47 protein-coding genes and 2 pseudogenes (1 of these 49 running past the window's edge) are annotated in these 57671 nt (G+C 45.0%); 45 read left to right on the forward strand and 4 right to left on the reverse strand.

The window, feature by feature from the left end; translation table 11 throughout:
* Positions 1-72: 72 nt before the first annotated feature.
* From ileS to E5329_RS03290, 3 genes are all read left to right on the forward strand, one after another.
* A complete protein-coding gene (ileS, locus tag E5329_RS03280) occupies positions 73-3237 on the forward strand; it encodes an isoleucine--tRNA ligase (protein WP_135988177.1) in 3165 nt (1054 codons plus the stop codon).
* Between the two features lie 121 nt (positions 3238-3358).
* Positions 3359-5824: a glycogen/starch/alpha-glucan phosphorylase gene (locus E5329_RS03285; protein WP_135988178.1), complete on the forward strand. Its 2466-nt coding sequence runs from the start codon at positions 3359-3361 to the stop codon at positions 5822-5824.
* A 243-nt stretch (positions 5825-6067) separates the two neighbouring features.
* Positions 6068-7057 (forward strand): tetratricopeptide repeat protein, encoded by a 990-nt coding sequence (locus E5329_RS03290; protein ID WP_135988179.1) that lies wholly within the window; start codon positions 6068-6070, stop codon positions 7055-7057.
* Positions 7058-7296: 239 nt separating this feature from the next.
* Here E5329_RS03290 and E5329_RS32075 read toward each other — a convergent pair whose 3' ends face one another.
* On the reverse strand, positions 7297-7461 hold the full coding sequence (locus E5329_RS32075; protein ID WP_275442965.1) for a helix-turn-helix domain-containing protein: 165 nt from the start codon (positions 7459-7461) through the stop codon (positions 7297-7299).
* Between the two features lie 348 nt (positions 7462-7809).
* Between E5329_RS32075 and E5329_RS03300 the strand changes: the two genes are divergently transcribed.
* The 19 genes and pseudogenes from E5329_RS03300 to E5329_RS32080 form a co-directional block, all read left to right on the forward strand.
* Positions 7810-8091 (forward strand): carbon storage regulator, encoded by a 282-nt coding sequence (locus E5329_RS03300; protein WP_135988180.1) that lies wholly within the window; start codon positions 7810-7812, stop codon positions 8089-8091.
* Between the two features lie 253 nt (positions 8092-8344).
* Positions 8345-9523: a flagellin N-terminal helical domain-containing protein gene (locus E5329_RS03305; protein WP_275442980.1), complete on the forward strand. Its 1179-nt coding sequence runs from the start codon at positions 8345-8347 to the stop codon at positions 9521-9523.
* A 72-nt stretch (positions 9524-9595) separates the two neighbouring features.
* Positions 9596-9949, forward strand: a complete 354-nt coding sequence (locus E5329_RS03310; RefSeq protein WP_135988182.1) for a hypothetical protein — start codon at positions 9596-9598, stop codon at positions 9947-9949.
* The gene (locus E5329_RS03315; protein WP_168356500.1) at positions 9918-11834 is read left to right on the forward strand and encodes a motility associated factor glycosyltransferase family protein; all 1917 of its coding nucleotides are present in this window, start codon (positions 9918-9920) and stop codon (positions 11832-11834) included. Before E5329_RS03310 ends, E5329_RS03315 begins: the two co-directional genes overlap by 32 nt.
* 16 nt (positions 11835-11850) lie before the next feature.
* Positions 11851-12845 (forward strand): annotated as a pseudogene (gene pseB, locus E5329_RS03320) (UDP-N-acetylglucosamine 4,6-dehydratase (inverting)).
* A 73-nt stretch (positions 12846-12918) separates the two neighbouring features.
* Positions 12919-13551: a pseudaminic acid biosynthesis-associated methylase gene (locus tag E5329_RS03325; RefSeq protein WP_135988184.1), complete on the forward strand. Its 633-nt coding sequence runs from the start codon at positions 12919-12921 to the stop codon at positions 13549-13551.
* Entirely contained in the window at positions 13527-14840 is a 1314-nt protein-coding gene (locus E5329_RS03330; RefSeq protein ID WP_275442966.1) for a DUF4910 domain-containing protein, read from the forward strand. Before E5329_RS03325 ends, E5329_RS03330 begins: the two co-directional genes overlap by 25 nt.
* A 30-nt stretch (positions 14841-14870) precedes the next feature.
* Complete coding sequence (locus E5329_RS03335) at positions 14871-16406, forward strand: amino acid adenylation domain-containing protein (RefSeq protein WP_135988185.1); 1536 nt, start codon at positions 14871-14873, stop codon at positions 16404-16406.
* Entirely contained in the window at positions 16393-16698 is a 306-nt protein-coding gene (locus E5329_RS03340; protein WP_135988186.1) for a hypothetical protein, read from the forward strand. Before E5329_RS03335 ends, E5329_RS03340 begins: the two co-directional genes overlap by 14 nt.
* 67 nt (positions 16699-16765) lie before the next feature.
* The gene (locus E5329_RS03345) at positions 16766-17563 is read left to right on the forward strand and encodes an AAC(3) family N-acetyltransferase (protein ID WP_135988187.1); all 798 of its coding nucleotides are present in this window, start codon (positions 16766-16768) and stop codon (positions 17561-17563) included.
* A gap of 40 nt (positions 17564-17603) precedes the next feature.
* A complete protein-coding gene (locus E5329_RS03350; protein ID WP_135988188.1) occupies positions 17604-18317 on the forward strand; it encodes a class I SAM-dependent methyltransferase in 714 nt (237 codons plus the stop codon).
* A 2-nt stretch (positions 18318-18319) separates the two neighbouring features.
* A complete protein-coding gene (pseF, locus tag E5329_RS03355; protein ID WP_135988189.1) occupies positions 18320-19033 on the forward strand; it encodes a pseudaminic acid cytidylyltransferase in 714 nt (237 codons plus the stop codon).
* A complete protein-coding gene (locus E5329_RS03360; RefSeq protein WP_135988190.1) occupies positions 19026-21047 on the forward strand; it encodes a sulfatase-like hydrolase/transferase in 2022 nt (673 codons plus the stop codon). The genes pseF and E5329_RS03360 overlap by 8 nt, the downstream gene beginning before the upstream one ends.
* Positions 21048-21069: 22 nt before the next feature.
* Positions 21070-22236: an adenylyl-sulfate kinase gene (locus E5329_RS29610; protein WP_168356501.1), complete on the forward strand. Its 1167-nt coding sequence runs from the start codon at positions 21070-21072 to the stop codon at positions 22234-22236.
* A gap of 4 nt (positions 22237-22240) precedes the next feature.
* Complete coding sequence (pseC, locus tag E5329_RS03370; protein ID WP_135988191.1) at positions 22241-23452, forward strand: UDP-4-amino-4,6-dideoxy-N-acetyl-beta-L-altrosamine transaminase; 1212 nt, start codon at positions 22241-22243, stop codon at positions 23450-23452.
* Between the two features lie 154 nt (positions 23453-23606).
* Complete coding sequence (gene pseI, locus E5329_RS03375) at positions 23607-24647, forward strand: pseudaminic acid synthase (RefSeq protein WP_330571926.1); 1041 nt, start codon at positions 23607-23609, stop codon at positions 24645-24647.
* A gap of 89 nt (positions 24648-24736) precedes the next feature.
* Positions 24737-25378: a GNAT family N-acetyltransferase gene (locus E5329_RS03380; protein ID WP_168356502.1), complete on the forward strand. Its 642-nt coding sequence runs from the start codon at positions 24737-24739 to the stop codon at positions 25376-25378.
* Positions 25379-25694: 316 nt separating this feature from the next.
* Positions 25695-26738, forward strand: a complete 1044-nt coding sequence (gene pseG, locus E5329_RS03385; protein WP_135988194.1) for a UDP-2,4-diacetamido-2,4,6-trideoxy-beta-L-altropyranose hydrolase — start codon at positions 25695-25697, stop codon at positions 26736-26738.
* Between the two features lie 22 nt (positions 26739-26760).
* Positions 26761-26991: pseudogene (locus E5329_RS32080) on the forward strand (9-O-acetyl-N-acetylneuraminate esterase); the annotation flags it as partial.
* Here E5329_RS32080 and E5329_RS03395 read toward each other — a convergent pair.
* Entirely contained in the window at positions 26990-27985 is a 996-nt protein-coding gene (locus E5329_RS03395) for a LacI family DNA-binding transcriptional regulator (protein WP_135988195.1), read from the reverse strand. The pseudogene E5329_RS32080 and the gene E5329_RS03395 sit on opposite strands and share 2 nt — an antisense overlap.
* A 379-nt stretch (positions 27986-28364) precedes the next feature.
* Here E5329_RS03395 and E5329_RS03400 point away from each other — a divergent pair, with 379 nt between their 5' ends.
* The 7 genes from E5329_RS03400 (at position 28365) to yaaA (ending at position 35038) form a co-directional block, all read left to right on the forward strand.
* Positions 28365-29648, forward strand: coding sequence for a galactokinase (locus tag E5329_RS03400; protein ID WP_135988196.1), 1284 nt, complete (start codon positions 28365-28367; stop codon positions 29646-29648).
* A 110-nt stretch (positions 29649-29758) separates the two neighbouring features.
* Positions 29759-31264, forward strand: a complete 1506-nt coding sequence (galT, locus tag E5329_RS03405; protein ID WP_135988197.1) for a UDP-glucose--hexose-1-phosphate uridylyltransferase — start codon at positions 29759-29761, stop codon at positions 31262-31264.
* Positions 31265-31472: 208 nt separating this feature from the next.
* Complete coding sequence (locus E5329_RS03410; protein WP_135988198.1) at positions 31473-32159, forward strand: fibronectin type III domain-containing protein; 687 nt, start codon at positions 31473-31475, stop codon at positions 32157-32159.
* A complete protein-coding gene (locus E5329_RS03415) occupies positions 32150-32662 on the forward strand; it encodes a hypothetical protein (protein WP_135988199.1) in 513 nt (170 codons plus the stop codon). The genes E5329_RS03410 and E5329_RS03415 overlap by 10 nt, the downstream gene beginning before the upstream one ends.
* A gap of 18 nt (positions 32663-32680) precedes the next feature.
* Positions 32681-32935, forward strand: coding sequence for a hypothetical protein (locus E5329_RS03420; protein ID WP_135988200.1), 255 nt, complete (start codon positions 32681-32683; stop codon positions 32933-32935).
* A gap of 16 nt (positions 32936-32951) precedes the next feature.
* Positions 32952-34289 carry a GTPase HflX gene (gene hflX / locus E5329_RS03425; protein ID WP_135988285.1) on the forward strand — a complete coding sequence of 446 codons (1338 nt, stop codon included), beginning with the start codon at positions 32952-32954 and terminating at the stop codon, positions 34287-34289.
* Entirely contained in the window at positions 34286-35038 is a 753-nt protein-coding gene (gene yaaA / locus E5329_RS03430) for a peroxide stress protein YaaA (RefSeq protein WP_330571929.1), read from the forward strand. Before hflX ends, yaaA begins: the two co-directional genes overlap by 4 nt.
* An 81-nt stretch (positions 35039-35119) precedes the next feature.
* On the opposite strand, the gene E5329_RS03435 is transcribed toward yaaA, so the two are convergent.
* Positions 35120-37375, reverse strand: a complete 2256-nt coding sequence (locus tag E5329_RS03435) for an LTA synthase family protein (RefSeq protein WP_275442968.1) — start codon at positions 37373-37375, stop codon at positions 35120-35122.
* Between the two features lie 297 nt (positions 37376-37672).
* Here E5329_RS03435 and E5329_RS03440 point away from each other — a divergent pair, with 297 nt between their 5' ends.
* From E5329_RS03440 to E5329_RS03510, 15 genes are all read left to right on the forward strand, one after another.
* Positions 37673-38998 (forward strand): bifunctional folylpolyglutamate synthase/dihydrofolate synthase, encoded by a 1326-nt coding sequence (locus E5329_RS03440; protein WP_135988202.1) that lies wholly within the window; start codon positions 37673-37675, stop codon positions 38996-38998.
* Entirely contained in the window at positions 38988-39545 is a 558-nt protein-coding gene (gene folE / locus E5329_RS03445; protein WP_135988203.1) for a GTP cyclohydrolase I FolE, read from the forward strand. Before E5329_RS03440 ends, folE begins: the two co-directional genes overlap by 11 nt.
* A gap of 3 nt (positions 39546-39548) precedes the next feature.
* A complete protein-coding gene (locus E5329_RS03450) occupies positions 39549-40091 on the forward strand; it encodes an HD domain-containing protein (RefSeq protein ID WP_135988204.1) in 543 nt (180 codons plus the stop codon).
* Positions 40092-40105: 14 nt separating this feature from the next.
* Positions 40106-40939, forward strand: coding sequence for a dihydropteroate synthase (gene folP, locus E5329_RS03455; RefSeq protein WP_135988205.1), 834 nt, complete (start codon positions 40106-40108; stop codon positions 40937-40939).
* Positions 40940-40998: 59 nt separating this feature from the next.
* A complete protein-coding gene (gene folK / locus E5329_RS03460; RefSeq protein ID WP_135988206.1) occupies positions 40999-41862 on the forward strand; it encodes a 2-amino-4-hydroxy-6-hydroxymethyldihydropteridine diphosphokinase in 864 nt (287 codons plus the stop codon).
* Positions 41862-42848 carry a leucine-rich repeat protein gene (locus tag E5329_RS03465; RefSeq protein WP_135988207.1) on the forward strand — a complete coding sequence of 329 codons (987 nt, stop codon included), beginning with the start codon at positions 41862-41864 and terminating at the stop codon, positions 42846-42848. Before folK ends, E5329_RS03465 begins: the two co-directional genes overlap by 1 nt.
* A gap of 46 nt (positions 42849-42894) precedes the next feature.
* Positions 42895-44208, forward strand: coding sequence for a vWA domain-containing protein (locus tag E5329_RS03470; RefSeq protein ID WP_135988208.1), 1314 nt, complete (start codon positions 42895-42897; stop codon positions 44206-44208).
* Positions 44198-45703, forward strand: coding sequence for an AAA family ATPase (locus E5329_RS03475; RefSeq protein WP_135988209.1), 1506 nt, complete (start codon positions 44198-44200; stop codon positions 45701-45703). The genes E5329_RS03470 and E5329_RS03475 overlap by 11 nt, the downstream gene beginning before the upstream one ends.
* An 11-nt stretch (positions 45704-45714) precedes the next feature.
* Positions 45715-46374: an HAD hydrolase-like protein gene (locus E5329_RS03480; protein ID WP_135988210.1), complete on the forward strand. Its 660-nt coding sequence runs from the start codon at positions 45715-45717 to the stop codon at positions 46372-46374.
* Positions 46375-46537: 163 nt separating this feature from the next.
* Positions 46538-47524 (forward strand): diaminopimelate dehydrogenase, encoded by a 987-nt coding sequence (locus E5329_RS03485; RefSeq protein WP_135988211.1) that lies wholly within the window; start codon positions 46538-46540, stop codon positions 47522-47524.
* Positions 47525-47660: 136 nt separating this feature from the next.
* Positions 47661-48452, forward strand: a complete 792-nt coding sequence (locus E5329_RS03490) for a hypothetical protein (protein WP_135988212.1) — start codon at positions 47661-47663, stop codon at positions 48450-48452.
* Positions 48449-49330 carry a CPBP family intramembrane glutamic endopeptidase gene (locus tag E5329_RS03495; protein ID WP_135988213.1) on the forward strand — a complete coding sequence of 294 codons (882 nt, stop codon included), beginning with the start codon at positions 48449-48451 and terminating at the stop codon, positions 49328-49330. The genes E5329_RS03490 and E5329_RS03495 overlap by 4 nt, the downstream gene beginning before the upstream one ends.
* A gap of 416 nt (positions 49331-49746) precedes the next feature.
* A complete protein-coding gene (gene gltB, locus E5329_RS03500) occupies positions 49747-54288 on the forward strand; it encodes a glutamate synthase large subunit (RefSeq protein ID WP_135988214.1) in 4542 nt (1513 codons plus the stop codon).
* A gap of 13 nt (positions 54289-54301) precedes the next feature.
* On the forward strand, positions 54302-55792 hold the full coding sequence (locus E5329_RS03505) for a glutamate synthase subunit beta (protein WP_135988215.1): 1491 nt from the start codon (positions 54302-54304) through the stop codon (positions 55790-55792).
* A gap of 30 nt (positions 55793-55822) precedes the next feature.
* A complete protein-coding gene (locus tag E5329_RS03510; RefSeq protein WP_135988216.1) occupies positions 55823-56314 on the forward strand; it encodes an HD domain-containing protein in 492 nt (163 codons plus the stop codon).
* Between the two features lie 115 nt (positions 56315-56429).
* Here E5329_RS03510 and E5329_RS30390 read toward each other — a convergent pair whose 3' ends face one another.
* On the reverse strand, positions 56430-56930 hold the full coding sequence (locus E5329_RS30390) for a coiled-coil domain-containing protein (protein ID WP_275442973.1): 501 nt from the start codon (positions 56928-56930) through the stop codon (positions 56430-56432).
* A gap of 225 nt (positions 56931-57155) precedes the next feature.
* Here E5329_RS30390 and E5329_RS03520 point away from each other — a divergent pair, with 225 nt between their 5' ends.
* Positions 57156-57671: the 5' portion of an aldo/keto reductase gene (locus E5329_RS03520; protein ID WP_135988217.1), read on the forward strand. 612 nt of this gene lie beyond the right edge of the window; only the first 516 of its 1128 coding nucleotides appear in the window; it begins with the start codon at positions 57156-57158; its stop codon lies beyond the right edge, outside the window.

The raw sequence follows: 57671 nt of genomic DNA on the forward strand, positions 1-57671 counted from the left end.
TAATTCCCCCATGAATGGGGGCTAGGGGGCTGAAGTGTCGAAGACACTTTTTTATGAAAGGAGCAAATACTCATGTACAACAAAGTCGAAACCAACTTAAACTTTGTGGAAAGAGAGAAACAGATCGAAAAGTTCTGGAAAGACAATGATATTTTTCAGAAAAGTATGGAGAATCGGAAAGAGGGAGAAACCTATACTTTTTATGACGGCCCTCCGACGGCAAACGGCAAGCCTCATATCGGGCATGTGCTGACCCGTGTCATTAAGGATATGATTCCAAGATACCAGACCATGAAAGGAAAAATGGTTCCCCGCAAGGCCGGGTGGGACACTCATGGACTGCCGGTGGAGCTGGAGGTGGAAAAGCTGCTGGGGCTGGACGGAAAAGACCAGATTGAAGCATACGGCTTAGAGCCTTTTATTGATAAATGTAAGGAAAGTGTCTGGAAGTACAAGGGTATGTGGGAGGATTTCTCCGGAACCGTAGGGTTCTGGGCGGATATGGACGACCCTTATGTAACCTACCACAATGATTTTATCGAGTCTGAATGGTGGGCGTTAAAAGAAATCTGGAATCGAAAATTACTGTATAAGGGATTTAAAATTGTGCCCTACTGTCCCCGCTGCGGAACCCCTTTGTCTGCTCAGGAAGTGGCGCAGGGCTATAAGACTGTTAAGGAACGTTCCGCCATTGTGCGGTTCAAGGTAAAAGAGGAGGACGCCTATTTTCTGGCATGGACCACAACTCCCTGGACACTGCCCTCGAATCTGGCTCTCTGCGTGAATCCCGGGGAAACCTACTGCAAGGTTAAAGCAGTAGACGGAATTACCTATTACATGGCAGAAGCCTTGCTGGATCAAGTGATGGGAACTTTACTGGATAAAGAACAGCAGGCAAGCGGCGAAAAAGCCTATGAAGTGCTGGAAACCTGCAAGGGAACAGACCTGGAATACCGGGAATATGAGCCTTTGTATGAAGGGGCAAGGGATGCAGCCGAAAAACAGCATAAGAAAGCGCATTTTGTCACCTGTGACACTTATGTTACCATGACAGATGGTACAGGAATTGTCCATATCGCTCCGGCATTCGGTGAGGACGACTCCAAAGTAGGAAGAAAATATGACCTGCCCTTTGTGCAGTTTGTCAATGAAAAAGGTGAACTGACAGAAGGCGCGCCCTTTGCAGGAACCTTCTGCAAAAAGGCAGATCCTATGATTTTGCAGGAGTTGGAAGATCGGAAATTATTATTTGACGCGCCAAAATTTGAACATGAATATCCCCATTGCTGGCGCTGCGATACGCCGCTGATTTACTATGCAAGAGAATCCTGGTTTATTAAAATGACGGAAGTAAAGGAAGAATTAATCCGCAACAACAACACAATCAACTGGATTCCGGAAAGCATCGGAAAGGGACGGTTCGGCGACTGGCTGGAAAACGTTCAGGACTGGGGCATTTCCAGAAACCGTTACTGGGGAACTCCTTTGAATATCTGGCAGTGTGAGTGCGGGCATATGCATTCCATCGGAAGCATTGCCGAGCTGAAGGAGATGTCAGACAACTGTCCGGAGGAAATTGAGCTGCATCGTCCATATATTGATGAAGTAACCATCAAATGCCCGGAATGCGGCAAGGAAATGCACCGGGTGCCGGAGGTCATTGACTGCTGGTTTGATTCTGGGGCAATGCCATTTGCACAGCATCATTATCCTTTTGAAAATAAAGAGGTATTTGAGCAGCAGTTCCCTGCAAAATTTATTTCAGAAGCAGTAGACCAAACCAGAGGGTGGTTCTATTCCCTGTTGGCAGAGTCCACGCTGCTATTTCATAAAGCGCCTTATGAAAATGTAATTGTTCTGGGGCATGTGCAGGATGAAAACGGTCAGAAGATGAGTAAATCTAAGGGAAATGCGGTGGACCCCTTTGAAGCGTTAAAAACCTACGGAGCAGACGCTATCCGCTGGTATTTCTATGTTAATTCCGCTCCTTGGCTGCCCAACCGGTTCCATGGAAAAGCGGTGCAGGAGGGACAGCGTAAATTTATGGGCACGCTGTGGAACACCTATGCATTTTTCGTATTATATGCGAACATTGACGAGTTCGACGCCTCAAAATATAAGTTAGAATACGATAAATTAACCGTGATGGACAAGTGGCTGTTATCTAAGCTGAATACCCTTGTGACCCAGGTGGACGAGAATCTGGGTAATTACCGGATTCCCGAAGCAGCAAGGGCGCTGCAGGAATTTGTGGAGGATATGAGCAACTGGTATGTGAGAAGAAGCCGGGAGCGGTTCTGGGCAAAAGGCATGGAACAGGATAAAATCAACGCCTATATGACATTGTATACAGCCCTGGTAACCGTCAGCAAAGCGGCGGCTCCTATGATTCCCTTTTTAACGGAGGATATTTACCGGAATCTTGTGTGCAGTGTGGACAGTTCTGCACCAGAGAGCGTACATCTGTGTGATTTTCCAAAAGCAGATGCTTCCATGTCAGATCCGGAATTAGAGAAAAACATGGATGCGGCGCTGAAAATCGTTGTAATGGGAAGAGCCTGCAGAAACAGCGCAAATATCAAGAACCGTCAGCCCATCGGCACGATGTTTGTAAAAGCGGCCCGGGAACTTCCGGAGCTGTTTGTGAATATTATAGAAGAAGAGCTGAATGTGAAAAAAGCAGTGTTTACGGAGGATGTCAGCAGCTTTACGGACTATACCTTTAAGCCGCAGCTTCGCACCGTAGGGCCAAAATACGGCAAGGTTCTGGGGCAGATTCAAAAAGCATTGGCAGAGCTTGACGGCAATAAAGCCATGGCAGAATTGAAATCCAAAGGAAGTATTACCCTTGACAGCATAAATACAGAAGTTGTATTATGTGAAGAGGATCTGCTTATTACAATGACGCAGCAGGAAGGCTATGTGACGGAAAGTGATAACGAAGTAACCGTTGTGCTTGACACAAACTTAACGCCGGAGCTTATTGCAGAAGGTTTTGTCCGTGAATTGATCAGCAAGATTCAGACCATGCGCAAGGAAGCGGGATTTGAGGTCATGGATAAAATTCATGTTTCCTGGCAGGCAGGCGAGGCGATTGCTAAAATTTTCCGGGACTATGGAGAGCAGATTCAGTCTGAAGTGCTGGCAGTCAGCATTTTGGGCGATGAAGTCAGAGGATATGAAAAAGAATGGAATATTAACGGGGAAAAAGTGGTTCTGGGAGTGGAAAAGGCTTAAACAGGAACCAGAGGCCGGATATTTGGAAAGGTCAGGTATCCGGAACTCCGGACGCTATGTTCAGTACTGTATATGTTCTGACATACTGTAACAGACAGCACCAGAGAGGAAGGAGAAAGTTATGCAGAATCAGATGTTTGAGAAAGAAAAATTTATTCAGGAAATTAAAGATAATGTAAAAAATCTTTACCGCAAGACCTTAGAAGAGGCTTCTCAGCAGGAGGTTTACCAGGCGGTGTCTCAGGCGGTGAAGGAAGTTATCATTGACCAATGGCTTGCAACCCAGAAAACCATGGAAAAAGAGGACCCCAAAATGGTATATTATATGTCCATGGAATTTCTGATGGGAAGAGCGCTGGGAAATAACCTGATTAATCTGACTGCTTATAAAGAAGTAAAGGAAGCTCTGGAAGAGATTGGATTTGATTTGAACGTAATTGAAGATGAAGAGCCGGATCCGGCGTTGGGAAATGGCGGTCTGGGAAGGCTTGCAGCATGTTTTATGGAGTCCCTTTCTACTCTGGGATATCCGGCGTACGGATGCGGAATCCGTTACCGTTACGGGCTGTTCCGTCAGAAAATTGAAAATGGATTTCAGGTGGAAGTGCCGGATAACTGGTTAAAGGATGGCTATCCCTTTGAAATGCGCCGTCCAGAGCATACCTTCCAGGTAAAATTCGGCGGGTATGTTCGTTCTGAAGGGGATCCAAGCGGGAAAACAAGGTTTATCCATGAGGGATATCAGACCGTTCGTGCAGTGCCTTACGATATGCCGGTAGTGGGATACAACAATAATATGGTAAACGCCCTGATTGCATGGGATGCAGAGCCGGAAGAGTATTTTGAACTGGATGCTTTTGATAAAGGGGATTACAAGAAGGCAGTAGAGCAGGAAAACCTTGCAAAGAACCTGGTGGAAGTGCTCTATCCCAATGACAACCATATCCAGGGAAAAGAGCTGCGCTTAAAACAGCAGTACTTCTTTGTATCTGCCAGCGTACAGCGCGCTGTTGCCCGCTATAAGAAATATCATACAGATTTGCATAAGCTGCCGGATAAGGTGGCAATTCAGTTAAATGACACCCATCCCACCGTTGCAGTGGCAGAGCTGATGCGCATTTTGCTGGACGAAGAGAATATGGAATGGGATGAAGCATGGACCATTACCACCCGTACTTGTGCATACACCAACCATACCATTATGTCAGAGGCGCTGGAGAAGTGGCCCATTGAGATTTTTTCCAGGCTGCTGCCCAGAGTTTACCAGATTATTGAAGAAATTAACCGCCGGTTTATTCTGGATATTGAGAAGAAGTTCCCAGGCGATTATAATAAAGTAAAGAAAATGGCGATTATTTTTGACGGCCAGGTAAAAATGGCCCATCTTGCCATTGCGGCAGGCTGCTCCGTCAACGGCGTGGCAAGGCTCCATACAGAGATTTTGAAGAATCAGGAACTTCATGAGTTTTATCAGATGTTCCCGGAGAAATTTAATAATAAGACAAACGGAATTACCCAGAGAAGATTTTTATACCACGGCAATCCGCTGTTGGCAGAATGGGTGAATAAATATATTGGAAATGACTGGGTAACCAACCTGTCACATCTGGAGAAACTGGCTGTTTATGCCGATGATGAGAAGGCACAGCAGGAATTTATGAATATTAAATACCAGAATAAGCTGCGTCTTGCAGAGTATATCCGCAAGCATAACGGCATTGAGATAAATCCCCGTTCTATCTTTGATGTGCAGGTAAAACGTCTTCATGAATATAAGCGCCAGCTTCTGAATATTCTGCATGTGATGTATCTGTACAATAAGATTAAGGAACATCCGGAGATGGAATTCTATCCCAGAACCTTTATCTTCGGGGCAAAGGCGGCGGCAGGCTACCGCATTGCCAAGCTGACCATTAAACTGATTAACAGCGTGGCAGATGTGATCAATAATGACGCTTCCATTGGCGGCAAGATTAAAGTTGTATTTATTGAAGATTATAAAGTTTCCATTGCAGAGCAGATTTTTGCGGCTTCCGACGTTTCCGAACAGATTTCTACGGCTAGTAAAGAGGCGTCAGGTACCGGAAATATGAAATTTATGTTGAACGGCGCTGTAACCTTAGGCACTATGGACGGGGCAAATGTGGAAATTGTAGAAGAAGTGGGAGAAGAAAACGCTTTCATTTTCGGAATGAGTTCCCAGGAAGTCATCGACCATGAGCAGAAACGGGATTATGATCCTATGCAGATTTTCAACAATGATCAGGATATCCGTCAGGTGCTGATGCAGTTAATCAACGGAATGTACTCTAGGAATGATCCGGAATTATTCCGTCCGCTGTACAATTCCCTGCTGAACACACAGGATACCCAGTATGCGGATACCTATTTTATTTTGAAAGATTTCCGTTCTTATGCAGAAGTGCAGAGCAGAGTGGAAAAGGCTTACAGAGATGAAAAAGGCTGGGCAAAAATGGCAATGTTAAATACTGCGCATTCCGGCAAATTTACTTCTGACCGGACGATTCAGCAGTATGTGGACGACATTTGGCATCTGGACAAAATTAAGGTGGAAACGCCGAAATAAATAATTGATGGGGCCGCTGACATTTCTTGTGTCCGGCCCCTGTTTGTTTCGTGATGTCTGCGCAAATATTCTGGCGCAGATCTCCGGGAAGCTGATGTGGGCTTGCCCACTTTGTTTTGGTGGTCTGAAATTTATATTCGAGAGCATACTTATTTGCCAAATGATTTGCTATTCTTCTTGGAATAGTGGGAACCTGTTGGCAAATCATTTGGTTTACGGGTATAGCGGAAAGGAAGTCAGGGCATGGAAAAGAAAGGATACAGAAAAACATACCGGCACAAGGTTATTGCGGCTGTGATGCTTGCGGCAGTTGGCATGTGCCATCTGGCAGGGTGTAAGGATGAAGAGGCCCTGGAGAACCAGCAGGCGTACCGGCAGGTGGGGCTGAATAAGCTGGGTGAGGGCAGTTATGAGGAATCTGTGGAAGCTTTTCAGAAAGCATTGGATCAGTCCCAGGCAGTGGTGGGAGAGATGGAAATTGATATTTGCTATTATAAGGCCACTGCCCAGTATAAAGGCGGAGACGCCAAAGGGGCTCTGGAAACCTGTCAGGCGCTGATTGATTATGATAAGAAGGATTATAAAGCATATTATCTGCGGGGCTGCATTTATCTGAAAGAGGAAGATCGGGAAAACACCATGAAGGATTACCGGAAAGCCTTTGAAACCAGCGGAAATAATTATGAAATGTATGTTTTGGCTTATGAAAGCCTGAAAAACGCCGGCTGGGATTCTGAGGCCGAAGAGGTGCTTACGGCAGCTTTAAAACTCAAAGCAGACAAGCCTGAGGAATACCGGGAGCGGGGACATATTTATCTTTTGCAAGGCGATTATGAAAATGCCAAGAAAGAACTGGACAAGGCAATTAACAGCGATGATGTAAAGGCTTTGCTGTATCTGGCCCAGGTGTATGACGCTCAGGGGGATTCCAGCCAGGCAGCGGCTTTGTATGAGAGCTATATTTCCAAGAATAATTCAGATGTGTCTACCTTGGTGGTTCTTGGAGACATGCAGATGGAAGCCGGAAACTACAGCCAGGCGCTGGAATTCTATCAGCAGGCGCTGACGGTAAAGAATCCGCCCAATGAGCAGCAGCTTCGGCGCAATGAAATTATTGCCTGTGAACAGATGCAGGATTTTGAAGCAGCCAGGGAGAAAACGCTGGCTTATATGAAGGATTATCCGGAGGATGAAGAAGCCCAGAAGGAGTATACTTTTTTACAGACCAGGTAGGAGGGAAACAGATGGGCATGTATTTGAATAGTGAAGCTGCATATACTTTGTATAAAAATGAGACGAAGAAACCGTATTTTGTAGGCTTACCGGAATCGATATATGGTGAACCATATCATAAGTAAAGGCGAAAAGGAACGGAAGTTCAGGCAGGAGAAAGAGAATAAGAGTTGTATTTTAACCCCATGGGAGTGTGTGGCTTCCATGGGGTTTTTGTCTGATGTGGGTATATTTTGTGTTTACGGTTTATCAGGCGGGATATATTCTATCAGGTCATGCAGGTCGCATTCCAGAACGTAACATAATCGTTTTAGGATATCAATATCAAGACGCTGTATTTTTCCATCCCTGTAATTGCGTAGTTGTGTTCTCTGCATTTCCGTACGGAAAGACAACTGGTTCATAAAGGCGATTGTGCAAATTGATTAGAATCAGCACAATTGCCTTTTTTCTATTAAATTTAGGGCGAAATACACGAAAAAATGCAACAATTTGTATCAAATTGTTGCATTTTTTATTTACACAGATAATATCGGCTCTTTCCTCACATACTTAACCTCTCTTTAGAAAAAATTATAAAATTTTTTTCAGGAAGCACAACTCTCAATCCCGCTGTTTATCAGGGATTTCACATCCATGCAACAATTTGATACAAACTGTTGCATCCCAAAAATCATCAGGAAGTGATTTCCATTCCGCCTGTTTCAAAGAACATCCATCAGGCGGCAGGAAGAAGAAACAAGGAGGTTCCCATGCTGAAATTAACAGTGAAGGCCGGCGAGTACTTATTGGTTGGAGACGATGTCAAAGTGGTGTTTACCGGAGGCAGTTCCAACAATCTGCATGTTCTGGTGGATGCGCCTAAGTCCATGAACATCGTGCGGAGCACGGCGCTGGAGAAATACGGAATGGCGGCAGATCCGGGAAATGAAGTGAAACACCATAAGGATAAGGAGTTGTCTCCGGAAGCCAAAGAGAAAATCAAAGCGATTCTTATGGAAGAGCGGCGGAAAGCCAGGAAACAGAAGCAATAACAGCAGCAATGGCGTGACCAGGCCATAGCAAGCGGCGGAAAACCGGAAATTAGCGGTAATAATGCGGGGGTAACCTAGGGCTCCTGCTTATTATAGAAGGCTCCTGTTCAGAGAACAGGCAGCAAAGAAAATGCACGCAAACGGATTTGCGGCATTGGTTGTCACCTGGAAATCAGGGATAACAGATACCCGGCAGAAAATGATACCCGGGCATACAAGACCATAAACAACAAGGAGGAAAAATATTATGGCAATGGTAGTACAACACAATCTTACAGCAATGAACTCGAATCGTCAGTTGAGCGTAACAACAAGTGCACAGGCAAAATCATCAGAGAAATTATCATCTGGTTACAGAATTAACCGTGCAGGAGATGATGCGGCAGGGTTGAAGATTTCTGAAAAAATGAGAAGCCAGGTGCGTGGATTGAATAAAGCGTCCAGAAATGCACAGGATGGTATTTCTTTGATTCAGACAGCAGAAGGTGCGTTAAATGAAGCGCATTCTATCTTACAGCGTATGAATGAATTGGCAGTTCAGGGTGCCAATGACACCAACCAGGATATTGACCGTGACGCCATTAATCAGGAATTGGAAGCTTTAACTGCAGAGCTTGACCGGATTTCTGAAACCACTCAGTTCAATAAACAGGAATTGCTGGATGGAAGTTTTTCTGATAAGAAACTTCATGTAGGAGCTAACGCAAATCAGAGCATCAGTATCAGCATCGGTAAGATGGATGCAGCAACCATTGGTTTAAAAGACTTTAAGTATTTTGAAGGACTGAAAACAGTATCCTATAATACAATCTCTTATAATGGTGTAGAATATACGTATGATGCATCAAAGAGTGCAGCTTCCAATAAATCCTTATTCTTAAGTGCAGCAAAAGCCCTTGGTAAGACTACATTTGAAGATGATATGATCGCTATGACTTCAGGCGGAAGCTATACGCTCGTTTCGGGCTCTCCTGCATACAAAACGATGGAGTCTGCAAAAACTTATGGACCAAGTGCAATGGGAAGCCTTTATAAGGGAGCAGCAAGTAATGAATGGTCAAAATTATTGTCAAATGCAAAAACCATTGGAACAACAGCAGGTGGATTTGGCAATAGTGCAACTCTTACAATGCCTACTGTATCGGATTATGATAAGGCAAATGCTACCTTGAAAGCTGTACAGAATGCAATTAACATTGTTTCTACTCAACGTTCCGCTCTTGGTGCGTTGCAGAACCGGTTAGAGCATACGGTTGCAAACCTGGATAATGTAGCAGAAAATACACAGGCAGCAGAATCCAGAATTCGCGATACAGATATGGCTTCTGAGATGGTGGAATACAGCAAGAACAATATTCTTGCACAGGCAGGTCAGTCTATGCTCGCGCAGGCTAACCAGTCTACTCAGGGCGTACTGTCTCTGCTCCAGTAAATTATCGTCATTATTTCAGAATAAAAAAGCCGGCTCTGGCCGGTTTTTTTATTCGAAACAAAGGGAGAGCCGATGGAAGAGAAGATACAAAATTTGTATGAAAGTATTAATTTTTTGGGATTTAATGCAACTTATCACCGGAATAATAATTATGTGGAAAACAGCAAGAAACTGCTGGAGCAGATACAGGAGTTTGTTCAGTGGTTTATAGAAGAAAAGCATTTTGGATTTGAACAGGACATATATGATAATTTGAACGATATTTTGAAAGATTGCGAAACGGCGCTTAAAGAACATGACAATGTACTGATGATGGATGCTTTGGAGCAGGGGATTGCAGGATATTTGGAGATGTTTCTTTCGGAAGAATATTTCAGGGAAAAGGAGAAGAGTGATGCCAGAGAAGTTGATGAACAGGAATCTTAAGGCGCTGGAAAAACGTTTCCCTGGAATATGTGAAATTATGGATGAAAAGAAAGAGGAACTGCTGCAGAAAGAATCAATGCATATTACCGAGGAAACAGCTTTTACTGAAGAACAGATTCTGGTGGCGGAAAAAGATGGACGCAGGCTGTATTTGGCAGGGAGACGCAATCCGAAGGCGCATGCCGAAAACCAGATTTCCGTATTGGGTAAAATAGTTCCAAATGCACCGGTATTTGTGATGGGTATGGGGAATATCCATTATCTGGAAAAGCTGATAGAAGAGTCGGATGATAGTGTAATTATTTTGATATATGAGCCGCTTTTTTCAGTGTTTTATAAACAGTTAAAGCGAATAGATTTTGAAGAAATATTTGGTAAACGGACAGTTAGTTTAGTTGTGGAAGGAATCAATGAAGAGGGACTGGAAAGTGTTGTGGGAACCATGCTGCAGGGGGACAAGGTTCCATTAATGAAATATTTTATATTGCCGAATTATGTGGAATTATGCCGGGAACAAGTGAACCGGTTTCTGGATATTATGATAGAAAAGTCAAAAAGGTATTATGTAGACCTTGGAACAAAAATGTTTTTCAGTCCATATCAGGCAGAGAATTTTTATCATAATATAAAACATCTGCCGACGGGATACAAGGCTTTTCAGCTTTTTCGGACAATACCGGCTGATGTTCCGGCCTTTGTGGTGGCAGCCGGACCATCCTTGAATAAGAATATAAAAGAATTAAAAAGGGCAAAAAATAAATCTTTTATCATTGCAGTGGATACGGCAGTGAAACCCCTATTACAGGAAGGAATTAAACCGGATATGTTTGCAACGCTGGATGGCATAAAACCCCTGGAATTAGTGGAGATGGAACAGGCGAAGAAAATTCCTCTTTTGACGCTGGTAACGGCAGCGGATGCTATTATGGATTATCATACTGGCAAAAAGTTTTTTTTTGATGAAGGTTATGAGTATGTCCGAAAATTATTTGAAATGAATGGAAAGACATTGGAAGGATTTCCGGTAGGAGGTTCTGTTGCCACTTTGGCTTTTTCTTTGGCTTGTTATCTTGGATTCCGAACAATTATTTTTGTAGGTCAGGATTTGGCTTATACAAATAATAGATCTCATGCAGACGGCACGTTCCATGCACAAATGTTGGAAGAAGATACAGAAGACTTTATGAAAGTTCCAGGAAATTACGAAGAGGAAGTGCCCACCTTAACGAATCTGAATGATTACCGAAAATGGTTTGAAGAATATATTGAATGGTGGAAGGAAGGTCATGAAGTAACATTCATTAATGCCACGGAAGGCGGAGCCAAAATCGAAGGAACAGAGTTGATGACATTAGCTGAAGTGATTGACCAAGAGTGTGGGAAAGAAGTGGATATTTCATCCTGTATCGATGGTATGGAACCGGTATTTAATGAGAAAGAGCAGGAGAAAATTTGGGATTATCTCTATGACACGCCAAAACAGGTTCACGAAATTGTCTCTTTAGCCCGGGAAGGGAAAAAACTTTATCATCAATTGGACAAGCTGTGCAAAAAAGGAAATATGGACAAGCGGGCTTATCTGAAGATTTTGAAACGGGTAAAGCGCAACCGGAAGAAAATAGAGGATAATCCTAATTATCAGCTTTTAAGTGAGTCTATGACAAAAGCGGAGCAGATTATCCGTTCCGGACAGTATTTGAGAAGGGAAACGATAGAAGAAGAGGGAATCGAACTTGCAAGACAGGGAAAGAAATACATGGAATTGTTAGAGGAATACGCCCGGATTATGGAAGAATACACAAGGAAGATATTTGATTTCCAAGATAAAGGCAGTGCTGGGAGTGACGGAGCCAGGCTCAGGTCATCTCTAGGACAGACAGAATGAATCAGGAGGAAATGTTATGTTAAACCAGAAAACCATTCTAATTACAGGCGGGACAGGCTCTTTCGGCCATGCATTTACAGAATATGTATTGACTCATTATGAGCCGAAAAAAATCATTATCTATTCCCGTGACGAATTCAAACAGTTCCAGATGGCGGGCAAGTTCCAGAAATACAAAGAAAAGCTGAGGTTTTTTATTGGGGATGTCCGGGACAGAGAGAGGATGTTTCGGGCCTTGGACGGAGTAGATTACGTAGTTCACGCAGCGGCATTAAAACAAGTGCCAGCTTGTGAGTACAACCCTATAGAAGCGGTAAAAACAAACATTAACGGGGCAATGAATCTTGTGGACGCCGCCTTGAATTGCGGAGTAAAGCGGGTAGTGGCGCTGTCCACGGATAAAGCAGTGAATCCCATCAATTTGTATGGTGGAACAAAACTGGTGTCTGATAAATTGTTTATTGCAGCAAATGCCTATTCCGGGGAAAAGGATGTCCGCTTTTCCATTGTCCGATATGGAAATGTGGCTGGAAGCCGAGGTTCCGTAATCCCCTTTTTCCGGCAAATGATAGATCAGGGAGAAAAAATTCTTCCAATTACAGATTATCGGATGACCCGGTTCTGGATCAGCCTGGAGGAAGGAGTGCAGCTGGTAATTAAAGCGCTGGGGGAAGCGAAAGGCGGAGAGACTTTTATATCGAAGATCCCATCTTTTAAAATTACAGATTTGGCCCAGGCGATGGCCCCGGAATGTGCCAGAGAAGAAGTGGGAATTCGGGAAGGGGAAAAGCTGCATGAGATTATGGTAACCCGGGAAGATTCTGCTATGACTTATGAATATGAGAAGCATTATATTATTTATCCCCATTACAGTTGGTGGGAGGAATGCCGCATACTGCCGGGCGGAAAAAAGTGGAGGATGGCTTTGAATACAGTTCCGGGACAAATACAGAATGGCTGGATATTTTGAAGCTTCAGGAGTTATTGGCGCAGATGCAGGGGGAGCAATAAAAAGTGAAACAGAGAACAAAGCAGAACACGGCATGGAAAGGAAACAGGGAAATAAATCAGGAGGGAAGAGAGCATGGGCTATAAAACAGAACAGGAAGCATTCTGGAGCGGAGACTTTGGAAATGGTTACATAGAGAGGAATGAATGCACAAAAAAATCTCTGGCGGCTGTGATTGGGCTTTATTCCAGGATTGCAGGCAGAGCCCCGGGACTGAAAAGTGTGATTGAATTTGGGGCTAATATTGGAATTAACCTGAAAGCAATAAAAACACTGATTCCCGATATTCAGACAGCAGCCATTGAAATCAATCATAATGCAGCGTCCAGGTTAAGGGAGGATTCCTTTTTTCAGGGGCAGATAGAAGTATTTGAAACTTCCATTTTGGAATATGATCCTGTAAAAAAATATGACATGGCATTGATATCCGGCGTATTAATTCATATTAATCCGGAGGAATTGCAGAATGTATATGAGAAGTTATACCATTCTTCCGGAAAATATATTTGCATTATAGAATATTATAATCCGACGCCTGCAGAGATTCCCTACCGGGGGCATGAAGGAAAATTGTTTAAACGGGATTTTGCCGGAGAATTTCTGGATCAGTATCCCGACTGCCGGTTGGTGGATTACGGATTTCAGTATCATAGAGATCATTATTTTCCGGGAGATGACAGTACATGGTTTTTATTAGAGAAGAACTAAAAGGAGAATACATGGTTATTCAGGGAAAACAGATATATGATTTGGCGGCCCGGTTGTTTCCCATCTGCCGCAGCATTACTGGAAGTGGAGTGCGGCAGACTTTGGAGATCTTAAAGCAGCATATCTCTCAGATGAAAATCACAGAGGTGCCCAGCGGCACGAAAGTATTTGACTGGGAGGTGCCTCGGGAATGGAATATTTCAGAGGGATATATTGAGAACAGCTCCGGTGAAAGAGTGATTGATTTTAAGGAAAATAATTTACATATTATGGGATATTCCGTGCCGGTGGATGCATATGTGCAACTGGAGGAACTGAAAAAACATATCTATACAGAACCGGCGCAGCCTACAGTAATTCCTTATCTGACTTCTTATTATAAAGAAAATTTCGGATTCTGCATGAGTGAGAACCAGAAAAATAACCTGCAGGAAGACACTTACCATATGGTGATAAAAAGTGAGTTGAAACAGGGAAGCCTGACTTATGGGGAACTGGTGATTCCGGGAGAGAGCAAAGAGGAAATATTCTTTTCCACTTATATCTGCCATCCTTCCATGGCGAATAACGAATGTTCTGGCCCGGCTCTGGCTGTGTATCTTGCAGAGTGGATTTCGGGGCTGACCAGCAGAAGATATACCTACCGCTTTGTGTTTGTGCCGGAGACAATTGGTTCCATTGCTTATCTGAGCAGGCATTGGAAAGAAATGAAAAACAATGTAATTGCAGGTTTCAATCTTTCCTGTGTGGGGGACAATGATCATTATTCCATGGTGGAATCCAGATATGGAGATACTTTGTCGGATCGGGCGTTAAAGAATGTGCTTCGGTATCATTGTGAAGAATTTATGGTGTATCCTTTTCTGAAAAGAGGCTCGGATGAGCGTCAGTACAATGCGCCGGGCATTGATTTGCCGGTGGTGAGTTTCTGCCGTACGAAATATGGGGAATATCCTCAGTACCATACTTCGGCGGATAATATGGACTATATTTCACCGGAAGGATTTCAGGGCAGCTATGAAGTAATGACGAAAGTGATTCGTGCTCTGGAATGCAACAGGAAATACAAGGTGAAGGTTTTATGTGAGCCTCAGCTTGGAAAACGGGGCCTGTACCCCACAGTCAGCCGGAAGGGACAGTATGACAAAGTTTACGGCATCACCACCTTTCTTGCCTATGTGGATGGAAAGAATGATATGATAGCCATTAGTGATCGGATTGGATACCCTGTGGACATGCTGATTGATATTGCGGAAAAATTGATGGAAAATGATTTGATTTCAGGATAAGGACAGAAGTGAAAAGGAAAGGAATGAAGTATGGAAAAATGGAACGGAACCATTCGCAATGTGCTGGAATATATTGAGCATTCTGCAAGAGAATATCCGTCTAACCCTGCATTTCGGGACGATAAGACGCAGGTTACATATTCAGAACTGCTGCAGCAGACAAGAAGATTAGGGTATCAGATTGCAAAAAAGATTTCCGGAATGCGTAATCCGATAGCTGTTTTCATGGATAAATCTGTGGAATGCCTGATTTCTTTTTTTGGGATTGCCGCCAGCGGGAATTTTTATGTCTGCATGGACACACAGATGGCGCCGGAGCGCATCCGTAAGATCTTGAACAGCTTACAGCCGGCTGCAGTCCTTGGCAAATCTATTCAGAACGAAAAGCTTTTTTCGGACTATTTGATATTGGATTATGAAGAACTTCTAGCTGCAGGGACAGAGGAGGGAAAACAGCAGGAATGCCTGAAGAATATCCGAAGAAACATGATTGATGCAGACCCATTGTACATTCTGTATACTTCAGGTTCCACCGGGATTCCCAAGGGAAGCGTCATCAGCCACAGGTCTGTCATTGACTATGCAGAGTGGGTCAGCCGCATTTTTCAATTTGATGAGAAAACGGTGTTCGGAAGTCAGACTCCATTTTATTTCAGTATGTCTGTGTTGGATATTTTTACAACCATACGCAATGGGGCGGCATTGCAGATTATCCCGAAGAAATTGTTTTCTTTTCCGGTGAAGCTTTTGGAATATATGAAGGAAACCCATGTGAACGCCATATACTGGGTTCCCTCGGCGCTGTCCATTGTGGCGGACTGGCAGGCTTTGGACTATGTTGCGCTGCCACAACTGCATACGGTTTTGTTTGCAGGGGAAGTAATGCCCACCAGGCAGTTGAACGTTTGGCGCAGCCATTTGCCGGAGGCAAGATACGCGAATCTGTTTGGCCCTACGGAAATTACAGATATTGGCTTGTATTATATCTTAGACCGGGAATTTTCAGATGAAGAACCGATTCCCATCGGCGTTCCCTGTGAAAATATAGATGCTTTTGCTGTGACAGAAGAAGGGAAACTCATCGGGAAAGGCGAGACAGGGGAGTTGTATTTCAGAGGCTCCTTTGTGGGCTGCGGCTATTATAATAATCCGGAAAAGACCCAAGAAGTCTTTATCCAGAATCCTCTGCAAAGTTCTTATCCCGATCCGGTGTACCGCACCGGAGATCTGGTAAGGCTCAATGAGCGGGGAGAGTATCTTTACCAGGGACGGAAAGATTTCCAGATTAAGCATATGGGCTACCGGATTGAGTTAGGGGAAATTGAACATGCGGCAGGTTCTTTCCAAAAGCTGGAGCGGGCAGCCTGTATCTATCATACAGGGAAAGATAAAATTATTCTTATCTATCAGGGAACTGCCGGGAAGGAAGAAATTATGGCGTATTTGAAAGATTTACTTCCGGCCTATATGATGCCGGAAGTAATGGTTCAGGTGCCGGCTATGCCCTTGAACGCCAACGGCAAGATTGACCGTAAGCGTTTACAGGAGCAGTATGGAGAGACATAACGAAACAATGGAAGAACAGATGGAAAGGATGGACAGTGAGATGAAGCAGGTACAGTTAGAAGACATTATCAATCTCTTTAAAGAAGTTCAACCCCTGGGAAATTATGAAGAGGATACCTTGCTGTATGAAAGCGGGTATGTGGATTCTCTGACGATTTTCGGACGGGTATTGCCGGAATTGGAGAAAAGATACGGAATCAAGGTGGAGCCGCCGGAACTGATTCCTGAGCATTTTGAAACTCCGGCAGCGATTTTAAAATATTTGAAAGGCAAAGTGGCACAACTTGTCTGAAGAAAAATTTATTGCAGAAGAGACGGGTGGGAAATATTTTACAAAAGCGCTGCGGTAAGGAGAAAAGATGGACGAAGCATATATTTCATATAAAAAAATTGCATCTGAATTGAACATAAAGCCGGGACAAAATGTGTATCTTTCTTCTGATATTCTGGCCCTTGCCTGGACTGCCGGGCAAAATGGAGAAACCTTTGAGGCCGAGGAACTGATTGACAGTTTTCAGCGTCAGATAACGGCAGACGGGACGCTTATCATCCCTTCCTTTCACTTTGATTTTAGCAATAAGGGAAGCTACGATTACCGAAAGACCCCTTCCTCTTCGGGAGCATTGGGAAATGCGGCATTGAAGCGGAATGATTTCAGGCGCACGAAGCATCCCATGCATTCATTTTGTGTCTGGGGAAAGGGACAGGAAATTTTGTGTGAAATGGAGAATCTGAATTCTTTCGGAGAAGATTCCCCTTTTGCATGGATGCATGAAAATCATGCCATACAGGTGTTGGTGGGAACGGATTATCAGCGCAGCATGACATTTGTCCATTATGTGGAGTACATGGCGGATGTGCCCTACCGTTTTCCTAAGGAATTCACGGGAACCTATGTGGAGGAAAGCGGAAGGGAGACACAGCGGACTTATCAGTATCCGGCCAGAAAACTGGAACTTGGAAGCATTGAGAAGTTTAACCGTATCGGCAGGAAGTTAGAAGAACAAGGAACGGCTGAATGTTATGAGATTAACGGCGTTCCTGTGAAGAAAGTTATGCTGGCCGAAAGTTATCCAATTATTTATGAGGATGCAAAATACAATATGTGCCGGAATTTATATGATTTTAACAGAGAGCGGGAATGGATTTGGCAGTAGGGATTTATCTGTTAAAAGGAATTAAGTGGAGGAAGAGAAGATGGAGGAAGGAACAAAGAAAAATTCCAGGGCTTGGTCGGAGATTTACCGGACGACTGCTTTTGGGAATGCATATCCTACGGATGGATTAGTCAGTATCTACCATCATTTTATAAAAAAAGAATTGAAAGGCGCAGGGCATCCGCTGAAAGTACTGGATTTTGCATGCAGCCATGGGGCAAATGCAAAATTTTTTGCCAATCTGGGATTTGATGTCTATGGCATTGATATTTCAAAAGAGGCCATTGATTTCTGTATTCAGGAACAGGGATTTGGACCGGAACAATTTGTGGCCTGTGATATTTTAAACGAGGAACGGCCTGTGAAGGAGATGTTCGGAACCTTTGATTTGATCATTGCATCGGAATGTCTTTATTATTTTGCTGAAAAAGACTTACAAAGGCTGCTGCAGGAATTTCAGGATTGTATGAAGGATGGGGCGGTTTTTTATGGGAATATGCATACCTGGAATCATCAACTGTATCGGAATTACAGGCAGACAAATAGAAATGAAGAAGGGCTGACAGAGATACCGGAATCTGGAACGGCAGGGCTTCCTCTGGGAGTGCGTATTGTGGAAAACAAAGAGGAAATGAGAAAGCTGTTTGGGGTATTTCAGGAGAAAGCCATTGTCCGATCTGTATTGGAACTGGAATCAGAAAATGAAACGCTGCATTTTATTGGGAAGAAAACAGAGATATTGCAAGAGGGATAGAGATGGAGAAAAAGAGATTGGCAATTATTACAGCCAGAGGAGGAAGTAAACGCATACCGGGGAAAAATATCCGGGAATTCTGCGGCAGGCCCATGATTGCCTATTCCATTGAGGCGGCTATAGAAAGCAGGATTTTTACAGAAGTTATGGTGTCTACAGACAGTGTAAAGATTGCGGAAACTGCGAAAAAATACGGGGCAAAGGTTCCTTTTATGAGAAGCCGGGAAAATTCCAATGATTATGCAGCCACTTCGGATGTGATTCTGGAAGTGCTTAAGAATTACAGAATGCTGAAGCAGGAATTTGATTGTTTTTGCTGTATCTATCCCACAGCGCCCTTTCTGACGCCGGAAAGGCTGAAAGAAGCCATGCAGCTTATGGAAGAGCATCATCCTTCCGCGGTTTTGCCGGTGGTTGCTTATTCCTATCCTCCCCAGCGGTGTTTTATTATGGGAAAGGACAATCGGCTGGAATATAAATATCCGGAATATATCCGAGCCCGTTCCCAGGATTTGGAAAAGCAGTATCATGACGCCGGGCAGTTTTATATTTACCAGAGTGAAGAATATCTCAGGAAGAAAGGCATGATTGCAGAGAATATAATGCCTCTGGTTTTATCAGAACTGGAGGTGCAGGATATAGATAATGAGGAAGACTGGAAGCTGGCAGAATTGAAGTATCTGTTGGTGAAAGGGAAGGAGAATTTTGGTGAATAAGAAGATAGAAACGCTGATAGAAAGAGAACAGTGGGAACAGGCATGGAATGCGATTACTGATTATGAAGCAGTGCAGCCGGAAGATGTGGAAATTAATGTCTATAAGTTTTTGTGCGCTATGTACATTGGGGAATATGAAGCGGCTTTTAGATATGCGAAGACGGCAGTAAAGGATATGCCTTATTCGCCGGATGCACATTACAATTATGCCTGTGCATGCCAGGCATGTGGAAAATTATATGACGCTTATGAACAGTATGGAGTTGCTTTGGAGTTGGCTTTTGGAGGTAATTTTTATCAATTTGATGCTTCCCAGCTGGAACAAAGTATTGCAGATTTATTGGAATTGATTCGCTTTGATGCAGAGGAGGCAAAAGGAGAGGAAGCAAAGGAAAAAAAGCGGCAGGTGGACTATCTGCTAGAAAAAAGCGGTATGAAATGGGAAGTTGGAAGATCGCTTTTTCATAGCGATTATGAAATAATTTCTTCTGAATATATGGATTATCAGCAGCTGTCAAAATTATACGTTGCACCTGCCTCAGCAGAAGCAGCCTGGTGCATAGAGTGTGGATATTACAACAAGGCTACCTGTTATTCCAGAGCGGAACTTCAGCGTTCGGAAAGAGAAATTAACAGTTTAGTTATGGAGACGGATAAGGACTTGTTTTTACCGATTGTGATGCCGGAAAGAGGGTATTTATCTTTTGAAGTGAATGGAAAAAATGCAGTGATTGCGAATAAGCAGCCTTGGCAGTATGTCAATTACCGTATACCAAAAGGAAAAATTTCCATAGTTTCGGAGAAACAATTTCGCGTTGGATCAGCGATACCGATTGAGCATCATCCAAAAAGAAAACGGTTGGTATTAAATATTTTTATAGATGGATTGTCCCAAATGATAGTTGGAAGAGAGTTTTCCAAATTGATGCCTCATACATATGATTTTTTTAGAAAAGGAATGTTATGCACTAATGCTTATACAGCAGGAGATTGGACATTTCCATCCATTGCCAGCATTGTTACCGGGCAGACAATCGCAAAGCATAAAATGCTCCATTCTAAATTGCTTAGAAAGTTGGATGGAGACACTCCTATATTGTTTGAGTATTTTAAAGAAGCCGGATATAATACTACGAAAATAGGAGGAAATTGGCGGATTACGCCGAATTATGGGTATGCTCGGGGGATAGACCGTACCTTTTATCAGCATCATTATAACGGATATTTTGCGGAAGATATCATATCGGACGCCATAGAACAGATGCATTCTATGCGGGAGACCGATCAGTTTATCTGGATGGAAATCGGTGATCTTCATTTGGTGGCTGACGGGATTAATCTTGGTTCCCATATAAGTGAATTTTCTTTATGGGAAAATCAGCAGGAGCAGAAAAAAATCAATTCAGTCAAGCAGGAATATAGTGCAGCAATGACGGCATATTACAAAAAAGAAATTGAAAAGGTGGATCGTAAGCTGGCGTCTTTATACCAGTATATTGAAGACAACTATAAAGATAATGAAATATTAGTGTCGTTGTTCGCGGATCATGGTCAGGGATTTCTGATTCAGCCTGGACAGGAGTTTTTGAGCCGGGGCCGGAGTAACGTTGCCTTTATGGTTCGAGGCGGCGGAGTGGAAGGTGAAACAGAAGAAATTATATCTACCTGTGACTATACGCCAATAATGTGTCATATGGCTGGCATACCGTTTTCCTTTGAAAATACAGACGCTCATCTTCCGCTGTGCTTTGGAGGAAATGAAGAGCGGGAATTTGCCATTACGGAGAGTATTCATGTGGATGATCCATATCAGATAGCATTGAAGGGAAAAGAATTTACCTTTTATTTCACCAGTGAGGAACTTGTGACTTCAGAGTGCAGAATTCCGTTGAAAAAATACAATGTAAAGCTGGAAGATGATAAGGGAAATGAATTGGAAAATATGGAGTTGAAGATGCGGTTCACGGAGTATTGCCTGAAACATATTTCCCCATGTGTGATTTATGACAATTAAACTGTAGACAGGAGGACAGGCTTTGGAAAAAGGTGTGTTATATTGGATTACCGGGCTTTCCGGTGCAGGGAAAACAACAGTTGGAACAAAATTATATTACGAATTGAGAAAGACATGTCCGGGTTTAGTGATACTGGACGGGGATATTCTGAAAAAACTGGTGGGGGATTCTCTGGGCTATTCCCGGGAAGAACGCCTGAAACGGGCAAATTATTATTCCCAAATGTGCAAGATTTTGACTGATCAGGGGATCACAGTGATTATCTGCACCATTGCCATGTACGATTCCGTCCGGGAATGGAACCGGAAATACATAGAAAAATATGTGGAAGTCTATCTGAAAGTTGACCGGGAAATCCTGATGAAACGGGATAAAAAAGGACTGTATTCTAGGCAGAGATCTGGAAAAGTTTCTGAAATCGCAGGTCTGGATATTGATGTGGAATATCCGAAAACGCCGGATGTGGTGATTGAAAACGATGGCTCTGTCTCTGTCCGTGAATGTGTGGAAAAAATTATGGCATATCCGGTAAAGCAAAAAGACACCTTCCGCCGGGATGTGGATTACTGGAATCACTATTATGCAAAGAAGCTGAAAGAGATTCAATCCCCCAGCGATTTTGCCCAGTCGGTAATTTCCCATTTGGAACCGGGAAAATCTCTGATTGATTTGGGATGCGGAAATGGCCGTGACAGCCTTTATTTTATGGAACATCATTTGAATGTGACAGGAATTGACGCTTCAGAAGAGGCGATTTCTCAATTGAATCAGCTCAAATTGGAGAATGGCAATTTTGTCTGTGATGATTTTGTAAGTTCCAAAGCATTATATCAGGTGCAGTATGATTATATTTACAGCCGCTGGACCATGCATGCAATTTCAGAACAACAGGAGGATGAATTGTTAGAGAACGTGGCGGAGGCGGTAAAAGAGGGCGGATTGTTTTTGATAGAGGCTCGAAGCATTCAGGATGACTTGTATGGTAAAGGGATGTGCGTGGGAAATAATGCTTTCATTTATCATGAGCATTTCCGAAGGTTTATGGATAAAGAAATATTTATTCCAAAACTGGAAAATCATGGATTCCGGGTAATATCCCTAGAAGAGGGAGAGAATTATTCAAAAACAGAGACGTCTAATCCTGTGCTGGTGCGGATTGTTGCGTCCAGGGGGCCGAAGGGAGAATAAGAACATGGAAAAATTGGCAATTAATGGCGGCTATCCGGTTCGTTCTGGAAAAATATATTATGGAAGACAGTGGATTGACGAGGAGGATATTCAGGCTGTGTCAGAGGTGCTGAGAAGCAGTTTTATCACCTGCGGGCCGAAGGTGGATGAGATGGAGCGGACTCTGGAAACTTATACAGGGGCGAAATATGCGGTGGCAGTGTCCAATGGGACGGCGGCTCTTCACTGTGCATGTATGGCAGCGGGCATTGGAGCGGGGGATGAGGTAATCACAACGCCCCTTACTTTTGCAGCAAGTGCAAATTGTATTCTTTACTGCGGTGCAGTTCCCGTCTTTGCGGATATTAATCCTGAAACCTATAACATTGATCCGGAAAGCATCCGTGCCCATATCACAGAAAAAACAAAAGCGGTGATTGCAGTTGATTTTTCCGGCCAGGCAGTGCAGCATGAAGAAATTCGGGCGATTTGTGATGAATTTCATTTGGTGTTTATTGAGGACGCGGCCCATGCAATTGCCACAAAATATAAGGGGAGACAGGTGGGGAGCCTTGCAGATTTAACCACATTCAGTTTTCATCCGGTAAAAACTATTACAGGAGGAGAAGGGGGCGCTGTGCTGACCAGTCAGGAAAAATTATACCGGAAACTGGCTCTTGCCCGTACCCATGGCATTACTCATGAAGCATCCATGATGGAAAATCCTGTTAAGGAGGGCCCATGGCATTACGAACAGATTGCATTGGGATATAATTACCGGATTACTGATTTCCAGGCGGCCCTGATTGTAAGCCAGATGAAGAAACTGGATGGCTTTGCGGCCAGAAGAAAAGAGATTGTGAAAAGGTATGATACAGCATTTTCAGAGCTTTCGGAACTGATTCTTCAGAAAGAAATTCCAGAATCAGATACCTGCAGGCATTTGTATATCATCCGATTAAGGCTGGACAGGCTAAGCTGCAGCCGAAGGGAATTTTTTGATGCAATGGGGGAAGAGAATGTGCAGTGTCAGGTGCATTATATTCCCGTGTACTGGTTTCCGTATTATCAGCGCCTTGGATATAAGAAGGGGTTGTGTCCCAACGCAGAAAAGGTTTATGAAGGAATTATGAGCATTCCCATTTATCCGGCTATGACGGATCAGGATGTGGCGGATGTGATTCATGCAGTGAGGAAAGTGACGGAGAATTATAAACGTCCGCTGTCGTCTCTGTAAATGAAAAATGTTGCAGCAGGCTCCAATCGGTGCAATTTGTTCCAGAATTTTGGCAGAGAAAGAGTTTTTATACCCGTAAGCCAAATGATTTGCCAACAAGTTTTCGCTATTTCAAAATTTCTTCGTAAGGAGGGTGTTATACAGGATGTTTCGGATGTTTGAGAAAATTAATTGCGGCTTGCCTTATTTCATTGCAGAAATAAGTGCAAACCATGCAGGAAAATTAGAAAATGCTTTGGAAATTGTTCGCAGATCAGCGGCGGCGGGAGCGAATTGCGTAAAGATACAGACCTATACGGCGGATACCCTGACAATTGACTGCGGAAATGAGCATTTTATGATTGATGGTGGATTATGGGATGGATACAGGCTTTATGATTTGTATCAGGACGCCGGGACTCCTTGGGAATGGCAAGCCCGTATCAAAGAGGAATGTAAAAGGTGCGGAGTGGATTTTCTGTCAACGCCATTTGATGACACGGCAGTGGATTTTTTAGAGCGGATAGGCTGTGAAGCATACAAAATAGCAAGCTTTGAGTTGGTGGACATTCCATTGATCGAATATGCCGCGTCGAAAGGCAAACCAATGATCCTTTCCTGCGGCATGGGCAGCCCGGAGGAAATACAGGATGCCGTAGACTCCTGCCGAAGAGTTGGAAACAGCCAGATTGTTTTACTGAAATGCTGCAGTGAATATCCTGCAGATTGGGCGGATATGCATTTGGGGAATATTCCGGATATGAAGCGGCGGTTCGGCGTGGATGTGGGATTGTCGGATCACAGTATGGGAAGTATGGGCGCAGTGGTAGGAGCGGCATTGGGGGCATGTGTGATTGAGAAACATGTTTGTCTGTCAAGAGACATTAAGAGTCCGGACAGTGCATTCAGTATGGAACTGGATGAGTTTGCCCAAATGGTGCAGGACGTGCAGAATGCAAAATTAATCGCCCGGGGACCGGACTATGCGTTGTCAGAAAAGGAGAAAAATTCTCTGGTTTTTAGAAGGAGTTTATTTGCGGTTAAGGACATAGCAATTGGCGAAGAACTGACCGCACAGAATATTCGCAGTATTCGTCCCGGACAAGGAATAGCGCCAAAATATATGCCTGCACTTGTCGGGAAAAAAAGTAAACGGGCAATTCAAAGAGGCGAACCAATTACACGGGAAATCCTAGAAGAATTAAGGAATTTTTGATTCTTCTGAATTAGAAATATAGGAATAGTTTTTAGATGGAATGTAATATTTAGGTACAATGCGTTATGTCCAAGCCAGGAGGAATGGAAATGGATAATTGCAAGGGGGAAAATAAATTTCACACCTTTGAGGTGTGCAGCGTGAATGCCAGAGCGTCCAGACTGGAGGCAGAGAGGCTGATTTTGGGTGAAATCACAGAAAAGGATACTCCGCTGATTGTCAAATGGCGCTCAGACCCAAAAGTGTACCGATATTTTTTCTCGCCCCATCCATTGACAGCGGAGGAGCATCTGGACTGGTACAAAAATCAGTATTTGCATCAAAATAACCGGGTGGACTGGATAGCAGTAGAGAAGGTAACAGGAAAGCCTGTCGGCATTTTTGGCATAAAGAGGGAAAAAGTCGGTGATACCGAAACGGAGGTAAGCTATCTTCTTGCGCCAGAATTTCGAGGAAAAGGGTACGCCGCTGAAGCAGTGGATCGAATTCTGAAATTTGCATCAAAACAATGGCTCTGCCATAGCGCAGTTGCGAGAATTCATGGGGACAATCAGGAATCCATCAGGTTTATTGGGAACCTTGGATTTGTATGGCTTGAGACAGTAGGAAATTTTGTTACGTATCGGAAAACGCTCGTCAAAAAAGACGATAAGGGATGGAAGAAAAAAGTTGTCCAGCCTTTCTTTCCCCACCGAAAAGAAAACCGTATGTCCTTCCATCTCCAGCTTTGAAATTAAAAAAACACGCTGTATACACCAACCGGAAAAAGGTAATTTTTCGGCGGTCATTTCTGTTCCGCAGCTTTTTCCTCAAATGGCCTAATCTTGCATAGATAATCTCTATCGTTAAATGGACAATCGAGTATATGGAAAATGAAATAAATGTTTTCTGAAAGATAACAGGAAAAATAGTTTCCAAAATCGAACAAGTCTGTTACAATGATGAAAAAGACAAGGTTTTAGAGAATCCAGGTATTACAACGGAAAATGTAAGACGCAGACAAAATGGATTCTATAATCGGAATGTTTGTCAGCAGGAGTGAAAATAATGAAAAAAATATTATTCCGTGCCGACGGAAACGCTGCAATCGGCGCAGGCCATGTGATGCGCTGCCTTTCCATCGGAGCGGCAGCCAGGGAACTGGAAATCGAATGTGTATATGTGACAGCGGACCCTTCTTTTGAAAAAATGATTCAGGAGAAGGGATTTTCCTGTATGGTAATGAATACGCTATATTCTGATATGGATAGTGAATGGGCGGCTCTGGAACATATCTTAAACCAATATCAGCCGGATACTGTGTTTGTTGACAGCTATTATGTGACGTCAGAGTATCTGAAACGCCTGAAACAATACGGTAAAACAGTTTATCTGGATGATGTGCTGGCTTTTCCCTATCCGGCGGATATCCTGATCAATTATAATATTTATGCAAAAAGAGGGGACTATGAATCTTTGTATTCCGGTGAAAATGTAACTATGCCCAGGCTGCTTTTAGGAACCAAATACGTTCCGCTGCGCAAAGAATTTCAGCTTTCAGAAGTTTTGCCTGTCCGGGAACCTATGGAAAATATTCTTGTATCCGTTGGCGGGGCGGATCCGGAGCATATGGCATTAAAATTCTTAAATTGTTTTATTCAGGACAGGGAACTGGCGGGCCGCTGTCAGTTTCATTTTATCCTGAATTCCCTGGAGCCGGACAAGGAGGAAATCAAAGAAATTGCCGCCCGTCATCCCTGGATTGTTCTCCATGAAAATGTGCAGCGCATGTCAGAACTAATGCTGAAAAGTGATTTGGCGGTATCAGCGGCAGGCTCTACCTTGTATGAATTGTCAGCCTGCGGAGTGCCAGCAATTACTTATGTGCTGGCGGATAATCAGATTCTTGGGGCCGCAGAGTTTGAAGCCCAGGGAATTATGATAAATGCAGGGGACTGCCGAAAGAAACCGGATTTTCTGGCAGGGGTATGCAGGGAATTGAAGCGTTTGGCTGCAGATTGCGGCCGGCGGAAAGATATGGCTGAGAAGGGTAGGAAAGCAATGGATGCAGCGGGAGCGGAGCGGATTGTTAGAGAGACAGTGATACAGTGAATAAGGACATTGACAGCAGGCGATGATTGATGAAGCAGACAGCGCTTCCAACCATTCGGCATTTTTGGATTTTCTGTCACAGCTTAGGGTTTTGTATCTTTCCAGAAAGAGGTATCCGGTATTTCAATCTGTAATTCTGGCAGGTGTCTATGATATCAAAAATTTAAAACAGAAAATCAGGACAGATGGAGAACATAGATATAATAGTCCCTGGAACATTGCTGCCGATTTTAACGTGGACATGAATTTTTCTACAGTTTTCTGCAGGACTGGCGCTCCACCAGCCGGCAGGGGAGCTGTATCTTCATGGCGGTTGCCGGCTGCAGTTTTAAAATATTGAACACAATATTAGCCCCAAAATTTCCCATATCATAAGCCGGCGCATGTATGGTTGTCAGGGGCGGCGCGGTAAAGGCAGACAGGCTGGTGTCATCAAAGCCCACCAGTGAAATGTCATCCGGCGCCCGAAGCCCTTTGTCATTTAGCGCCCGAAGGGCGCCAATGGCAATGGGATCACTGGAAGCAATTACAGCAGTGGGGTGCGTTTCTTGTTCCAACAGCCGGTGCATCATCCGGCAGCCGGATTCTGTGGTAAAGGATTCCTCCTGAATGTAAGGTAAGAAATCCAGTCCATGTTTCCTGCAGTAATCGGTAAAAAGCTTTCTGCGCACATCTGGAAAAAGAGTGCCGTCTGCCAGATATTCTTTTCCCCCCAGGAACCCGATTCGGCGGTGCCCAAGGGAAGTCAGATAATCAAGTCCAAGCTTCATAGCGTGTTCGAAATCCAGCGTGATGGTGGAAACATTTCTGTCCTCCACAAGCATATCGAGAAAAATAATGCTGTTAGTCAGAGCGCGGAACTGTGCAATTTCACTGTTGCTGAATTTCCCTACGCAGACTAATGCGTCTACATGTTTCAGTGCATCCATATAATTCACATCAGCCTTGTAAGTCCGGATCACATGGATGCAGTTCTGCATACAGAAATCCTCAATGCCCTGGCGGATCAGAAGATAATAATTATCCTCCATTTCCTGCTGGGGAGAAAACCACTGGACGATGCCCAGGGTATAAGCAGATTTGCTGGAGGCCCGGGACTTTTTCTTATAATTCAGGGCATGGGCAATATCCAGAACTTTTTGACGTGTCTCAGGGGAGACGTTCAGCGTGGCGTCATTATTTAAAATTCTTGAAACAGTAGCCGGGGAAACTCCTGCGGATACTGCAATATCTTTGATGGTTGTCATAAATTCCTCCCAAAATATATTCCAATACCTGCTGTTTGGCCAGGCAGGTTCTTCTCATTCTCTGAATTCAGTATAGCAAAAAAATTCGAAAAATGGAACTGCTATTTTAGTAAATTTACTAAATTTTTTTGAAAGCTGCATAGACAAAACAGAAACTTTCCAGCAAAAATTTTAAATAAAATTTACTAAATATATTGACTGTTTACTAAATGCCTATTATAATGTCTTTATACATACAAACATACTTATTTGCCAGATGATTTGCTGTTTTTCCTGAACTAGTGAGAAGCTGTTGAGAAATCAACTGGCTTACAGAGATAATAGCGTAGAAAAAGACCTGAAAAGGTGAAAATAAAAAAGAAAGGCAGGGCAAAATCTGATGAAAGAAACAAAAGTATTACTGGAGGAATTTGCAGCAAAGAAGCATCAGGAACGTCTGAAGGAGATTTATGTGGACGCAGCCGTTCTGGATTACCAGAATGAGCGTTATCAGGAGGCAATTCGTAAGTATGAAGAATTGTTTGGCCCAGGGGAAGCAGCGCTGTACAGTGCGGCAGGCAGAAGCGAGGTGGGCGGCAACCACACAGACCATCAGCATGGAGAAGTGCTGGCGGCTTCCATCAACCTGGACGCCATTGCAGTGGTAGGCAAGTCTAAGGAGCCTGTGATTAAGCTTCTCTCCGACGGATATCCTATGATTACGGTAGACCTTTCCCAGCTGGAGAAGAGGGATGCGGAAGAAGGCACCTCTGCCGGGCTCATTCGGGGAATGGCGTACGGACTTAAGAAAAACGGCCATGAGATTGGAGGATTTCAGGCGTATGTAACCAGTGACGTGTTAAATGGAGCGGGAATGTCAAGCTCTGCCGCCTTTGAAGTGCTTGTAGGCACAATTCTTTCCGGCCTGTACAATGGGATGTCCATTAGTCCGGTGGAAATTGCCCAGGTGGCGCAGTATGCGGAAAATGTATATTTTGGCAAGCCCTGCGGCCTGATGGACCAGATGGCGTGTTCTGTAGGGGGCCTGATCCATATTGATTTTGCAGATCCGGAGCATCCCATTGTGGAGAAAGTGGACGTGGATTTCAGCGCGTACGGCCACAGTCTCTGCATTACAGACACCAAAGGCTCTCATGCAGATTTGACAGATGATTATGCTCTGATTCCCCAGGAAATGAAGAAAGTGGCAGGTTTCTTTGGAAAAGAATTTTTGCGGGAAGTGGATGCAGAGGAATTTTATAAAAATGTTTCCGGTCTCCGTAAGGAATGCGGCGACCGTCCAGTACTGCGGGCCCTGCATTTCTTTGAAGAGGATAAGCGGGTGGAACAGGAAGCGGCAGCGTTAAAAGCAGGGGATTTCCAGGGATTTTTAAATACTCTGCAGGAGTCCGGGGATTCTTCCTTTAAGTATCTTCAGAATATTTACACCAATAAAGATGTACAGAATCAGAGCGTTTCTATGGGGCTTGCCATAAGCGATACCATCCTTCCCGGTCATGGAGCCAGCCGTGTCCATGGCGGAGGATTTGCCGGAACCATACAGGCGTTCGTGGCAGATGATTTTGTGGAAGAATACAGACAGGCCCTGGATAACCTCTACGGCGAAGGTTCCTGTCATGTACTGAAGGTACGGCCTTACGGCGGAATAAAAGTATTAGACTGATTTACCATGAGGAGGGACCCAGCGTATGCCATAAGGAGCCCGCTGGTCTGTCCCTCCTCATAATGTTACATTTCATATAACATTTTAATGAAAGAAAGGAAGAGACTCTTATGGTTAACGAAGCAATCAAGAAATTAGTCTGCTACGGATTAGAACACGGCCTGATTGGCGAAGAAGATATCATTTTCACCACCAATCAGCTGTTGGAAACCCTGAAGATCGACGAATACGAAGAGCCGGAAGAAACCTACAAAAATGTAGATTTGGAAGCTGTTCTAAAGGAACTGTTAGACTATGCTTACGAGCACGGCGTACTGGAAGAAAACGGCGTAGTGTACCGTGACCTGTTTGATACGAAGCTGATGGCCCAGATGATGCCCCGCCCCAGTGAAGTGCTTGGAAGATTCTGGGATATTTACCACAAGGACGGCCCGAAGGCGGCTACAGATTTTTATTATCAGTTAAGCCAGGACAGCGACTATATCCGCCGTTACCGGATCGCAAAGGATGTGAAATGGAAAGCCCAGACTCCTTACGGGGAAATGGATATTACCATTAACCTTTCGAAACCGGAAAAAGATCCCAAGGCCATTGCAGCCGCCAAAAATGCAAAGCAGAGCGGATACCCCAAATGTCTGTTATGCATGGAAAATGAAGGGTATGCCGGACGCATTAACCATCCGGCAAGGCAGAACCACCGGATTATTCCGGTTACCATCCAGGACAGCCGCTGGGGATTTCAGTATTCTCCCTATGTATATTACAATGAGCACTGCATAGTGTTCAATTCCCAGCATATTCCGATGAAAATTGAACACGGCACATTCTGCAAGCTTTTTGATTTTGTGAAGCAGTTTCCTCATTATATTGTGGGTTCCAACGCAGATCTGCCAATTGTAGGCGGCTCCATTTTAAGCCATGACCATTTCCAGGGCGGAAGTTATGAATTTGCCATGGCGAAAGCTCCAATCGAACGGGAATTTACAGTCAAAGGCTTTGAGGATGTCAAGGCAGGCATTGTGAAATGGCCTATGTCGGTCATTCGGATTGCCGGCGAGGATACGAAACGGCTGATTGCTTTCGCAGATAAGGTATTGGCGGCATGGAGAGGCTACACCGATGAAGACGCATTTATTTTTGCGGAAACAGACGGGGAGCCCCACAATACGATTACGCCTATTGCCAGAAAACGGGGAGATTTGTATGAACTGGATTTGGTTCTGCGCAACAATATCACTACAGAGGAGCATCCTCTGGGCGTATACCATCCTCACGCAGAGCTGCATCACATTAAAAAAGAAAATATCGGCCTGATTGAAGTAATGGGCCTTGCGGTGCTCCCAGCACGTTTGAAGGATGAAATGGAAACATTGGCAGACGCCATTGTAAATAAAAAAGATATCCGGGCAGATGAAACCATTGAAAAGCATGCAGACTGGGTAGAAGAATTCCTTCCGAAATACGGGGAAGTGACCAAAGAAAATGTGATGGATGTGTTACATAAAGAAATTGCATTGGTATTCAGCAAGGTGCTGGAGCATGCTGGCATGTATAAGCGGGATGAAGCAGGGCAGAAGGCATTTGATAAATTTACGGAAAGTTTGAATCAGGAATAGGATTTGGAAACAGGTTCTCCCATGTTACATTATTGGTATATGGGAGAGCCTGTTTCTTTTTTTTGCAGCTTTCATGGTTCTTTTATGGTTGTTAAGTATAAAAAATCATGTTACACTACAATTGGAAGATATAAAAATCAGGAGATGACTTAGTTGAAAAATTTAAAAAGAACAATGAGTCTGGTCCTTGCATTGGCGCTGTGCCTGTGTGAACCAGGTAAGATGCAGGCGCTGGCGGCAGACAGACGGATATTATGAATTTCAGGCGTCATCACAGAAGCTGCAGGATACAGAATATATCCGGGTAGAGTATTCTAATCACAAGAACTTTAAAAACAGCGGGAAGAATTTTACCTGGGAAGCGGAGCGGACGGGAGACGTTATTTTACAGTCTGTGCGGGCTGGAGACAGACATACCGCCAGGGGGTATCACAGATATCAGGGGACAGAGCAGGCGTACCGTGTATATTTGGGATATTTTTCGCCGGGGGAGACCGTTTATGTCAGGGCAAGGATCTACAACAGAGGCTACCGCCTGAATGATTCCGAGACGGCAGAAGACAGATTTTCAGAATATAAGACGCTGGCTTGCAAGCTTCCAGAGATAGAAATGGGAGTGGTGGACGCCGTAGTGACCTCAAATAGCATTATGCTTTCCCCCTCTTTGGAAGAAGGGTGGGTAACAGGTTTTGAATTTCAGAAAAAAGTGAAGGGCGCATGGGTGAAGCTTGCAAAACAGACTGGAAGTGCTTCCTATAAGGACAGTAATTTAGAGCCGGGGACTTCCTATTCCTACCGTGTCCGGGGGTATGCCTATAACCAGCGACCAAGAAAACCACTTATACAAAATGGCAGAAAGCAGACGCTCATACCTGGGGCAGTGCATTGCAGCTGAAAGCAGAGGCAAAAGGCGCAGATTGGGTAAAGCTGTCCTGGAATAAGATGACAGGAATTAAAGGATATAAAGTACAGGTAAAGGATGCAGCAGGAAACTGTAAAGCTTATAAAACATTGAAAGCTTCTGCGTTTAAAATAACTTTTCCCAAGGTGAAGGCAGGAAAATCAGCCGTGACTTACCGTGTGGGTTTGGACAAAGCGGTTCTGGTGGAATTTGTGAAACTGGTAACAGAGGGCGCACTGCAGGTAAAACCGGAAGATGTGAATGTGGCGCAGGACGGCGCCGTAAGCTATGAGTATGAAAATGAGAATGTCTATGGATATGCAACAGACGTCTCCGGTCAGATTGTCCCCGCCCTTTATGAGGCCCAAAATACGGTGGTTAGTTCCAGAATCACCGGGACAAAGGTAAAGGATGCTGCAGTTACGGTCAAGGGCCTGGTGCCGAAAACAGAGGAGCAGCTGGCTCTTAGCAAGGATACGGGAGCTTTTTGTCAATAAGCCAAAGATACGGCAGGAGTGCTCCAGACAGCAGAGGCAATCTTAAAAGAAGGCGCCGGAAAAGGAACCACCTATTATTATGTGGTACGGACCGTTGCCGGAGGAAAAGGGAATATAGGAAATGCTTACAGCGTGGGATTTTCCAGGCCAGTAAGCGCAGTCTATACCTCTGTGGAAGTAAAAGCTGCCATAAAGCTGGAGGTGAGAAATACTTTGGAGGAATGTGCAGTTCTTTCTTATCAGGCGGCAAAAAATGCAGATGGCGGTAATTAATCGCCGTCTATATGGAATGGATGAAAAATCAGGAGAAAAGGAGGATTATAGAATTATCGAAACGAAAAGAAATACAGAACCATTTCAGATAGAAGAAGTTACAGAACAGGTCATCTTGGCGGGCGTAAGCTTTCAGGAGAATGACGATACGGAAGCTTCCCTGTTGGAGCTGGCAGAGCTGGCAGAGACAGCTGGAGCCAAAGTTCTTGGAAGTGTGATTCAAAGCAGGGAGCATATTCATCCAGGCACTTATCTGGGAACCGGAAAATTACAGGAGCTGCGTCAGATGGCTGCAGAGCTTGGAGCCACTGGAATTGTCTGTGACGATGAATTGTCTCCGGCACAGCTGCGGAATATGGAACAGGAACTGGAGTGCAAAGTGATGGATCGGACTTTGCTCATTCTGGATATTTTTGCCGCCAGAGCGTCCACCAGCGAAGGAAAAATACAGGTGGAGCTTGCCCAGCTGAAATACAGAATGACCCGGCTGACCGGACTGGGCCTTTCTTTGTCCAGGCTCGGCGGAGGGATTGGAACCAGGGGACCGGGGGAAAAAAAGCTGGAAATGGATCGGAGGCTGATTAAAAACAGGATCGCGCAGCTGAACCGGGAATTGAAGCAGGTGAAAAAGCACAGAGAAATTAACAGAGGACAGCGGGAAAAAAACCGTATGAAGGTAGCTGCAATTGTAGGATATACCAATGCCGGCAAATCTACCCTGCTGAATCGTCTGACCCATGCATCGGTGCTGGAAGAGGACAAGCTTTTTGCCACGTTAGACCCGACGACCCGCAGCCTGAAGCTGGAAAGCGGCCAGGAAGTCCTTCTTACAGATACCGTGGGATTTATCCGGAAGCTGCCCCATCATCTGATCCAGGCCTTTGGCAGCACTCTGGAAGAAGCGAAATATGCGGATATTATTATCCATGTGATTGACGCATCCAATCCCCAGTGGGAGAAGCAGATGCAGATTGTATATGAAACACTGGAGCATTTAGGGGTGTCAGGAAAGAAACGGATTACTTTATGGAACAAGCAGGATAAGGTCACAGAGAAAGAATTGTTCAAAGATCCTCAGGCAGACAGGATGTTTCAGATTTCAGCGAAGACAGGAGAGGGGCTGAAAGAATTTCTGGAAGCATTAGAGGAAATTCTGCGTGAGGATAAACAGCTTTTGGAAGGCATTTTTTCTTATGAAAAGGGAAACCGGATTTCGGCAATCCGTAAATACGGAGAACTTCTGCAAGAAGAATACAGGGAAGAGGGAATTTATGTGAAAGCCTATGTTCCGGCGGAGTTGTATCCGAATCTGGAAGTGGATATGAGTAAAATAAGGGAGCAGGGGCTGCAATGATGAAGATTATTATTTCTCCTGCCAAGAAAATGAAACAGGACACAGATACTATGGAATATTATGGTATGCCTGTATTTTGGCAGGAGGCGGAATATCTGAAGGAATATCTGAGGGGACTGGATTATCAGCAGGCAAAGGAAATCTGGAAATGCAATGATAAAATTGCAGCCCTGAATTACGAACGGTTTGCCCGGATGGATTTATCAGAGAATCTAACGCCGGCCTTGTTATCCTATGAAGGAATCCAATATCAGTATATGGCTCCGGCCGTCTTTGAGGATCAAGCCTTTCAGTATGTGGAGGAGCATCTTGTGATTCTCTCAGGATTCTATGGGCTGCTGAAGCCTTTTGACGGAATTGTGCCGTACCGGCTGGAGATGCAGGCGGCAATTCATCTTGGGAATTATCGGAATCTCTATGATTATTGGGGAAATAAGATTTATCAGGAAATTTTCCGGGAAGCAGAAGTAGTCTTAAATCTTGCGTCCAAAGAGTACAGTAAATGCATTACCTCCTATCTGCAGCCAGGGGACAGGATTCTTACCTGCCGCTTTGGGGAACTGAGAGGGGGAAAAGTGGTGGAAAAGGGAACACAGGTAAAAATGGCCCGAGGAGAGATGGTTCGGTTTCTGGCGCAGAATAAGGTAGAAGATACAGAGACAATCAAAGAATTTCGGGGATTGGGCTATCGATATGAAGAAGAATTGTCAGACGAAGCTGTCTATGTGTTTCTGAAGGAAAAGAACTGATTCTTTCCATTTTTTGAAAGAAAAAAGGGATGTCGGGAAAAGCTTCATTTCCTGACATCCCTTTCTTGCGGTAAATCTGAATTAATTGCCGTTTGCAGCCGAAGCGTCTGTCGGATTCGCTGTAGTGTTTGTTTGCTCCGGGGCTGTTTGCTGGATAGAATCGCCGTTCTCTGCCTGGGGCTCTGCAGAATCTGTTTGCTCCGGAGTGTCCGGCTGTTCTAAGGAATCTTCCTGTTGGGCGGGTTTTTCCGTCCGGTTGCCATTTACAGCTTTGTCAATGCTGTTGGGGGTGTTTTCCGTTGTGTCGTCTACTGGTATTTCCTCGGAAGGATGCGGTGTATCGATCAGAGGCTTCAGATAGGAAATCTCATTGGAGGTACGGAAAATTGTTTCCGAGGAACCCATCTGGTTTACCACCAGGGTATTAACGCCGTCGCTGAAATGGCTTGTGGAAATCTTTAGTTCACTATCACTGATAAAGGAGGTGGAAATGCGTGTATCGTTTACAAACACTTTACTCCAGGGAGTGAAATTTGTTCCATAAATATGTAAGCCGTCTTCCAGCGTCTCCACACGTTCTAAGGTAACGTCCTGCACGCCCATCTGCAAATCAGAAGCAGGGTAAAGGTCCTCACCCTGATATGCGTACCGTTTGCCATAGAGGATATCATACTGCAGAAGTTCCATATCTCTGGAGTAATCCTCTGTAATCTGATAGCTGCCGCTCTGATGAAGGGAGAACATGGTTCCTTCATGGATGTTTGCCTGTTCCGTGATAGCCGCAAGTAATTGATAAGAAGTTAAATTCTGATTTACTTTCTGCATTCCGAAGTTGTTCCAGGTCACATATTTGGTGTTAAAGATGCTCTGGCTTTTCATATCTTCATCGGTCAGGCCCATGGTGGGGAGATGGTCTCCGAACAACACAACCACCGTTTTTTCCTCCCGTTTGGACAGCATATCCGTCAGGTTGGCAATAAATTTATCCACTTCGTGAATCTGATTCACATAATATTCCCACTCGTTGTTTTTGGCTTCATTTTCTGCGCCGGTTACGGTAATTTCCGGATTTTCAATAACTTTTTCCGTAGGGTAAGCGCCGTGTCCCTGTACGGTAATGGCATAGACGAAATCCTGCTGCTCCGTGGAATTTAAAGCTTTTTCCACTTCACCGATTAAAATATCATCGGTAGGCCATGTGCCAAGGGGCGTATATTCCTGAATATTCATCATTTCCTTGCTGATAAAGCTGTCAAAACCCATTTGGGTAAAGGCGTTTTTCCGGCTGTAGAAATTGCCGCCGTTGTTATGTACCACATGGGTGCCGTAACCCAGGTTTGTTCCAAGGTCGGAAGCAATGCTTTCACAGGAGGTGGATTTCAGGATAGTTTTGTAGGGATATTCTCCCAGTCCGAAATATTTCATGCCCATTCCTGTAAGGATTTCAAATTCTGTATTGGCAGTTCCAGCCCCTACCACCGGAACCGTCAGATAACCGGAAGAATAATTGTTGTACAGGTGATCAAAATTAGGCGTGGGATTCTCTGAAAAATTCAGGAAATTGATTTCTTTCGGATCAACAAAGGATTCCAGCAGTACACAGATGATATTGGGAAGCTCATTGGAATCGGAAGCTTCCGTATTTACCCTGGAAAGAGCCTCATCCACGGTCTCCTGTGAGTAATCCCGGGGCGCTGTCATGCCTTGATCCATCACGCTGGCGGAAAAGCTGTATACAAAACCATAATCCTCATAGCCCTGGGCAATGTTTTCAAAGTAATCTGCCAGAATATTGTTGCTGACAGCTGCCTGGGTTACCATGGGAATAAAAAATGCGAAAATTCCGATGGCTCCGATGCTTGCGAAACGGTTCTGCTTTCCCTGATATTTGGGACCTTTTTTCCACAGTACAATGATTCCTGCCAGGACGAACGCCACAAGAAGAATTACGGCAAGGGCCTCTCCGTTGCTGAAATAGTTGCTCTGCATAGTAAACAGGTCGTTAATCAGTTTTACGTCTGTGTATGTAAAAGGCGTAACGCGCTTTGCCAGGATGCATCCGTTAATGGTTCCAAGGAACAGCCATGCCACGCTAATGACGGTACGCATCAGCGCCCTTCGGCGGAAAAAATACACCAGATGCAGCGAGGTGAATACAATCATTGAGTTATATAAAAACGCCAGGCCTCTGTCAAAGGTAAACTTAAATGCGCCGATAAAAGAATGCCTGGAGATGATTTCAATAACAAAGCAGACTACGCAGGCCAATAGGTAATGGAAAATCAGAGAATAGCGGTTGAGGAAAGCTACCAGCTTTTCTTTCTGTTCCGGCTTCAAAAAATGCTTTTTCTCCCGGACCCTTCTTTTTTCACGAAAAGCCTTGTATTTTGTCCTGGTTTTTTGTAAAGTGTTTTTTGCAGTATGAAACATTGTGTCACCATCCTTAAGTTATATTAAAATTCCATATGTGAACTAATTGTAAACAAAATATGAATCTGATTTTTCCATAGCAAAGATTAGCCTATTTTCTTAAAAAAGTCAACTGGAAAACGAAAATTTTATACTTATGATAATAAAATTTAAGAATTTCTTTAGAAATGGCAGTAAGAAATATAATTCTGGAGGGAAGCAAACATGTCAGAGTGTGTATTAACAGAGAAAGAAATACAGGAATTCCTGGATGAAACAGGAAAACTTGGAAGTGTCCTGGGGCTTGAGAGCATTCGGGAACTGATGAACGAGCTTGGAAATGTGCAGGAGAAACTGAATGTCATTCATGTGGCGGGAACCAATGGGAAAGGCTCTGTGTGCGCCATGGTTGCTACCGTCTTGCAGGAGGCCGGTTACCGGGTGGGGATGTATACTTCTCCGGCGGTGTTTGGCCGAAGGGAGCAGTATCAGGTGAATGGGCAGCTTATTTCAAAACAGGAATTTGCAGAAATTTTTACCAGCGTCAGGAATGCATGTGACAGAATAAAGGCGAAGGGCGGCCAGCAGCCTACGTTGTTTGAGGTGGAAACGGCGGCGGCTTTTCTGTATTTCTACCGGCAGCGCTGTCAGGCGGTTCTTTTGGAAACCGGAATGGGAGGCGCTCTGGACGCCACCAATATAATAAGGAAGCCTTTGGTAAGCGTGCTGACCTCCATCAGTATGGATCATATGAAATTTCTGGGAAACAGTCTGGAAGAGATTGCCCGTGTGAAAGCCGGAATCATCAAAGAAAACGGCTTTGCGGCGGCAGTCAGGCCCGGACAGGAGCAGGTGAGAAAGATACTGGAGGAGGTTTGCCGAAAGAAAAAAGCCGTTCTTGTTTACGCAGAGAAAGAAAAGGCCCAAAATATGCATATGGAAAAGGAATTCCTTTGCTTTTCTTACCAGGAATACGGAGAAATCCGTCTGTCCATGCAGGGGGCGTATCAGATAGAAAACGGGATATGCGCCATAGAAGCGTTGGAAGTCTTAAGAAAACAGGGCTTTCAGATTGGAACTTCCCATATCCGGCAAGGACTGGAAAAAGCCCGGTGGGCGGGGCGTTTTTCCAGATTGAGCCAAAAGCCGCTGGTCATGATAGACGGAGCCCACAATGAGGATGCAGCGAAAAAATTACGGGAAACTTTGAAAATTGGTTTTACAAATTACAAAATAATCTATATAATAGGGGTACTTGCAGATAAGGAATATGATAAAATGCTGAGAATTATGATGCCGTTGGCATGGAAGGTTTTTACAGTTACGCCGAATCATCCCAGGGCATTAGACGGGGCAGTATTGGCCCAAAAGGCGAAAGAGTATCATTCTGACGTCGTCTGCTGCGGAACAATTTCAGAAGCAGCCAGCCAGGCTTTTGACTGTGCAGGAAACGAGACAGCGGAAGAAAAAGTGATGATTCTGGCCTTTGGTTCCCTGTCCTATCTGGGAGAAATCAGGGAAATTGTAAGGAGAACAGGTTATGATAGATAAGGAGAAAATTGAACGGGCCGTTACCCTTTTGCTGGAAGGCATCGGGGAAGATGTGAACCGGGAAGGACTGAAAGAGACGCCGGAGAGAATTGCGAGAATGTATGAAGAAATTTTTGCAGGATTGGAGGAGACGCCAAAGCCTTACTTGAGCAAAACTTTTTCCGTGGAGGACAGCGGCATGGTTCTGGAGAAGGATATTGTGTTTTATTCCACCTGTGAACATCATCTGCTGCCTTTCTATGGGAAAGCCCATATTGCATATCTTCCTGACGGAAAAGTGGTGGGACTGAGCAAGCTGGCCCGGACCGTGGAGGTATATGCCAGACGTCCGCAGCTTCAGGAGCAGCTTACAGTTCAGATTGCAGATGCATTGATGGAATATTTACAGCCCAAGGGGGTTATGGTAATGGTAGAAGCAGAACATATGTGCATGACTATGCGGGGCGTGAAGAAGCCGGGAACCCAGACGGTGACCCTGGTAACCAGAGGAAGATTTGCAGAGGAGAAAGGGCTTAAGGATGAATTCTGGCGGATGATGGGACGATAGAAAATGAAATATGTAAACCGATTATTACAGGAAACCGAATATCTGCAAATGATAAAAGAACTGGAGCAGAAAGAGAAAGAACGAATTTTCTGCGGGCATGGCCTGTCCCATGCTCTGGATGTGGCCCGTATCGGGTGGATTCTGGCATTAGAAAGGGGACGGGAAGGGACCAAGGAGTCTGGGGAAGCCTTCAAGGAGAAAATTTATCTGACGGCTCTGCTTCACGATCTGGGCAGGCTTCAGGAGATGAAGCATGGAATTCCTCATCACAGGGCAGGAGCGGCTCTTGCCGGAGAATTATTGGAGCAGATCCAGTATCCCCGAAAGGAGCGAAATGATATACTGGAGGCAGTGTCAGGGCATCGGGGAGAGCAGCAGGTTATTCCAGCCTCCGATTCAGAATGTCGGATAGAGCAAAAATCAAATATAGATTTTATTAATTTAATCAAGGAAGCCGATAATCGTTCCCGGAATTGTTTTTGCTGCAGTGTCCAGGAAGGGTGCAATTGGAGTGAAGAGAGAAGAAATCAGGGAATTTTCTGGTAGAATGGGAGGAAAACATGAAGATTGGAAACAGAATTTTTGAGACAGAGAAGCATACCTATGTGATGGGCATATTAAATGTAACGCCGGACTCCTTTTCTGATGGAGGAAAATTCAATCGTTTGAATCTGGCTCTTGCCCATGTGGAGCAGATGATAGCAGAAGGGGCGGATATGATTGACATTGGCGGAGAATCTACCAGGCCGGGGCATCAGCAGATTACAGAGGAAGAAGAAATCCAGCGGATTGCCCCGGTGGTGGCCCAGGTAAAATCAAGATTTGATATTCCGGTTTCCGTTGATACATATAAGGCGAAAGTGGCCCGAGCCTGTCTGGAAGAGGGGGCCGATCTGGTGAACGATATCTGGGGGCTGAAATATGATCCAGATATGGCCGGGCTGATTAGCGAATGGAAAGCGGCTTGCTGCCTGATGCACAACCGGAATGAGGCAGCTTACCATAATTTTATGGAAGAAATGAAAGAAGATTTGCAGGAAACTCTGACAATTGCCAGGAATGCTGGGATTGCAGAGGATAAGATTATTTTAGATCCGGGCGTGGGTTTTGGAAAGACTTATGAGAATAATTTGGAAGCAATCTGCAGGATAGAGGAGCTGCATTCACTGGGCTGTCCGCTGCTGTTAGGAACCTCCAGGAAGTCTGTCATTGGCCTGGCCCTGGATCTTCCGGTAGATGAGCGGGTGGAAGGAACGCTGGTTACCACGGTGCAGGCAGTTCTTAAGGGGTGTGCGTTTGTCCGGGTTCATGATGTGAAAGAAAATAAAAGAGCCGTCCGGATGGCAGAGGCCATCCGGGATGGATGGCGCAGAGAGCAGGAAGAGCTGTCATAAGGCTCTGACTGGGACATGCAGATACGGGAAAATACAAACAGGAGTTTGGGAGGACGGCAATGAAGGAACAGGCGCAGGATAAAATTCATATCAGACAGCTTGAAGTGTTCGGAAAGCACGGAGTGTTTCCGGAAGAGAACCGATTGGGGCAGAAATTTGAAGTGAATGCAGATTTATATATTTCCACAAGAGAAGCTGGATTAAAGGATGATTTGACAAAATCAATTCATTATGGGGAAGTCACACATTTTATGGCGTCTTTTATGACAGAGCATACCTTTCGACTGATTGAAGCCGCGGCGGAGCAGATGGCCAGGGCTGTGCTGCTTGCGTTTCCGTCCATGGAGAAAATCAGGTTGGAAATTAAAAAGCCCTGGGCGCCCATCGGGCTGCCGCTGGAATCAGTGTCGGTGGAAATTGAACGGGGCTGGCATCGGGCTTTTGTGGCTGTGGGCTCTAACCTGGGAGAGCGGGAGGATTACATTGCCATGGGTCTTGAGGCTTTGCGAAAGAGCCAGGACTGCAAGGTGGAGCAGGTATCACAATTGATCGTGACGAAACCCTACGGAATGACCAGCCAGCCGGACTTTTTGAATGGCATGATAGAGCTTCGGACGTTGTTTAGCCCCTGGGAATTGCTGGAATTTCTTCAGAACATAGAGTTGGAAGCCGGACGGGAGAGGCTGGTGCACTGGGGGCCGAGAACCCTGGATTTGGATATTATATTTTATGATGACTGTGTGATTGATACAAGGAATCTCACGATTCCCCATCCAGATATGCAGAATCGGGGATTTGTGTTAAAACCTTTGGCAGAATTGGCGCCTTATCGGAGGCATCCCCTGTTCCATAAAACGGTCAGTCAGATGCTTATGGAACTGGAACGGCAGGAAAATGGCATAACAGCAAAGAGGATAGAGTGATGACAGAGGGACGGCAAAAAGGACAAGAATGGAAAAAGGACAGCCAGGAGGCTGGAGTGGATCAGGAGTTTTCTTATCAAAGGGTGAAAGACGGAATCTGTATTCTGCGGTGTTATGGAAAAAACGGCCGGATTACGATTCCAAAACAACTGGAGGGAATGCCGGTGACGGAATTGTCCGATTACGCCTTTGCAGAGGACATGGAACAAGAGCCGGAGTATCATGGGGAACTTACCTGCATCAGAGGCCCTTTGCTGGAGGAGCTGTATCTGCCTGGGACGATTCAGCGGCTGGGACGATATGTATTTTATAACTGTATCCGGTTTTATAAATTGTCCTTTTACAGCAATATTGCATTTATGGGAGCAGGGGGATTTACCGGATGTGAACAGCTTTCTCAGCTTGTGATGCATCAGGCAAAAGGAAGATCCTGCCTGCGGGAAATTCTTCAGGATTTGAAGCAGGCGGTAACAGTGGAATGTTATCCGGCTGACAGGGAGGCGCCGCTCTGGCGTCTGGTATTTCCGGAATTTTTTGAGGAAGCAGTGGAAAATACTCCCGCAAGGATTATTTCTACTCAGACTCATGGAATGGGCATTCAGTATCGGAATACGTTCCGGGATACGCAGATTATATTCCAGGAGTATGATAAACTGTTTGAAATGGGAAAATATAATATAGATTTTATAAATATTCCGAATATGGCAGTTTCAAGGCTGATGTTTCCTTTTTGTTTGGAGGATTCTGCCAGAGAGGAATATGCCGGATGGCTGCGGCAGTATTGGAGGGAGTCTTCTGCCTGTCTGCTGGAACAGGAAAGCAGCGAAGCATTGCGTTGGATGGCGGAAGAATTTGCGGACACAAGAGAGGAATTGGAAGGAATCATACAGACAGCCAATGACAGGAAGGATACGCAGATGATAAGCTGTCTGATGAATATTCTCCATCGGAGATTCCCGAAAAAAATACGGCGCTTTTCCTTATAAGATTTTTCCTTATAAGTATAGAGGATAAGTATAGAAGGGCATGATTATGTTTGAAGAAGCTTTGGTTGAGAAAATAGAAATTTGCAGCGAAATTATCAAAGACTGCAGAAGCCAGCTGTATCTGAACCTGCGGTTTTTGGATGCTGCGCTTTGCAGCCTGGCGCCGGAGCCGTCCATGTCATTGGAACGGACGGCTTCGGACGGAGAGGTTTTCCGGTATCAGCCGGAATATCTGATAGCCCAATACAGAATAGGAAATGTTTCTGTGAACCGCTGTTATCTCCACAGTATATTTCATTGTCTCTTTGGGCATATCTGGAATTTGCCGGAACCGGAGGAGGAAATGCTCTGGGATCTTTCCTGTGATATTGCAGTAGAGTATGTAATGGATGGGCTTGCCCTTCGCTGCCTGCGCAATCCGCCCCGGCCTTACCGAAGGGCCGTGTATGAAGGGCTGCTGAATAGAATTCCTGTGATTCATGGGGAGGGAGTTTTTCGTTTGCTGAAGGAAGGAGAGCCGGATATCCGCGTTCTGGCAAGAATGATCCGGGAATTTGCCGTAGATGAGCATTTTCTTTGGAAAAGAAAAGATTCCGGGCCCAAATCTCCCTTAGACCAGCAGAACCGGTGGAAAGATATCCGGGATAAAATGGAAACGGAGTTGGAGACTTTTTCCAAAGAGGCGGCAGAGGATTCCAAAGGATTGATAGAACAGATTCAGGTAGAAAACCGGGAGCGGTACGATTACCGGGCGTTTTTGAAGAAATTCTGTGTGCTGAAGGAAGAAATGCAGGTGGATTTGGACAGCTTTGATTATATTTTTTACAATTACGGCATGGAGTTATATGGAAATATGCCGTTGATTGAGCATCAGGAAACAAAGGAAGTGCAGAAAATTGAAGATTTTGTCATTGTGATTGATACATCCATGTCCTGTAAGGCAAGCCTGGTGCAGAAATTTTTGGAGGAAACTTACAGTATTTTAAGCCAGTCGGAATCCTTTTACCGAAAATTCTGCATTCATGTGATCCAATGTGACGAGCGGGTGCAATCCGATATTGTAATAGAGAATCAAAGGCAGCTTGCCGCTTACATGGAGCAATTTCAGGTGAAGGGCATGGGCGGTACGGATTTTCGTCCGGCCTTTGAATATGTCAATACGCTTCTGGCAAAAAAGGCGTTCCGGAAACTGCGGGGTCTGATCTATTTTACTGATGGATACGGGCAGTATCCATTGAAAAAGCCTGTATATGATACGGCTTTCGTGTTTTTTCGGGAGGATTATCTGGATGTGGATGTGCCGCCCTGGGCAATAAAGTTAATTTTAGGCAAAGAGGAGCTTTCGAATAATGAATATTAAAAGAACCAAGGAAGAAATCAAAAACACCATAGAAGCTTATCTGAAAAAGGATGAATACGGGGCTTATGAGATTCCGGTTATCCGGCAGCGTCCCATGCTTCTCTTAGGGCCTCCCGGCGTTGGAAAGACCCAGATCATGGAGCAGATTTCCAGAGAATGCAAAATCGGGCTGGTGGCCTATACCATCACCCACCATACCAGGCAGAGCGCCATTGGCCTGCCCTTTATTTCCAAAAAACAATACGGAGGCAGGGAATATGCGGTGACTGAATATACCATGAGCGAGATTGTAGCTTCCGTGTATGAGAAAATGGAGCAGACTGGGCTTTCGGAAGGAATTCTTTTTCTTGACGAGATTAATTGTGTGTCAGAAACGCTGGCGCCTGCCATGCTGCAGTTTCTTCAGTGCAAATCCTTCGGCAATCATAAGCTTCCGGAAGGCTGGATTATTGTTGCGGCGGGAAATCCGCCGGAGTATAATAAATCGGTGCGGGAATTTGATGTGGTTACCATGGACCGGGTGAAGCGGATAGAGGTGGAGGCTGACTTTGAAGTATGGAAGGAGTACGCCTATCGCCAGGGGCTTCACGGAGCGGTGATTTCTTATTTGAATGCCAGGAAGCAGAATTTTTATCAGATGGAAACTACAGTGGACGGCAGGAATTTTGCAACTCCAAGGGGCTGGGAGGATTTATCAGATTTTATCTGGGTGTATGAGAAGCTGGGAAAAATCATAGATCGGGAAGTAGTGGCCCAGTATATTCAGTTTCCGAAAATTGCTAAAGATTTTGCAAATTATTTGGAGTTGTATGACAAGTATCAGACAGATTATCAATTAGAGGAAATTTTTCGGGGACATTTGGATGAAATTCTGTTAAAAAAGATTGGACATGCTTCCTTTGATGAGCGGCTCAGTGTATTGGGATTAATCCTTTCCAGAGTGAACGAAATGTTGAAAAAGGCAGTGCAGTGGGAAGAATATATGGAGCGGCTTCAGTCCTGTCTGCTGGAGTATAAGGAGCTGACAGAGAGTGATTCTGATGATGCGGATGGACAAGAATTGTTCTCTGATATTTGCAATAAGTTAAATGTAAATTATACGAAATTGAGCAAGTCAGAGCTTCTTGGACGGGAAGAGAAAAAACAATATCAGAGAATCCTTCATGCCCTGGAAAGGTTTGGGCAGACATTGAAGCTGGAGGGGATTCGGGAGAGGCGGCAGTCTTTTGCGCGGGTGAAAGAATTGTTTACACTGGAACATGAAGCTTATGAGGGACAGCAGAATCAATCCCTGGAGGCTCTGGAATACGCTTTTGATTTTATGGAGGGAGCTTTTGGCACAGGGCAGGAAATGGTAATGTTCATTACGGAACTGAATTCTAATTATTACAGCGTAAAATTTCTGGAGGGCTGCGGCTGTGAAAGATATTTTCAGTATAATCAGGAATTGCTTTTTGATGAAAAGCGCAGAAAATTACTGGAACGTTTGTCATAAAGGAGGAAAATATGAAGAAGACCACCATATTATTTGATTTGGACGGAACTCTGGTGAATACCGAAGAAGGGGTGGATAAAAGCGTCCGGTATACCCTGGAAAAATATGGGATGAAGGAACCGGACAGGAATACGGTCCGGCGGTTTATCGGCCCTTTGCTGGTGGATTCCTTTCAGCGGGAATATGGATTTTCCCGAGAAAAAGCAGAGGAAGCGGATCTGATATTCAGGGAACGGTATGAAACCATCGGCTTGTTTGAGTGTGAATTGTTTCCCGGCGTGAAAGAAGCTCTGAAGATCTTGAAAGAAAAAGGGTATAAAATCAGTGTGGCTTCCTCCAAGGAAGAGGTGCCCTGTCAACGGATTTTGGAACGTTTGGGCATTGCAGAATATTTCGATTTGATCTGCGGAGCCCGGCTGAAAGAAAATATCGGAGAGAAGGCGGAGGTTTTGAATGATGCATTAAAGCGTCTTGGGATTTCTGATAAAAAGGAAGCGGTATTAATTGGCGACAGCAGGTATGACGCCAGAGGCGCAAAAGAAGCAGGAATTGACTGTATCGGCGTTTCCTATGGATTTGAAGAGGATTTGGAAGAAATGCGCAAGGCCGGCGTAAAGGAAATCTTTGATACGCTTGCCCAAGTGATAGAATATCTGGAATCTGCGGATTGAAATTTCAGATGCGGAAATGATAGAATCTCGGAAGGCTGAACATGGATGCTTTCGGATACGGAAGCGATAGAACATCGGAAGGCTGAACATGGATGCTTTTGTATTCAGATACAAGAGATAAAATAAAATCAGAATATTATTTTTAGAAAAGGAGAATGCAAGGATGAGTATTAGAATTGGAATTTTAGGCTATGGAAATCTTGGGAGAGGAGTGGAATGCGCAGTCAGGCAGAATCCGGACATGGAGTTATCAGCGGTATTTACCAGGCGAGATCCGGCACAGGTTTCCATTCTCACAAAAGAGGCGGCGGTGTGCAGGGTTTCAGAAGCGGAGAAATGGAAAGGGAAAATTGATGTGATGATTCTCTGCGGCGGAAGCGCAACGGATCTGCCCCAGCAGACGCCCCAATACGCCCGATATTTTAATGTAGTGGACAGTTTTGACACCCATGCAAGGATACCGGAGCATTTTGCCAATGTGGATCAGGCGGCGAAAGAGAACGGAACGCTCGGCATTATTTCTGTGGGCTGGGACCCGGGAATGTTTTCTTTAAACCGTATGTACGCCAATGCAATTTTGCCGGAAGGGAAAGATTACACTTTCTGGGGCAAGGGGGTCAGTCAGGGCCACTCTGACGCCATTCGGAGAATTGCGGGAGTGAAAAATGCAAAACAGTATACGATTCCGGTGGAACATGCTTTGGAAGCTGTGCGGGCAGGAGAGAATCCCGCGCTTACCACCAGGCAGAAGCATACAAGAGAGTGCTTTGTCGTGTTGGAAGAAGGGGCAGATCCGGCGAAAATAGAAGAAGAAATCAAGACTATGCCCAATTATTTTGCAGATTATGATACGACAGTGCACTTTATCAGTGAAGAGGAATTATTAAAGAACCACAGTGGGATTCCCCACGGCGGATTTGTGATCCGTTCCGGCAAAACCGGGTGGGAGCAGGAAAACAGCCACGTCGTCGAATACAGCCTGAAACTGGATTCTAATCCGGAATTTACAGCCAGTGTCATTGCGGCGTATGCAAGAGCGGCTTACCGCCTGTCTCAGGAAGGGCAGACCGGATGCAGGACAGTATTTGACATTGCGCCGGCTTATTTGAGCCCGAAAAGCGGGGAAGAGCTGCGGAAACATTTGTTATAGAAAAGTATTTTGTTTGCTGGCATAAAAAAATTCTGGAAACTGCCGATATTAATTTCAGCTACGGATGGCATTTATTTCCAGGGAATGGAATAGGTGCCGTTTTTTAATTTCTTTTGGAGCACAGGAGGGAAAAATTATGTTAAGCAGAGTGCAGAACAGTACAGGAAATGGATATTTTTCACAGGCAGTTTCGGAATACGCCAGGAGGATGAAACCGGAAGAGAAGAAAAAGAATCATTCGTCAGGGAAAACCATTGCTGAATTCTCTGAGAAAGAATGGAACAAGCTATTACAGAAGGTGGATTACTCTATAGAAAGCTATAAAACAGATGTGAAGCAGAGACAAAAAGAAGCGCTGGAGCGGAAAAAAGAACAGGCGGATCAAGCTGCTTTCGCAAACGGGAATTCGGGACAGGAATATGAGACGAATGTATTGTGGGAAGGGAAAGCCCGCAGCATGCGTTTTCATAAGATTAATCAGGAAAAGTCTGAAATGGGCCAGGAGCAAAATCAGGAATTGAAGATTGTGGACACGATTTCTGATGAGTTAAAAGACGAGGCAATACGGAAAATCATCGGGAACCGGAAGAGCGCTCCCTATTCCATGCTGGCAGATGAAAATGGGATGATTACCTATCATGGAGTAGTCTTCCAGTGCGATGAGGAACAGAACAGCCTGTGTCTGGGAGATGTGTCAGATCCAGACCAGTGTATTTCCGTTCCTTTAGAAAGCGGCGGCCGCCTGGTGGTAAACCGTAATGATATTGATGCGCTTTCTACGGCTATCGGCATGTTTTCGCCGGAAGATATCAGGCGGATTATGCAGGCCATTGCCCAGGATGGAAAAGTAAAGAAGACGGAAATGGAGATAGAGGATATGACCAGCGGGGTGGAAGTGCTGGAGAAAGAAAAGGAAGAAGAATCATGAATGCAAAGAATAACCCATACAACAGCAGCGCGATTTTCAAGTCTTGGAATGTCATATATCCGATTTTTATTTACTTTGTGGTGACAAATCTTGCCATGTCACTGTTTGCTATGTTTGCCTCCTTTCTGGGGGCAGACATCCAGGAACAGTACATGGCGCTGCAGACGGCGGCGGTGGCGGTGACCATTCCCTTTATGGTACGTTATTACAGCAAAGACCGCAAAGTACCCACTGTATTTTGGAAGCGCATGGAGCTGATGTTTCAGAAGAAAAGCTTGGTCCAGAAAGCGGGAAACGGAGTTCTGATGTTTCTTGCAGGGGCTTTTGTGGGAGCGGCGCTGAACAATCTTCTGGCGTTAACGACACTGAAAGAGATTTCCCAGGGATTTCAGGAGGTCAACAGCTATTTTTTTGCAGGAGGAATTTTCTTTGAATTGCTGGGCGCCTGTTTGCTGACTCCTTTTCTGGAGGAATTATTGTACCGCAGCGTAGTGTATGCAAGGTTGTGTGATTTGCTGATTGTAACGAATGAAGAAAAGACAGAGAAAGGCCGCAAAAAGGAGCGGCAAAGTCGACTGATTGCTATGACGCTGTCCGCATTGCTGTTTGGAGTGCTTCATCAGAATCTGGTGCAGTTTGTGTATGCGGGAGCGCTGGGAATAATGCTGGCCTGGTTTGTAGAGGAGGCCGGACATTTTTATGGCGCATTTCTGGCCCATGTAGGGGCAAATCTGATTTCTGTGCTGCGGGTGGAAACTGGAATGCTTCGGTGGATGGAACAGAGCAGAAGTGTTTTTGCAGGGGCTACCGCAGGTCTGGCAGTCATCAGCGCTGTGCTTCTTGGGGGGATTTGGGGGCTGAACAAAAAGAGGCAGTGATTGGGGAAAACAAAGGAATCTGTTTTTCCCACTGCATATGCAAAAAGCCTTGGCGCAGTTCGCTGCGCTTACGTTTTTTGACATGTGTCTTTGAAGAAAAATTTTAACACAATTCAATAAAATCTTCGATTTTTAATTCAAATCAATAAAATTCCAGAAAAAAATTTCTTTCATATTTCAATAAAATTGTTTGTATATTTGCCTATTAATGTGAAAATATCATTAATTATCAGAAAATTTATAGTTAAAAATTAATATAATCAAATTATCAGATAATAATGGCAAAAAAATGGTTTACAGAAATGAAAAAATATTGTATAGTTATATCAGCACTTTAATACAACAAAGTACCCATGCAGCCATACATTTGACATATCAAAAACCGGCGGCTGCAATTTGGCAGGGAGGATGAGAACATGCAGGAAACGAAAAGAACAGCCATGGGCATGTATAACCCAGGCTTTGAACATGACAACTGCGGAATCGGCGCAGTGGTGAATATTAAGGGAATCAAGACCCACCAGACCGTAGAAAATGCATTGAAGATTGTAGAGAATCTGAAACACAGGGCAGGAAAGGATGCGGAAGGGAAAACGGGAGACGGCGTAGGAATTCTTCTGCAGATTTCCCATAAATTCTTCAAAAAGGCGGCAAAAGAGGCGGGAATTGAGGTGGGAGAAGAACGGGATTACGGAATCGGCATGTTTTTCTTTTCCCAGGATGAGCTGAAGCGGAATCAGGCTAAAAAGATGTTTGAAGTCATTGTGAAAAAGGAAGGCATGGAATTTCTGGGCTGGCGGAAAGTGCCCATTGCGCCGGAACAGCTGGGCCAGAAAGCCGTGGATTGTATGCCTTATATTATGCAGGGATTTGTGAAGCGGCCGAAGAATGTGGAAAAGGGGCTGGCCTTTGACCGGAAGCTGTATGTAGCCAGACGGGTGTTTGAACAGTCCAACGATGACGTTTATGTGGTTTCTTTGTCCAGCCGGACGATTGTATATAAGGGAATGTTTCTGGTAGAACAGCTTCGTCTGTTTTTTGGAGATTTGCAGGATAAAGATTATGAATCCGCCATTGCGACGGTGCATTCCAGATTTTCCACCAACACCAACCCAAGCTGGGAGCGGGCGCATCCCAATCGTTTTATTGTGCATAACGGGGAAATCAATACCATCCTTGGAAATGCGGATAAGATGCTGGCGCGGGAAGAAACCATGGAATCTGTCTATTTAAAAGGACAGCTGCAGAAGGTGCTTCCGGTGGTAAATGCGGAAGGCTCAGACTCCGCTATGCTGGATAATACATTGGAATTTCTGGTGATGAGCGGCATGGATCTGCCTTTGGCGGTGATGATTACCATTCCAGAGCCCTGGGCCAACAACGCCCTAATGAGCCAGAAGAAAAAGGATTTCTACCAGTATTACGCCACCATGATGGAGCCTTGGGACGGGCCGGCTTCCATTGTGTTCAGCGACGGGGACATCCTGGGGGCGGTTCTGGATCGGAACGGGCTGCGTCCCTCCCGCTATTATATTACCGAGGATGACAACCTGATTCTTTCCTCAGAAGTGGGGGTTCTGGATGTTGATCCGATGAAAATCGCAGCAAAAGAACGTCTCCGTCCGGGAAAAATGCTTTTGGTGGATACGGTCCAGGGCCGGATCATTGACGACGATGAATTAAAAGAAAAATATGCCAATAGACAGCCTTACGGGGAATGGCTGGATCGGCACCTGATTAATTTGTCTGATTTAAAGATCCCCAATCAGCGTGTGCCGGAGTATGAGAAAAAAGAACGCCAGAGAATGCAGAAAACCTTTGGCTACACCTATGAATCTTTGAAGGAAGCTATTTTGCCTATGGCGAAAAACGGCGGAGAAGGAACGGCGGCCATGGGAATTGACACGCCCCTTGCGGCATTGGCCGGGGATCATCAGCCTCTGTTTAACTATTTTAAACAGAAATTTGCCCAGGTCACCAATCCGCCCATTGATTCCATTCGGGAAGAAGTGGTGACAAGCGCCACGGTCTATATTGGCGAGGATGGAAACCTGCTGGAAGAAAGGCCCCTGAACTGTCAGGTGCTGAAGGTAGACAATCCGATTTTGACCAATACGGATATTATGAAAATAAAGTCCATGAAAGCAGAAGGCTTCAAGGTGGTGGAGATTCCAATTATCTACTATAAAAATACCAGCCTGGAAAAAGCCATTGACCGTTTGTTTGTGGAAGCGGACCGGGCATACCGAGACGGAGCCAATATTTTGATTCTGTCTGACCGGGGCGTGGATGAAAACCATGTGCCAATCCCTTCCCTATTGGCAGTGTCCGCCCTGCAGCAGCATTTGATTAAAACAAAAAAAAGGACAGCTCTTGCAATGATTCTGGAATCGGGAGAACCCAGGGAAGTCCATCACTTTGCCACATTGCTGGGATACGGCGCCTGTGCCATCAATCCTTATCTGGCGCAGGATACGGTAAAACAGCTGATTGACGATCATATGTTGGATAAAGATTATTATGCGGCCATTGCAGATTACAACCACGCTATTATCCATGGAATCGTAAAGATTGCGGCTAAGATGGGAATTTCTACGATTCAGTCCTATCAGGGCGCCAAGATTTTTGAGGCAATCGGCATCTCTGCCGATGTCATTAATAAATATTTTACCAATACGGTAAGCCGCATTGGGGGAATTACGTTAAAGGATATTGAAGAAGACGTCAACGCCCTTCATTCCAGCGCCTACGATCCGCTGGGGCTGGAAACCGATTTGACCCTGGAGAGCCGGGGGCGCCACAAGATGCGCAGCGGCGCAGACAGCCATTTGTACAACCCCCAGACCATCCATTTGCTGCAGGAGTCCACAAAGCGAGGAGATTATCAGCTGTTTAAACAATATACGAAGGCGGCGGACGGACAGGAGAAAAACGCCAATATCCGGGGAATGATGGATTTTGCATATCCGAAGAAATCCATTCCTTTGGAGGAAGTGGAAAGCGTGGATTCCATCGTGACAAGGTTTAAAACAGGGGCCATGTCTTACGGTTCCATTTCCCAGGAGGCCCATGAGACATTGGCAATTGCCATGAACCGTCTCCATGGTAAATCCAACAGCGGCGAGGGCGGAGAAAGCCCGGAGCGTCTGGTGACAGGTTCCGATGGCAAAAACCGCTGTTCCGCCATCAAGCAGGTGGCTTCCGGACGGTTCGGCGTGACCAGCCGTTATCTTGTCAGCGCAAAGGAAATCCAGATTAAGATGGCCCAGGGGGCGAAACCGGGAGAAGGAGGACATCTGCCGGGGCAGAAAGTGTATCCCTGGATTGCCAGAACCAGGCTTTCCACGCCGGGAGTGTCGTTGATTTCTCCGCCTCCCCATCATGACATTTACTCCATTGAAGACCTGGAGCAGTTGATTTATGATTTGAAAAATTCCAATAAAGACGCAAGGATTACTGTGAAGCTGGTATCTGAAGCGGGAGTTGGAACGGTTGCGGCAGGCGTTGCCAAGGCAGGGGCTCAGGTGGTTCTGGTTTCTGGATATGACGGCGGGACGGGAGCGGCTCCCAGCAGCTCCATCCACAATGCAGGGCTTCCCTGGGAACTGGGCCTTTCCGAAACCCATCAGACTCTGATTTTAAACGGACTGCGCAACAAGGTGCGGATTGAGACGGACGGAAAGCTGATGACAGGGCGGGATGTAGCCATTGCCGCTATGCTGGGAGCGGAAGAATTTGGATTTGCAACGGCTCCCCTGGTGACGATGGGCTGTATCATGATGCGTGTCTGCAATCTGGACACCTGCCCGGCGGGAATTGCAACCCAAAATCCGGAACTCAGAAAACGGTTTGCTGGAAAACCGGAATATGTGATTAATTTTATGCGTTTTATTGCAGAGGAATTGCGGGAATACATGGCAAAGCTGGGGGTTCGCACCGTAGATGAGCTGGTGGGAAGAAGCGATTTGCTGAAGGTGCGGGAGGATTTGACAGAACGGGAAAAGGAACTGGATTTATCTGGTATCCTGAACAATCCTTTTGCAGGCCCCAAGTCTAAGGTGATTTTTGATCCCAAACAGGTGTATGACTTTGAGCTTGAGAAAACCAAGGATGAAAAGGTTCTGATGAAGCAACTGAAATTTGCCCTGGAAGGAGGGCAGAGGCGCAGCATTAACGTGGAAGTCAGCAATACGGACCGTTCCTTCGGCACGATTTTCGGTTCGGAAATTACCAAACGGTTCGACGACGATTTAGAGGAAGACACCTTCCTGGTAAAATGCACAGGAGCTGGCGGTCAGAGTTTCGGGGCGTTTATTCCCAAAGGGCTGACCCTGGAGCTGGTAGGCGACAGCAACGATTACTTTGGAAAAGGGCTTTCCGGAGGAAAATTGGTGGTTTATCCTCCTACCGGAGTGAAATTCAGGCAGGATGAAAATATTATTATCGGAAATGTAGCTCTTTACGGAGCAACCAGCGGAAAAGCGTTTATCAATGGAGTTGCCGGAGAACGGTTCTGTGTCCGCAATTCCGGCGCTGTTGCAGTGGTAGAGGGCGTGGGCGACCACGGCTGCGAGTATATGACTGGCGGCCGGGTGGTAGTGCTTGGCAAAACCGGGAAAAACTTTGCGGCAGGCATGAGCGGCGGCATTGCCTATGTGCTGGACGAAGACAGTGATTTGTATACCAGAATTAATAAGGAAATGGTATTTTCCGAGGAAATTACATCCAAGTATGATGTAATGGAATTAAAGGATATGGTGAAGGAGCATGTGGCGCTGACCAATTCAGAAAAAGGCAAGGAAGTGCTGGAGCATTTCAGTGAATATCTGCCGAAATTCAAGAAAATTGTACCCTATGATTATCACCGGATGATGATGGCGATTGTGCAGATGGAAGAAAAAGGGTTAAGCTCAGAGCAGGCACAGATTGAGGCATTCTATGCCAATATGAAGAATTAGGAGGGACGCGGAAATGGGAAAACCAACAGGATTTATGGATTACAGCAGACAAACAGCAGAGGCGGCTGCCCCTCGGGAACGCATAAAGAATTTCAATGAATTCCATATCCCTCTCAGTAAAGAAGAACAGCAGATACAGGCCGCCCGCTGTATGGCATGCGGTGTGCCCTTCTGCCAGTCCGGTATGGAGCTGATGGGAATGACTTCCGGCTGCCCTTTGCACAATCTGGTGCCGGAATGGAATGATCTGGTATATACCGGAAACTGGGAACAGGCGTACAACCGTCTGGCGAAAACAAATAATTTTCCCGAATTCACCTCCCGGGTATGCCCGGCGCTCTGCGAGGCGGCATGTACCTGCGGACATTATGGAGACGCCGTTTCGGTAAAAGAAAATGAGCATGGAATTATTGAAAACGCCTATGAGCAGGGGTTTGCCAGGCCAAAACCGCCTAAGGTGCGCACCGGCAAGAAGGTTGCAGTGATAGGTTCCGGCCCTGCCGGCCTTGCTGCAGCGGATCAGCTGAACAAGCGGGGGCATCAGGTTACTGTTTATGAACGGGAGGATCGTATCGGCGGGCTTCTGATGTATGGAATACCTAATATGAAGCTGGAAAAGCATGTGATTGATCGGAAAGTGAATATAATGAGGGAAGAGGGCGTGGAATTTATCACCGGCGCCAATGTGGGAAAAGATGTGAAGACGGCCAAACTGTTAAAGGAGTATGACCGGATAATTTTAGCCTGCGGAGCCAAGAATCCCCGGGATATCAAAGCCCCTGGCAGAGACGCCAAAGGAATTTATTTTGCAGTGGATTTTCTTTCAGCCACCACGAAAAGCCTTTTGGATTCTGACTTGAGAGACAACAAATACATTTCTGCCAAAGGGAAAAAGGTAGTGATTATTGGCGGCGGCGACACAGGAAATGATTGTGTGGGAACGTCCATCCGCCATGGTGCGTCTTCAGTAACTCAACTGGAAATGATGCCGAAGGCGCCGGATCAGCGGGCGGATAATAATCCCTGGCCCCAGTGGCCTAAAGTCTGCAAGACAGATTACGGTCAGGAGGAAGCCATTGCCCTCTTTGGCCATGACCCGCGGATGTATCAGACGACGGTTAAGGAATTTTTAAAAGATAAAAATGGAAAACTCTGCGGACTTATAACGGTGAAGCTGGAAAACAGGCAGGATGAAAAAACAGGACGTATGGTAATGGCGGAAGCGCCTGGTTCTGAGCAGAAGCTGGAAGCGGATTTGGTATTGATTGCAGCCGGCTTTCTGGGAACGGAAAAATACGTGGCGGATGCATTCGGAATTGCGTTGAATGAGCGAACCAATGTGAAGACAGAGCCGGAAAGCTATGAAACTAATGTGAAGCATGTGTTTGCAGCAGGCGATATGCGCAGAGGCCAGTCTCTGGTGGTATGGGCTATCCGGGAAGGCAGGGAAGTTGCCAGGGCAGTGGATGAGAGCCTGATGGGCTATACGAATCTGGGCGCTTAGCGCCCGGCAGGCTGCAGGGAGATAAAATTAATGAATAGTTCAGAAACTTTAATACAAATGATTGAATATGCAAAGGGAAACCGCCGTGATATTAATCATCTTATGAAAGTGTACGCTTATGCCAGGACCATTGGAATCTGTGAAGGATTAACTTCCCAGGAACAGACTGTGGTTGAGCTTGCAGCGATTCTCCATGATATTGCCTGTCCCTTATGCCGGCAGAAATATGGCAGTACAAAGGGAGAATATCAGGAATCGGAAGGAGCGGTTCTGGCGGCAGAATTTCTGAAAGATACAGATTGGCCAAAAGAAATCACAGAACGGGTGGTTTATCTGGTGGGCCATCACCATACTTTGCATGACATTGACGGCATAGATTATCAGATTCTGATAGAGGCTGACTATCTGGTAAATGCTGATGAAGCCGGATACTCAGAAGAAAATATCAGAAATATCATGGAACATGTGTTTCGGACGCACACGGGAAAGACTCTGCTGCAGACCGTGTTTGGCATTAAATAGCGATTAAATACCGATGGAATGATGTGGCTGAGGTGACTGTGCCCGGCGCACAAAATGTTCAAGCTCCTCAGATCGAGGAGCTTGAACATTTTGTGCTGATTCCGTGCAGATCAACTTATGCCAGCCGCTGCTTTAACATGTTAACATCAGATTCTAACTTCCGGACTTTGATAGCTAACATTTCCACTTCTGAACTGGGTTCCATGGCGTTATGTAAATTTCTGGACAAATCAAGATGTCCTTCGGCTACACGCTGAATATTAATTCGGATTTCATTTTCAAGAATCAAATGGATATCTTTGATTTGTGCTTGTAAATCAATCACCTGAGTTTCCAGAGAAGTGATTCTGTCTTCCAAAGAATTGAATTTACCTTCTAAGGAAGTGATTCTGTCTTCCAAAGAATCGAATTTACCTTCTAAGGAAGTGATTCTGTCTTCCAAAGAATCGAATTTACCTTCTAAGGAAGTGATTCTGTCTTCCAAAGAATCGAATTTGCCTTCTAAGGAAGTGATTCTTTGATCCAGGGAATCAATCCTTTGATCCAGAGAATCGAATCTTTTATCGGTTTGGTTAAGTTTTTCAAGAATTAAATCAAGCTTTTGGCTATCGGTCATAGTGTCCCCCTTTGATAATTTTTTTGAAATTTGGGATACTGTGCTGGTGAAACCAGTATAACAGAATCAAGGGAAAAAGTCTATGAATTTTAGTTTAATTTTCTGCAAGTTGTTAAAAGCAAATTACGATACCTGAATCCTATAGAGTTCCATACAGGAAAAGTATTTGCGGGATATAGGGCTTTGCATTATAATTATAGAAAAACAGATTGGGAGGAACAGCATATGATTTACAAAGAGTTTTCGGATTTAAAGTTATCAGCTCTTGGAATGGGGGCAATGCGTCTGCCAGTGGTAGATGGAGACGATGGCAGAATTGATGAAGCGGCAGCGGAGAAAATGGTAGATTACGCCATGAAGCAGGGGGTAAATTACTATGACACCGCATGGGGATACCATAATGGCAATTCAGAGCTGGCAATGGGAAAGGCTCTGAGCAGATATCCCAGGGAAAGCTTTTATCTTGCCACGAAGTTTCCAGGATACGATCTTTCCAATATGGATAAGGTGGAAGAGATTTTTGAAAAGCAGTTGGAGAAATGTCAGGTAGATTATTTCGATTTTTACCTGTTTCATAATGTCTGCGAGATGAATATTGATGCCTATCTGGAGGAAAGCCATGGAATTTACCGTTACCTGATGGAACAGAAGAAAAATGGACGTATCCGTCATCTGGGCTTTTCCGCTCACGGCAGCGTAGAAGTTATGAAGCGTTTCCTGGAGGCTTACGGTAAGGATATG

Origin of the sequence: Petralouisia muris (assembly GCF_004793545.1) — a bacterium.
In the GTDB taxonomy this organism is placed as follows: domain Bacteria; phylum Bacillota; class Clostridia; order Lachnospirales; family Lachnospiraceae; genus Petralouisia; species Petralouisia muris.

What these genes read in the sequence shown, in the direction of transcription:
- hflX (WP_135988285.1), top strand. Translation starts at nt 32,952, where the DNA reads ATGGATGAAAAATCAGGAGAAAAGGAGGATTATAGAATTATCGAAACG.
- E5329_RS03305 (WP_275442980.1), top strand. Translation starts at nt 8,345, where the DNA reads ATGGTAGTACAACACAATCTTACAGCAATGAACTCGAATCGTCAGTTG.
- galT (WP_135988197.1), top strand. Translation starts at nt 29,759, where the DNA reads ATGGTTAACGAAGCAATCAAGAAATTAGTCTGCTACGGATTAGAACAC.
- E5329_RS03465 (WP_135988207.1), top strand. Translation starts at nt 41,862, where the DNA reads ATGACAGAGGGACGGCAAAAAGGACAAGAATGGAAAAAGGACAGCCAG.
- pseI (WP_330571926.1), top strand. Translation starts at nt 23,607, where the DNA reads ATGTTTGAGAAAATTAATTGCGGCTTGCCTTATTTCATTGCAGAAATA.
- E5329_RS03510 (WP_135988216.1), top strand. Translation starts at nt 55,823, where the DNA reads ATGAATAGTTCAGAAACTTTAATACAAATGATTGAATATGCAAAGGGA.
- E5329_RS03300 (WP_135988180.1), top strand. Translation starts at nt 7,810, where the DNA reads ATGCTGAAATTAACAGTGAAGGCCGGCGAGTACTTATTGGTTGGAGAC.
- E5329_RS03480 (WP_135988210.1), top strand. Translation starts at nt 45,715, where the DNA reads ATGAAGAAGACCACCATATTATTTGATTTGGACGGAACTCTGGTGAAT.
- E5329_RS30390 (WP_275442973.1), bottom strand. Translation starts at nt 56,930, where the DNA reads ATGACCGATAGCCAAAAGCTTGATTTAATTCTTGAAAAACTTAACCAA.
- pseF (WP_135988189.1), top strand. Translation starts at nt 18,320, where the DNA reads ATGGAGAAAAAGAGATTGGCAATTATTACAGCCAGAGGAGGAAGTAAA.
- E5329_RS03285 (WP_135988178.1), top strand. Translation starts at nt 3,359, where the DNA reads ATGCAGAATCAGATGTTTGAGAAAGAAAAATTTATTCAGGAAATTAAA.
- E5329_RS03495 (WP_135988213.1), top strand. Translation starts at nt 48,449, where the DNA reads ATGAATGCAAAGAATAACCCATACAACAGCAGCGCGATTTTCAAGTCT.
- gltB (WP_135988214.1), top strand. Translation starts at nt 49,747, where the DNA reads ATGCAGGAAACGAAAAGAACAGCCATGGGCATGTATAACCCAGGCTTT.
- E5329_RS03335 (WP_135988185.1), top strand. Translation starts at nt 14,871, where the DNA reads ATGGAAAAATGGAACGGAACCATTCGCAATGTGCTGGAATATATTGAG.
- folP (WP_135988205.1), top strand. Translation starts at nt 40,106, where the DNA reads ATGAAGATTGGAAACAGAATTTTTGAGACAGAGAAGCATACCTATGTG.
- E5329_RS03290 (WP_135988179.1), top strand. Translation starts at nt 6,068, where the DNA reads ATGGAAAAGAAAGGATACAGAAAAACATACCGGCACAAGGTTATTGCG.
- E5329_RS03490 (WP_135988212.1), top strand. Translation starts at nt 47,661, where the DNA reads ATGTTAAGCAGAGTGCAGAACAGTACAGGAAATGGATATTTTTCACAG.
- E5329_RS03345 (WP_135988187.1), top strand. Translation starts at nt 16,766, where the DNA reads ATGGACGAAGCATATATTTCATATAAAAAAATTGCATCTGAATTGAAC.
- E5329_RS03380 (WP_168356502.1), top strand. Translation starts at nt 24,737, where the DNA reads ATGGATAATTGCAAGGGGGAAAATAAATTTCACACCTTTGAGGTGTGC.
- folE (WP_135988203.1), top strand. Translation starts at nt 38,988, where the DNA reads ATGATAGATAAGGAGAAAATTGAACGGGCCGTTACCCTTTTGCTGGAA.
- E5329_RS03450 (WP_135988204.1), top strand. Translation starts at nt 39,549, where the DNA reads ATGAAATATGTAAACCGATTATTACAGGAAACCGAATATCTGCAAATG.
- E5329_RS03340 (WP_135988186.1), top strand. Translation starts at nt 16,393, where the DNA reads ATGGAGAGACATAACGAAACAATGGAAGAACAGATGGAAAGGATGGAC.
- E5329_RS03400 (WP_135988196.1), top strand. Translation starts at nt 28,365, where the DNA reads ATGAAAGAAACAAAAGTATTACTGGAGGAATTTGCAGCAAAGAAGCAT.
- folK (WP_135988206.1), top strand. Translation starts at nt 40,999, where the DNA reads ATGAAGGAACAGGCGCAGGATAAAATTCATATCAGACAGCTTGAAGTG.
- pseG (WP_135988194.1), top strand. Translation starts at nt 25,695, where the DNA reads ATGAAAAAAATATTATTCCGTGCCGACGGAAACGCTGCAATCGGCGCA.
- E5329_RS03315 (WP_168356500.1), top strand. Translation starts at nt 9,918, where the DNA reads ATGCCAGAGAAGTTGATGAACAGGAATCTTAAGGCGCTGGAAAAACGT.
- E5329_RS03395 (WP_135988195.1), bottom strand. Translation starts at nt 27,985, where the DNA reads ATGACAACCATCAAAGATATTGCAGTATCCGCAGGAGTTTCCCCGGCT.
- E5329_RS03485 (WP_135988211.1), top strand. Translation starts at nt 46,538, where the DNA reads ATGAGTATTAGAATTGGAATTTTAGGCTATGGAAATCTTGGGAGAGGA.
- E5329_RS03330 (WP_275442966.1), top strand. Translation starts at nt 13,527, where the DNA reads ATGGTTTTTATTAGAGAAGAACTAAAAGGAGAATACATGGTTATTCAG.
- E5329_RS03470 (WP_135988208.1), top strand. Translation starts at nt 42,895, where the DNA reads ATGTTTGAAGAAGCTTTGGTTGAGAAAATAGAAATTTGCAGCGAAATT.
- E5329_RS03440 (WP_135988202.1), top strand. Translation starts at nt 37,673, where the DNA reads ATGTCAGAGTGTGTATTAACAGAGAAAGAAATACAGGAATTCCTGGAT.
- E5329_RS03475 (WP_135988209.1), top strand. Translation starts at nt 44,198, where the DNA reads ATGAATATTAAAAGAACCAAGGAAGAAATCAAAAACACCATAGAAGCT.
- E5329_RS03505 (WP_135988215.1), top strand. Translation starts at nt 54,302, where the DNA reads ATGGGAAAACCAACAGGATTTATGGATTACAGCAGACAAACAGCAGAG.
- ileS (WP_135988177.1), top strand. Translation starts at nt 73, where the DNA reads ATGTACAACAAAGTCGAAACCAACTTAAACTTTGTGGAAAGAGAGAAA.
- yaaA (WP_330571929.1), top strand. Translation starts at nt 34,286, where the DNA reads ATGATGAAGATTATTATTTCTCCTGCCAAGAAAATGAAACAGGACACA.
- E5329_RS03325 (WP_135988184.1), top strand. Translation starts at nt 12,919, where the DNA reads ATGGGCTATAAAACAGAACAGGAAGCATTCTGGAGCGGAGACTTTGGA.
- pseC (WP_135988191.1), top strand. Translation starts at nt 22,241, where the DNA reads ATGGAAAAATTGGCAATTAATGGCGGCTATCCGGTTCGTTCTGGAAAA.
- E5329_RS03350 (WP_135988188.1), top strand. Translation starts at nt 17,604, where the DNA reads ATGGAGGAAGGAACAAAGAAAAATTCCAGGGCTTGGTCGGAGATTTAC.
- E5329_RS03310 (WP_135988182.1), top strand. Translation starts at nt 9,596, where the DNA reads ATGGAAGAGAAGATACAAAATTTGTATGAAAGTATTAATTTTTTGGGA.
- E5329_RS32075 (WP_275442965.1), bottom strand. Translation starts at nt 7,461, where the DNA reads ATGAACCAGTTGTCTTTCCGTACGGAAATGCAGAGAACACAACTACGC.